Origin of the sequence: Polynucleobacter sp. MG-28-Ekke-A2 (genome assembly GCF_035012985.1) — a bacterium.
Classification (GTDB): Bacteria; Pseudomonadota; Gammaproteobacteria; order Burkholderiales; family Burkholderiaceae; genus Polynucleobacter.
On the sequence record NZ_JAYGQU010000012.1, the window covers coordinates 1 to 57,671 of the forward strand.

A 57,671-nucleotide genomic window follows, 5' to 3' on the forward strand; every position below is an offset into this window, starting at 1 on the left:
TCGGCTTGCTTGAGGATGCCCATGATTTGGCTATCGGTAAAACGGGAGGTTTTCATAGAATTTCCTTTAAATCAAACAACTTAGAAATTCTACTTTTAAGTCAGGTTAAGGGGTGGGGGGATTACCCGACGACCAATGTTGTTATCCAATGCTCTACTCATATTTGCAATTTCATCTAATGCTATCTGCTTAAATATTTTTGTTGTGATTGCCAAGCCAGCATCTGTTTTTATTTTTACAGTTTCATATATTGCAATCGCATTTATCTTTGCTTGCTCTATGTCAGTAGTATTTGTTGTCGTGCTATGCCACTTGTTGTTTGCCAACTTAAATCGCACTTGCCACTGCACCGACTGCGGACGCTTATACAGCAAGGCTTTGCCGTCCATCAGCTTTACTTGTTTAATAGTGTTTGCGTCAAACTGTGTTGTGAATAGTTGCTGTAGCGAGGACATACACGCAAGTATGTTTTCAAATGCCTACTTGGACGACGATTAGTTTTTTATCGTCGCAAAAATCCCACGCAATACTCTGCGAACAAAATTTAGTGTGTGATTTTTTTATTGTGTGCCGCAGATTTTTCTGCGAATTGAACGGCGCTGTGAAGAGAAGCTTTTGACTAATGTTTACAACTGTCAAACATCGAAAAATATTTTTTTCAATCCTCTGCTCTACCGACTGAGCTACCAGGCCAAGACTTGGAATTATAACGAATTGGGTTGGATCATCCTCAAATTTGCTTAGTACCCCGTGATTTCTAGGTTTTGTGGTACTTGCCCTTATTAGGCGGTCACCTAGCTCTCGCCCTTATTGCGTGAGGTATCTATTCCCAAGGCCTTCAGTTTGCGGTACAAATGGGTTCGCTCTAGACCTGTGTACTCTGAAATCTTGGTCATACTGCCGCCCATGATTTGCATTTGATGTTCAAAATACGCCTTCTCAAACAAATCTCTTGCCTCCCTCAAAGGAAGATCAAAGTACGTTTTTGCAATTCCACTGATGTATTCACCCTCAGTAGGTGGGGCAACCAACTCGGTTGTTGTTTGCTTTGGTGCGATAACGGAGCTAGCACTCGACTGAACGGCTCTAACCTGTTCTGGCTCTACATATTTAGGAGAGCTCTCCAGGGCTTTACTAACCGTCTTTAAAAGCTTTTGTAGAGCAATCGGTTTTTCTAAAAAATTGAGTGCGCCAATACGCGTGGCCTCAACTGCAGTGTCAATCGTTGCGTGCCCAGACATCATTACTACTGGCATCGTGAGCTGGCCAGTATTGGACCACTCCTTTAATAAGGTAATACCATCGGTATCGGGCATCCAAATATCTAATAAGACTAAATCGGGGCGCATTTGTTCGCGAATAGTGCGTGCCTGTACAGCGCTTTCTGCAGCGTACACAGTATGGCCTTCATCCGTGAGAATCTCATTGAGAAGCTCACGAATTCCCATCTCGTCATCAACAACCAAAATACTAGCCATGCTTATGCTGCCTCTTTTGCTAGATTCATAAACAATATTGACACTTTCGCACCAACCACTTCTTCACCCTGCATACGGTTCCGAATTTCAATTTTGGCCGAGTGATCATCAATAATTTTCTTAACTACTGCCAAACCCAGACCTGTGCCTTTGCTCTTTGTTGTTACGTAAGGCTCAAAGGCTCTTGCCAATATCTTAGCTGGAAATCCAACCCCACTATCACTTATTGTTAATCGCACAGCATTTTGAGCTACGCCATTGTGTTCGCCATAAGGGACTAATTCTGTCTTAACCTCTACCGGACTATTGGGGCGAGGCCCCTCAAGAGTGGCATCTTGAGCATTTTGTAGCAAGTTATGGATTACCTGTCTTAGTTGTGTGGGATCCCCCATGATCTCTGGGCAATGAGGATCTAACTGAGTGCGCAATGGACTGCCCTCGTATAGACCCAAAATTTCTGAGGTGAGCGTGTTGATGGAAACAGGCTTGAGTTGTGGAGTTGGCGTCTTCGCAAAATCCCTAAAGTCATTCACCATTTCTTTCATGGCTTGTACCTGACCAATGATGGTTTCGGTGCTGCGATTAATCATTTCCTCTTGCTCTGGGCTCAGCTTACCCGCAAGCTTATGCTGCAATCTTTCCGCAGAGAGCTGAATGGGCGTTAGAGGGTTTTTAATTTCATGAGCAAGACGTCTAGCAACTTCACTCCAAGCGATAGATCTTTGTGCGCTCACCACATCAGTAATGTCATCAAAAACAACCATACGTAAATCGCCAGTCAGCTCTGTACCGCGCACAAACAGAGTTACCCCCAATTCATTTTCAAATTCATTTGTAGTGTGTAGTTGAATTTGTTTTTGCCACACCGGCGCATTAGTCGGCGCGGTTTTTTGTTCTACATCTCCCTCGCCCAGGACTGCGAGCTTCATAGTAGAAAAGCCTTCTTTGATGGCCCCCTCAAACTCCAATAGAGCTGGTCTGCTGCCGAGGGGCTTTCCATCGAGTAGGGTAAGGTCTTGACCAAAAATACGATCTGCGCCCGCATTGCTAGAAACAACGTTGTAGTTTTTATCAAAAATGCATACTCCTGCCGTGAGGCTTCCCAATACGCGCTCTAAGAATGCTTTGGATTCTTGCAAAGAAGTTCGGGTGTCGGCCAACTGCCTAGTCATGACATTAAATTGCCGTGTAAGCATGCCAAGTTCATCGCCAGTATCGAGCTCTGGCTTGGGAGATAAATCTCCCTGTGCAACTGCCTGGGTGCCTCTCAGAAGCATTAGAAGGGGGCGTGCAAGCTGCCTACCCAACATCAAAGCCAAAGTAATGGCCACAAATACTGCAAAGAAAAGGGTAAGGGTTAAGGTTCCCACAAACATCTTGCGAAGGCCGGTACGCCCCAACGCTTTTTCTTGATATTCACTGTATGCAGACTCCACAGCAAAAATGTTTTTTGCCAACGGGGTAGGTATATAGCGCACTAGTTGTAAAAAATATTTGTCTTCGATCTCTTTGCCAGATTCTAATTTGTTGTGAATCAATTTTTTTCTTATAACGGGAACAATTGCCCTGACTCGATAACCGCGTTGGCCACCTTCTACTTCAATTTGGTCTAAAAAGGTCACTCCTTTCTTGCTAAATGCTTCTGCAATCACATCGGCGCTGGGCGCAGGAAAGTATTTTTTAGGCTTTAGCTCGCTAGTGAAAATCAAATTGCGCTTCATATTGAAGAGACTAACCTCTTGAATGCCAAATTGATTGCGAATTTTCATTACTGATGCAGCTACCTGCTCAGTAGTTGTGCCCGATGGAACTTGGACAATCTGCTCGGCGATGAAATTACCCTCGCCCAAAATTTCTTCTTGGGCCACTCGCAAAGTAACGCGCCCCAACTCTAAGCCCGAGTTCAGGGCTGTCTCCACTTTGACGTCAAACCAAGTCTCAATACTACGCGACACAAACTGTAATGAAACGCCATACAAAATTAAGCCCGGAACAATTCCGACTAAAGCAAAAATCATTGCTAACTTTGCAATCAAGCGCGTGCCAAAGTGCCCGCGATACCATCGCACGGCGATAACAGCCACCAAAATCAAAATAACCAGAGTTAAGCAAACCCCAATCACTACATTCGCGGCATAGAGCCAAATGAAGTAATTATCAAAAAATTCTGTATTGGATGAGGCAATCGCCAATAAAACTAAAAGTAATAAAGCAAAGGCGCCAATCACGCCTATCGTGATTGGAATTATTTTTTTACTCCAAGCCTTGGATGTAAAAAAGCCCGGGTCTAGCATGGCTGCTATCGATCTCATCGCTTAATTAAATTAGGGCCATTAGGAGAAAATAGGAAGCGATACCAATCGCTTGATACATTCCATTCGCGGTTATTGAGTGCGTTTACTTGAAATGGTTTTGGTAGCTTACTGAGATCTAAGCTCATTCGCATGCTGGCCGTATACGATTTACTGGAATCTAGTTGAGTGCCGTCAATGACTCGCCACCCACCAATACTCCCCACCGCCTGCAATGCCTCAGACATAGTTTTGGCAGAAAAGGTAAAGCCCTCTGAAGCAATTCGGTACTGCTGTGTCAATGGCTGATAAGAAAGCCGCGTCTGCCTTTGCACAAGCACAGACTTTTCATCAAACCAATACCAACGCGATCGCATTAAATCAAACTCCGTTTGGAAATAGAGGACGACGCCTTTTTGTACTGCGTCTTCCAGTCCGGGAGATAGCTCGATCTGAAAAGCTGCATTGAGAAGCCAGTCGTTATCCACCTTCTCCAACTCAAAGGATTTGATCTTGATTCCTTCGGCGCTAACGGTGGTTGAAAAAATACCCAACACCATCAAGAACAAAAAGAGGAATTGTTTAATTCTTCGGCTCATGGCCCATTTTTCTTAAACAAAGCATAGTAAAAACCGTCGTTTAGCTCACCAGGCAAAATCTGGCCCGGAGCGGCTAATCGTACCGCATTGGAGTGCTGCTCAGCAAACCAAAAAGCCTGCTCCTCGCCCTCCTCTGGAAATATTGAGCAAGTGACGTACAAAAGGGTGCCCTCCACTTGGAGCATCTTCCACGCCTGATTCAAAATGGCTCGCTGCCTTTCTTGCAGAGCCCGGATATCTGCTTCGCGCCTTAAAAATGGAATATCAGGATGTCGCGACACTATTCCAGAAGCTGAGCAGGGAGCATCAAGCAGAATCTTGTCAAAAAGAATGCCATCCCACCAAGCCGCTTTGGAGGCGTCGCCGCGTAAGACGTGCACTTTGTCGGAATGCAAGCGAAGGCGATCTAAATTACCGCCAATCTTTCCAATGCGCTCGCCGTCCAGCTCTAAAGCCCGCATTGAACAATCTGCAAGCTCCAATAGATGCGCCGTTTTTCCACCGGGAGCCGCACAGGCATCCAACACTAACTCTCCCACCTGCGGATTTAATAAGATCGCAGCCAGCTGTGCACCCGCATCTTGCACAGACACAGCACCAGTATAAAAACCAGGTAGGTCGGAGACGGGAACCGCCTGAGGCAACAAGAGAGCGGAAGGCAATTGAACGCCAGCCAACTCATCTATTGGTTTTGATGATATTCCGGCCTCGGATAATAAGGATTGATATTGCTCACGCGTATATTGCTTTTGATTTACACGCAGAATTAATGGTGCACGCTTGGCTTGTTGAAACAAAATGGATTGCCATGCTTTGGAGTAATTGCGCTTGAGGTTTGCTCGCCACCACGCAGGCACATACATTGGAATTGGATCTGGCGGAAAATGCTTCTCGCCCTCTGGCGGTTGCACTACGAGGCTTACCTTACGCAGGACCGCATTCACTAAACCTTTGGCATACATGGTTTCGTCATATTCGCCACAGGATTTCACTGCCTGATCCACAATCGTATGAGCTGGATAGCCCTTGCTCTCGGCTGGATCTTGCAAAAATAAGGCAATCGCAACGCTGAGCAAATGATCCACTTCAGGAGGCGGAGTCTTTGGAATAAATTGCTTAATGAATTCATGGGAGCGCACCCATTTACGGAGCGCATCAAAACTCAGGCTCTGCACGATCGGGCGCTCATGGGCCTCTAGCTGATCCAGAACCTCTGTAAGCGATCTTCCGCTCATCACCTCGCTTACCGCTTGTGCGGCAATCGTGATTGCTTCAGAGAGCGGGAGACTGCGTGGTGTTTTTTGATCAGTCAAATTAATTTGCTCCGGGATATACCCCGTTTTTAGCCATGCTCATTAAGCGTGCCACCCGCTCTTCAGTGGGTGGATGGGTTGAAAATAGTTGCCCAAGGCCCCCGGCACTCAAGGGATTGAGAATCATCATCTGCGCTGTTTCAGGATGTTGTTCAACCGCTTGAAACGGGATGCCTTGTGCGTAGTTGTGAATTTTTTCTAATGCCTGTGCTAGCGCCTCAGGATCAGCGCTTATTTCTGCACCACCGCGATCTGCCTCGTATTCTCTTGCGCGAGAAATGCTCATTTGAATTAGGCTTGCTGCAATCGGGGCCAAAATTGCCACCATCAAGCTAGCTATCGGATTGTTTGGTCTACCCTCAGAATCTCGCCCACCAAAGAACATGGCAAAGTTGGCCAATGCTGAAATGGCTCCCGCCATAGTGGCGGCGATAGTCGAAATCAAAATATCACGATGGCGAACGTGGGCAAGCTCATGTGCCATCACGCCGCGCAGTTCGCGATTCGAGAGAATTTTCAGAATGCCTGTTGTTGCGGCAACCGATGCATTGTCTGGATTGCGTCCTGTTGCGAAAGCATTAGGAGCATCTTCATTAATTAAAAATACTTTAGGCATCGGCAAGCCAGCCTTCTCCGACAACTCTTTAACGAGTCCGTAAAACTGGGGGGCAGATCTTTCATCAACCTGCTGTGCATTAGTCATCTTCAACACCATGGTGTCGGAAAACCAATAACTGAAAAAATTCATTCCAATGGCCAGTACTAGGGCCATCAACATGCCCTGTTCACCACCCAACATACCGCCAACCACAATAAAGAGTGCAGTAATTGCTGCCATCAAAACAGCAGTCTTTGCAAAATTAAACATTTCTACTCCTTTGTTTTAAAGCGCAACAATTTTTCACCAACACCAATCGGCTGCAAGCACGTTTTGGCATCTATTTTTTTACCGCCCGGTTTTTGCATCTCTAAGACCTCAAGCACCCCTTCACCACACTGTATATATGCGCCCTTATTACCAAACCCAAGGACCTCGCCTACAGTACCGGTGGCGATGACAGCCTTAGGGTCTGCAAGCCTTGAATCCCAAAACTTCACAGCCAGTCCATTGAGATTGCTGCTTGCCCCCGGGAAGGGATTAAAGGCCCGAATACGTTGGTCGATTTCTTTGGCGCTGAGGGTCCAATCGATCTCCGCCTCACTCTTCAATATTTTTTCGGCGTAAGTAATGCCGTCTTTTTCTTGGGGTGCTCGAGATAAATCTTTGTCTTGCTCTAAAGCATTTAAAACATCTACTATCGATTTTGAGCCAAGCCCTGCTAAGCAATCATGCAAGCTTGCGCTCGTTTCATCACGAGCGATTTCAAGTTCCGCTACTAAAACAGTGTCTCCGGTATCCAAGCCAGCATCCATTTGCATAATGCAAACCCCCGTTTTGGCATCGCCAGATTCAATTGCTCGCTGAATTGGCGCCGCACCACGCCAACGGGGCAATAGAGAAGCGTGAATATTAAAGCTGCCGTGTCTTCCTGCTCTCTCGCTAACATCCAAGATCTCTTGGGGCAAGATCAAACCATAGGCCACCACCACCATGGCGTCAAAGTCAATAGAGGATAAGCGCTCATTGGCCGCCACCGCTTGCGCCTGCTTTTGCGGATCGGAACTAGTGAGCCGCAATGTCTCTGGTTGGAGCACAGGAATATTTTTCTGCAAAGCAAACTCTTTAACTGGACTTGCCTGAAGGTGCATGCCTCTGCCGGCACGACGATCGGGCTGGGTTAAAGCCAACACAATTTCATGACCAGCATCGTAAATTGCGCGCATCGCTTGCGCAGCAAACTCAGGAGTTCCAGCAAAGACGATTTTCATTCGGGCGCTTAGCGCTGACCTACTAATTCTTTTGCGCGCTTCTTCATTTTTTGTGAAATACGAGTTCTTTTGAGTATGGATAAATACTCCACAAATACTTTGCCCTGCAAATGGTCTAACTCGTGCTGCAAACAAACTGCCAATAAACCATCGGCCTCTATTTCAAATTCTTTACCCTCAACATCTAGTGCCTTCACTCGAATCTCGGATGGCCTCTCGACTTCGTCATAAAACTCTGGAACAGATAAACAACCTTCGCGCCAAGATTTTGTTTCAGAGCTTGCCCAAACAATTTCTGGGTTGATAAAAACCATCAGTTCATTTTGTTCATCAGACACGTCAATCACCACAATGCGCTCATGAATATCCACCTGAGTCGCTGCCAAGCCAACACCGGGAGCTTCATACATAGTGTCTGCCATATCGGCGACAATTTTTTTAATACGAGCGTCCACTTGCTCCACTGGTTTAGCAACCTTGTGCAAGCGCGGGTCTGGGTAACAAAGGACGGGTAACAAAGCCATATAAGAATTATCCAACAGAGCTATCAGTCTGTCCTGATTGCCGCAATTCCCCCAAAGAACAAAATTGATTTATGCAAACTTCGCCGACGCCCAATTCCATTCTCCAAATCAACCGCCAGAGCCCCCATTACCCAAATCGCCTCCATGATTTATATGATCCCCCAGGCTCTCTTTATATATATGGGGACATTCATCTTCTGAAGAGACCTATGATTGCGATCGTAGGCTCAAGAAACGCCAGCCCTGAAGGTTTAAAAAATGCATGCCTGTTTGCCCAAGCGCTATCGAAAGCGGGCGCCTTGATCGTTTCTGGCCTAGCAAAGGGGGTTGACAGTGCTGCCCATAGGTCTGCCATTGGGCTTGGGCCCAATCACTGCACTGCGGCAATATTAGGAACCGGCATAGATGTCGTCTACCCTCGGCAAAATATCGAACTATCTCGGGCCATCAGCCAGCAGGGAGTATTGGTGTCTGAGCTCCCTCTGGGGTCAGGGCCTAAGGCATGGCACTTTCCTAGAAGAAATCGCATCATTGCCGCTTTAGCGCTTGGCGTCGTTGTAATAGAGGCGGCTGAAAAGTCGGGCTCCCTTATCACTGCTCGCCTGGCCGCAGACCTTGGAAGAGAGGTTTTTGCCCTTCCTGGGCCCATCCACAGCGCAAATTCTGCCGGCTGCCATCTACTTATTCAGCAAGGTGCAAAACTAACCTTTAGGCCGGATGATGTTCTTGAAGAGCTTTGTTTTTAAGCAAAAACGCTATTTAAACAGCCAGAAAAGGGTTTTTATCTGAAAACCGGGGGTATCAACCCGCCCAAAACTGGCCAAAAATAGCGGTTTTTGGACTTTTCCCAATTTATCGGTTAATAATAAAAAAGGGTATGCAATTGGCCAAGTCCGATTTTGGTTTAAATTGGCCATCCGTTTTACCCAAAAAAACATCATTTCTAGCTCAAATTTAGGCATAACGCGTGGCAACTAAAGCAACTACCAAAAAAAGCAGCCCAAAGGCTAGCGCTGGAGATCACCCTAAGGCGCTCATCATTGCAGAGAAGCCTTCTGTTGCCAATGACATTGCTAAGGCCTTAGGTGGCTTTACAAAGTATGAAGATTATTTTGAGAGCGATGAATTCCTAATTTCTTCCGCGGTTGGCCATTTATTAGAAATTGCTGCCCCCGAAGAATTTGACGTAAAACGTGGCAAATGGTCATTTGCCAACTTGCCGGTGGTGCCGCCATATTTTGATTTACGTCCGATTGCAAAAACGGAGTCGCGCCTCAAGGTTTTACAAAAGCTCATTAAGCGCAAAGATGTTACTGCGCTCATTAATGCTTGTGACGCGGGACGTGAGGGGGAATTAATTTTCCGCTTAATTGCGCAACACGCAAAGGCGTCGCAATCTATTCAGCGCTTATGGTTGCAATCGATGACTCCAGCCGCCATTCGCGAAGGTTTTACCAATTTACGCAGCGATGAAGATATGAAGCCTCTTGCTGATGCGGCTCGTTGTCGCTCAGAGGCTGACTGGTTGGTCGGCATCAATGGCACGCGCGCAATGACAGCTTTTAATAGCAAGAGCGGTGGCTTCTTCTTAACGACTGTAGGTCGCGTACAGACTCCAACACTTTCTATTGTGGTGGAGCGCGAAGAGCTCATTCGCAAGTTCATCTCCAAAGATTATTGGGAAGTAAAGGCTGAATTTATCGCTGCTGCTGGAGTGTATGAAGGCCGCTGGTTTGACCCTAAATTCAAAAAGGATGCTGCCGAGCCCGACGCGCGCGAGAACCGCCTATGGAGTGAGGCGGCAGCTCAAAGCATTGTGGCTGCATGCCGCGGCAAAAAAGCAAGCGTGACTGAAGAAGCCAAGCCTGCTACTCAGCTTGCTCCTCAGCTATTTGATTTAACGAGCTTGCAACGTGAAGCGAACGCGCGTTTTGGATTCTCTGCAAAAAATACATTAGGTCTTGCACAGGCTTTATATGAGCGCCACAAAGTATTAACCTATCCACGTACCGACGCAAAAGCGCTTCCTGAAGACTACCTCGATACCGTTAAACAAACCATGGAGAACCTTGCTGAGCATTCGCAAGACTATCGTGCTTTTGCTAAACAAATTTTGAAGGGTGACCCAAAGGATCCTAAGGCCAAAGCCGGCTATGGTTGGGTAAAGCCAAACAAACGAATTTTTGATAACTCTAAAATTTCTGATCACTTTGCGATCATCCCAACATTAGAAACGCCTAAAACTTTAAGCGAGCCCGAAGCCAAGCTCTACGACTTGGTTGTGCGCCGCTTCTTGGCTGTATTTTATCCTGCCGCAGAGTTCCGCGTGACCACACGCATTTCCGAGGCGTCCGGACACCACTTTAAAACCGAAGGTCGTGTGCTTGTAAACCCTGGTTGGCTAACGGTTTACGGCAAATCCAATCAAGCAGACGATGAACTCGTTCCAGTCCAAGAGGGTGAAGCAGTACAAACTGAGTCTATTGCAGCAGTGCCATTGAAAACCAAGCCGCCAGCACGCTATACAGAAGCAACCTTACTCTCCGCAATGGAAAGTGCGGGTAAGTGGGTTGATGATGATGACATGCGCGAAGCGATGGCTGAAAAGGGATTGGGTACGCCAGCAACTCGAGCCGCCATTATCGAAGGTCTGCTCGCTGAAAAATACATGGTGCGAGAAGCTCGTGAGTTGATTCCAACAGCTAAAGCGTTCCAATTGATGACTTTGTTGCGCGGCTTAGATGTCGAAGAGTTAACTCGCCCAGATCTCACCGGCAGTTGGGAGAACAAACTTTCTCTCATCGAACAGGGCAAGATGAATCGCGACACGTTCATGCAAGAGATCGCGCAAATGACTCAACGAATCGTCAAGCGCGCTAAGGAATACGATAGCGATACCATTCCAGGCGACTACGCCACTATGACCACGCCATGCCCACACTGTAAGGGTCCGGTAAAAGAAAACTATCGACGTTTTGCCTGTGAAAAGTGTGGCTTTACCATCAGCAAAACACCTGGTGGGCGCGCATTTGAATATCCTGAAGTTGAAGAGTTGTTGCGTGAAAAAACCATCGGGCCACTACAAGGTTTCCGCAGCAAAATGGGGCGCCCATTTGCAGCGATTATTAAGCTAAGCGAAATTCCGGAAGACGATAAAGATTATCCGAACGCAGGCTTCAAGCTCGAATTTGATTTTGGTAATACGCAAGATGATGAAACTGAAGCGGTTGATTTCACTGGCCGTTTAGCGCTAGGTGTTTGTCCAAAATGTTCAGGCGCAGTATATGAAGATGGAATGCGTTACGTTTGCGAAAACAATACTGGCCCAAATAAGTCATGCGATTTCAAAACCGGAAAAGTGGTGTTGCAACAAGAGGTGTCACCAGAACAGGTTCAGAAATTGCTGAAAGAGGGTAAGACGGATCTTTTGACCAACTTTAAGTCAAACCGTACTGGGCGTGGCTTTAAGGCCTATTTAGCGCTAGATTCTGCTGGCAAAATTGGTTTTGAATTTGAGGCCAAAGCACCTAAAGCCGAAGGTGCTGCCCCAGCAAAAAAACGGGCAGGCGCTAGTGCGGTGACTAAGTCTGCAGCGAAACCTAAACGAGCAAGTAAAGCAAAGTCATCCTCTAGCAGTTGAGCTGCAATCAGCTTAGCCGCTAGAGCGGACCACAAAATTCCTCTCGACCCCAAGGCAGTAGCTAAAAATATTCCTGGGCGCTGAGGAAGTGCGCCGATGATTGGTAAACGATCACCAGCAACACAACGCACACCAACAAAATCTCCAGACTTTATTAACGACGAAAGATTTCCTTCTTCGTAATCCACTAAGCGCTTAGCTTGCTCACGATTGAAGTCATCACTGATTTCTCTTGGTGAGAGGTCATCCTCACCCTCATCAAAACTAGAGCCAACAATCCATTGATAGCTACCATCATCAAGTTGCTTGGCAGGCAAACAATATCCACCTCCAGAGATGCCAACCTGGGGTAATTTTTTGATCCAAGGGTCATTTTGCCGAACCGTGAAAATGCTCAACTGACCGCGCACAGGCCTTAAGGGCAAACGAATACCGATACTATTCATAAGATCTTTTGCTTCAATGGCGCAGGCCACCACAACTTGATTTGCAGTCACAATCAGATTGTTTGAGGCATCAAATAAATGCCACTGATTGCTGAGCTCCTCTAAGCGCGCGATGCGCGTGTTCCACACACAAGTTAATCGCTGTTGTTCGTGTAACAACCCCTTGCTTGTTTCATGCAGATTTAAACTGGCGCCACGCGGCAACCAAACACCACTTTGCTCAATTCCACAAAACTGTTTAGCCTCTTGAGCATCCATGGCAATAGCCATCTCTTCATCAAGATTCAATGAACGCAGATGCTCTTCTGTTGCAGCTCGATCAAAGGTTTTATCTTTTTTGGTCGGCTGAAATATCCCGTATTGATGCCACATATTTTTCCAGCGTGCCTCGGCCAGAAGAAATGCAAGGCGCGTCAGACGCAATAAACGGGGAGTGCCTTTGCCAATATGCGGATGTGCAATGGCATAAGCATGACTTGAACAGGCGGTGGCCGGAGATGGAGCGGCGTCAATAATACAAACAGCTTTGCCACGCTCGAGCAACTCATTTGCAATGGTTGCCCCACAAATGCCTGCCCCAATCACCACTATTTCATGGTGTTGGGGTTTGGTCATTGATTAAGTATTGATAAAACGATTGATGCTGCTATCAGCTTATGAAGCTTAAGCATTCAGGCGTTGTTCGATCTTGGAGCGAGTTTCTTTCATCTCTTTTGGCAAGCGATCGCCAAGGTGCTCGAACAATTCTGTGTGCAGCTTAAGCTCATTCTTCCAATCATCAATTCCAACGGTGATTGCTTTAGTAAACTTTTCTGCGGAATAGTCGAGACCACCCCAATGCATATCTGTGTACTCTGGAGTAATACCAAATGGGGTTTCTTTGCCGCTTGCCTTACCTTCTGCGCGGCCCAAAATCCAAGAAAGAACGCGCATGTTTTCACCGAAGCCTGGCCATACAAACTTGCCATTCTCATCTTTGCGGAACCAGTTCACGCAATAGATCTTTGGCAATACTGCGCCTTCGGCTTCAAGCTTCTTACCAATATTGAGCCAATGTTGGAAGTAGTCGCTCATGTTGTAACCAGCAAATGCAATCATTGCAAATGGGTCGCGACGTACAACTCCAATTTGGCCCGTAATTGCTGCGGTGGTTTCAGAGCCCAATGTTGCAGCCATGTAAACGCCCTCTACCCAATCGCGCGCCTCGCTAACCAAAGGTACGGTATTTGAACGGCGGCCGCCAAACAAGAATGCATCAATAGGAACGCCTGCGGGATCATCCCAATTTGGATCAACCGCTGGGTTGTTGGTCGCCGCAACAGTAAAGCGTGAGTTTGGATGCGCGGCTTTACGGCCAGCAGCCCCATCAGCTGGAGTCCAGTCTTTACCTTGCCAGTCGATCAAATGTGCTGGTGGAGTTTCTGTCAAACCTTCCCACCAAACATCACCGTCATCAGTCAAACCAACGTTTGTAAAGATCACGTCTTGATTGAGAGAGTCGATACAGTTTTGGTTTGTTTGGCGGTTAGTTCCAGGAGCTACACCGAAATAGCCAGACTCTGGGTTAATCGCAAACAAACGGGTTTTGCCAGTAACAGCATCTTTGCGTGGCTTGATCCAAGCAATGTCATCGCCAATAGTGGTTACTTTCCAACCCTCGAATCCCTTTGGAGGAATCATCATGGAGAAGTTGGTTTTGCCACACGCAGATGGGAATGCGGCTGCGATGTGATATTTCTTACCTTCGGGGGAAGATACGCCCAAGATCAGCATATGCTCAGCCAGCCAACCCTGATCGCGACCCATATTGGAGGCGATGCGTAATGCAAAACATTTTTTACCTAACAATGCATTGCCGCCGTAGCCTGAACCGAAAGACCAAATCTCACGTGTTTCTGGGTAGTGAACAATGTATTTGTTTTTGTTGTTTGGCCATGCAACGTCTTTTTCACCAGCGGCCAAAGGCTTGCCCACAGTGTGAATACAAGGAACAAACTCGCCGTCAGCGCCAAGCTGATCGATTACCGCTTTACCCATGCGAGTCATCAACTTCATATTGATCGCCACATAAGGGCTATCAGATAACTCGACACCAATGTGTGCGATTGGCGAACCAATTGGGCCCATAGAGAAGGGCACTACATACATGGTTCTACCGCGCATACAACCATCAAACAATGGATTCAATGTTGCGCGCATTTCGCTTGGCTCTACCCAATTGTTAGTTGGACCAGCATCTTCTTTCTTTGCTGAGCAGATAAAGGTGCGATCTTCGACACGCGCCACATCCTCAGGATCAGACAAAGCTAAAAATGAGTTTTTACGCTTAGCAGGGTTAAGGCGCTTAAATACACCAGCACTCACCAACAACTCGCACAATTCGTCGTATTCAGCTTGTGAGCCATCACACCAACGAATGGCGTCAGGCTTGGTAAGGGCTGCCACTTCGCCAACCCACTCAATTAGACGCTTGTTTTTTACGTAAGCTGGCGCATTCACATTAATTTGGCCGCTGGTAGTTGAAGTCATATGTTTCCCTATGAAGATTAAATTTTTTAATCCGACGATTTTAACATTTCGGTCACATTTGCTGTGTGGGCCAGACACAGCACAAACCCTTTACTTACCAATGCAGAACTGGCTGAAGATTTTCCCCAAAAGGTCGTCTGGAAGTAGTTTTCCGGTAATTTCACCCAAGCGTCTTTGGGCCAAAGAGAGCTCTTCTGCAAATAATTCCAGCGTATTGTTGCCATTTGCCGCGAATTCTTCCGATTTTTCAATATGTTCGGCCGCACGCTCTATGCAGTCCAAATGTCTTCTACGAGCCAAAATAGCACCCTCCTGGGGTCCAGCCCAGCCCACAAGCTCCAAAATCTTCTGTTTTAGCCCCTCAATTCCCTCTCCAGTTTTGGCGGAAATCAGCAAAGTTTCACTGGATGCAGTTTTTGATGATTCTTGGAGCAAATCAGCCTTATTCACAAGCTCAAGCACAGCGCATTTAGGTGGTAATTCCCTCAAAATCTGGGTTTTTAGGTCGTCCTGTTGGGGGGCCGACTGAGCATCAGTCAAAAAAATCACTACGTCTGCCAAACGAATGGCATCCCAGGATCTTTCAATGCCCTTTGCCTCCACAACATCAGTTGTTTCGCGCAGACCAGCTGTATCAATAATGTGCATGGGCACGCCGTCAATGGTGATGCTTTCTTTAACCCGGTCTCGGGTTGTCCCAGCAATAGGAGTAACAATGGCCACCTCTTCACCGGCCAAGCGATTAAGCAAAGAGCTTTTCCCCACATTGGGCGCTCCAGCCAACACTAGCTGAATGCCGTCACGCAAAATTTTTCCCTGCTTAGCGCCAGCACGTAAAGCCTGTAACTTTTCTTTAACGGCGGTTAAGCGCTGGCGTGCCTGAGCGTTTTCTAGAAACTCAATTTCTTCTTCTGGGAAATCTAAAGTTGACTCAACCAAAATTCTGAGTTGAGTAATTTCTTCAATGAGATTGTTAATGTCATCAGAAAAAGCACCCTGCAAAGAACGCGCTGCACCGCGAACAGCTGCCTCGCTTTGCGCGTCTATTAAATCTGCAATAGCCTCAGCCTGGGTTAAATCAATCTTGTTGTTGAGATAGGCGCGCAGGGTAAATTCGCCAGGCTCCGCAATGACAAGCCCCTCGTCTTTGCCCAACTCAAGACAGCGCTTCATCACTAGCTCAAGAAGTTGTGGTCCACCATGACACTGAAGCTCTAAAACATCTTCACCCGTAAAAGAGGCTGGTCCAACAAAATAAATTGCAATGAGCTGATCAATGGCTTGGCCATTCTCATCACAGAGTGTTAATAAGTTTGCTTGTCTTGGGGAAAGATTTTTTTGAAACAGGGCGCTCGTCATCGCGCTTAAATTTTTCCCACTAATGCGAATAACTCCGACGCCCGCCTTGCCGGGCGCGGTTGCAACAGCAATGATGGGCAATTTTCTTGTCATCATTGCTGTTTATTTATTACAAGCGAGTTATGCTGCGCTCAAACTACTTAGCGGGCTTTTTTCCAAAAATCCGATTAATCTGCCATTGTTGAGTAATCGACAGGATATTGTTGGTGACCCAATACAACACCAAACCGGCAGGAAAAAAGAAGAACATGATTGAAAAGACGATCGGCATGTACATCATCACCTTCGCCTGAATTGGGTCTGGAGGCGTTGGGTTCAACTTCGTTTGCACAAACATCGAGACAGCCATGACGACTGGCAGAATGTAGTACGGATCAGGCACTGAGAGGTCGTGAATCCACAAAACCCATGGTGCACCGCGCATCTCAACTGATGACAGCAGCACCCAATACAAAGAAATAAACACGGGGATCTGAATCACAACTGGTAAACATCCACCCACCGGGTTAATCTTTTCCTTGCGATACATCTCCATCATGGCTTGATTGAGTTTTTGTGGTTCGCCCTTGTACTGCTCCTTCATAGCCGCCAAGCGTGGCTGAACTTCCTTCATGCGAGCCATAGACTTGTAACTTGCAGCAGACAAGGGGAAGAAAACCAGTTTGATCAAAATGGTTAATAAAATAATAGACCAGCCCCAGTTACCAGCAATATTGTGAATGTGCTCCAGCAACCAAAAAATAGGTTTGGCCAGAATAGTTAGATAGCCATAGTCTTTAAGCAGCTCCAGTCCAGGTGCTATGGTTTCCAACATGCGCTCTTCTTGTGGACCAACAAATAACTGCGCATTAGCGATTAATGTGGTTCCAGCTGGAATTGCGCCTAATTGTGTCTGCATTCCGACTCGGTACAAATCACTATCGATTTTTCCTGAGTAAATATCTCGCGGCAATTTGTCATCTGGAATCCATGCACTAGCGAAGTAGTGTTGAACCATAGCAACCCAGCCAGGCTGTCCGGCCGATATCTGTGCGGGTGCAGTAAATTTATTTTTCTCTATATCTGTAAATGGGACCTTTTTAAACTTATCCCCATCGGTATAAATTGCTGGCCCAGTAAAAGTGCTTGCAGAAAAAGCACCTCCAAAAGGTCCAATTTTTTGCTCATGGGAGCCGTCTCGCACAATCTCTGTATACAAACTCAGTGGAGCTCCATTTGCTGCCACCTGTGTAACCCGATGCCCAACATAAACATCGTAACTTTGAGGATTCAGGAGAAATGTTTTTTCTAGTTTCACACCGTTACGCTCGGCGGAAAGAACCAAAAACGGTCTACCAGACTCGTCTTTACCTGAGCGGTCAAGCTTAAATGTGCTGGTGTGGTTGGGCAAATCTGCATTACCAACAGCTACCAAACCTGAGCGAGCTACATAGGTGTGGGTAGGTGTATGTTGGAAAATTTCTACTGGTTTTTGATCTGCGGTTAGTTCTTTTAATAATTTCGCACCAACGACGTTTGCGCCCGCAGAGCTTATCTCCAATGAAAGAAGGTCGTTAGACAAAACAAATTTTTCAGCATTCTCGCCTGTTATTGCTTTGGAGTTAGGCGCCTGGGTAATGGGTGTGCCTGCTATTGCCGCCGGGGTATCAACCTTGGGTGGTGTCGCCTTATCGTTTGATGAAGCAACAACAGCTGGAGTTCCACCAAACAAGGATGGTTTGCCCTCATGAACCTGCCAATTGTTGTAGAGCATGAGACCCGACATCGAGAATACTGCCCAAAGAATTGTTTTTTTAAAGTCCATTTATATTCACTTAAGTTGGTGTTTTGTATCTTTTACAGCAGGATCATAACCGCCGTGTGACAAAGGGTTGCAGCGCAAAATACGCCACACCGTAAGACCAAAGCTTTTAATAAATCCGTAGTGACCAAAGCAGTCACATGCATATTGCGAACAGCTCGGCACATACTTACAGTGCATACCTAAATAAGGACTTAAAGCTAGTTGATATATTTTTACCAACTTAATTGCCACATTATTTAAAGCTCGCACCTAAAGCAGCCCCGAAATTTGAGAGCGCAAAATTTCTTTTTCTTTATTTCTGAGTCTGCCTCGAGTTTCGCGACCAATTGGTTTTTTGAGCTTAACCACAATATCTTTGTTTAGCTTGCTGGCTTGAGCCGTCCAAACCAATTCGCGAATCATCCGCTTTAGGCGGTTTCGATCAACCGCTCTTTTGGCTAGCTTCTTTGCTACTGCAACCCCCAAGTCAGGTTTAACGCCCTCTTGAGTGGATGCAACATACATACCCCAATACAAACTTGTCTTGGGGCGTGTTTTTAGTAGTTCAGAAATCCTTGCGCTATTCAATGGCTAAATTACACAGCCAAACGCTTGCGGCCTTTTGCACGACGAGCATTTAAAACTGCGCGTCCACTTTTGGTTTTCATACGAATACGGAAACCGTGTGTACGCTTGCGACGAGTTACTGAGGGTTGGTAAGTTCTTTTCATGTTCGATCCCTGGAAAACCAAGTATTTTCCTTGTTGCAGAGCAAAAGGTCAATCGATCTTGATGAATATGTAGGTGTTTTTCTCTATTTTTTGTGAAATTTCTCTCAAATCATTAATTTAAATAGAGATTTTTCTATTATTCACAAGTTATCCACAGCTTTTCCACGTTTTTGTTGCTTGTGGATAACTTTGGAGCATCGCTACAATGGATCCTCCAAAAATATGAGCAACTTACACAATCCTCCCGCCTTGAATTCAATTAGCCCACTGGGGTTCTGGGATGATGCTATAGGCATTTTATCCCGCGAACTGTCGCCCCAACAGTTTAAAACATGGATTCAACCCCTTACTTTATTGTCTTTTATTGAAAGTGATGACTCACTAACAATTGGAGCCCCCAATCGATTTAAGTTGGACTGGACCAAAAAGACCTTTGCAGACCGATTCCAAGAGTTAGCCTACCAGTATTTTGGGCGCCCCATTAATGTCGGTTTTACGCTTTCTGTAGAGGGTGGCACAACCAATACCGCGCCCTCCATAACAACGGAAGAGCCTATAGAAAAAAATGTTTCTATAGAGGTCCCGGCACCAAACATATCGGTAGAGGAGAGCGCTTTTGAGATTGAGGACCACTCAAAGCTCAACCCAAACCTCACTTTTGAAACATTTGTTACTGGCAAAGCCAATCAACTTGCCAGGGCGGCATCGATTCAGGTGGCGCATAACCCTGGAACCTCTTACAACCCCATGTTCTTATATGGTGGGGTAGGTCTGGGTAAGACCCATTTAATTCATGCGATTGGTAACCACCTCTTAAAAGAAAAGCCTAACGCCCGAATTCGTTATATCCACGCTGAGCAGTATGTTTCTGATGTGGTTCGTGCCTATCAGCAAAAAGCGTTTGACCGCTTTAAGCGCTACTACCACTCCTTAGACCTCTTGCTAATTGACGACATTCAATTCTTTAGCGGTAAGTCCAGGACTCAGGAAGAGTTTTTCTATGCTTTTGAGGCTTTATTAAGCAATAAGGCTCAAGTTATTATTACTAGTGACACCTACCCCAAGGAAATGGCGGGTATCGATGATCGCCTTATTTCCCGTTTTGATTCTGGGCTAACGGTTGCAATTGAGCCACCAGAATTAGAAATGCGTGTGGCTATTTTGATGAAAAAAGCTATTAGCGAGGGCATCCCCATGAGTGAGGATGTTGCATTCTTTGTGGCAAAACACCTACGCTCAAACGTTCGCGAGTTAGAGGGGGCTTTGAGAAAGATTTTAGCGTTTGTTCGGTTCCACGGTCGTGAAGTAACGATTGAGGTTGCCAGAACAGCCCTAAAAGACCTGCTTTCTATTCAAAACCGGCAAATTTCTGTCGAGAACATTCAGAAGGCGGTTGCTGATTTCTATAGTATCAAGGTCGCAGACATGTATTCCAAGAGGCGCCCAGCCAACATTGCTCGACCCCGTCAAATTGCAATGTTTATGGCCAAAGAGTTGACACAAAAAAGCCTGCCGGAGATTGGTGAATTATTTGGCGGTAGGGACCACACAACAGTCCTTCACGCCGTTCGTAAAATTGCAGGGGAACGAGCACACGATGGGCAGCTAAACCATGAAATTCACGTTATTGAGCAAACTTTAAAAGCGTAGTTTTTTACTTGTGGATAAGGTTATGGACAACCCTAGGGATAAGTTTGGGGATTAGATGTGGATAAATTGTGGAAAGATTCAGCTTCATGCAAAAATAGGGTGTTGATAAAAAGTTATCCCCTTTTTATGCAGCGTTTATACAAGAGTTTTCCACAGGTTTTTTAGTCTCCAATGTGTTGTTTTGTAAGGGGTTTTTGACTTATCCACGGAATTTCGAACCCTTATTACTATTACTACTAAGATATATACAAGGATTTAAAAGCAATGCAACTCGTTAACACTTCTCGCGATAGCCTACTAAAACCACTTCAGGTTGTTAGTGGAATTGTTGAACGTAGACATACGCTGCCAATTTTGGCAAACCTCTTATTTAAAAAAGTTGGGGAAAAAGTTTCATTCATCTCCACTGATATTGAAATTCAAATTACAACGAACGCTAATTTTGGTGTTGGTACAGAGGATGTAACAACAACCGTTGCCGCTAGAAAACTTCTAGATATATTGCGTGCATTACCAGAGGGCCCGGTATCCTTAAATCTTAAAGATAACAAAATGGTTGTTCAAAGCGGCAAAAGCCGCTTCTCTTTGCAAACACTTTCTGCAACTGAATTTCCAGTAATGCAAAGTGTGGGTGAAGTAACCGCTGCTTGGAAGATGTCACAAAAGAGTTTCCGTCAACTCATTAGCCAAGTACATTTTTCAATGGCTCAACAAGATATTCGCTACTACTTAAACGGGATGTTGTTGGTGGTTGAAGGTAAAGAGGTGGTTGCGGTGGCAACAGATGGCCACCGCCTTGCTTACTCTCAAGTTGAACTGGCAGAGGCCCCATCGGGCTCTGGTCAAAAACAAGAAATTATTATTCCCCGCAAAACAATTTTGGAGTGCCAACATTTACTTGAGGATTCTGATGAATCTTTAGAAATTAGCTTGACAGCTAATCAAGTGAAGTTTGCATTTGGTGATATTGAATTAATTTCGAAATTAGTTGAAGGTAAGTTTCCAGATTTCCAAAGGGTCATTCCAAAGGGTCATAAAAACTCACTCGTAGTTGGTCGTGATGCCCTTCAATCAGCACTCCAGCGTGCCGCTATCTTGACAACAGACAAATTTAAGGGTGTCCGTTTCTCTCTTTCCCCAAACCGCATCACCATTCAATCAACCAATGCTGAGCAGGAAGAAGCTCAAGAAGAGATTGAGACTGACTATGCTGGTGATGCAGTAGAAATTGGATTTAACGTTAGCTACTTGTTGGATGTTTTATCAAACCTAAAGAGCGAAAAGATTCAAATTAGCTTAGGTGATGCAAACAGCAGTGCTGTAATTACTCTGCCTGGCTCAGAGAGTTTTAAGTATGTTGTGATGCCAATGCGTATTTAACTTAGAAAAAAATGACTGAAGAAAAAAAAGTAGTAGAGCAGTACGGCGCTGCATCGATTCAAATCCTAGAGGGTCTTGAGGCTGTTCGTAAACGTCCTGGGATGTATATCGGAGACACATCCGATGGCACGGGTTTGCACCACCTTGTATTTGAGGTTTTGGATAACTCCATTGACGAAGCTTTGGCTGGCTATTGTTCTGAAATCACAGTAGTTATCCAAACTGATAACTCTATTTCTATTGTCGATAATGGTCGTGGTGTCCCAACAGGGATTAAATATGACGATAAGCATGAGCCGAAACGTAGTGCTGCTGAAATTGTCATGACTGAGCTCCATGCTGGTGGTAAGTTCGATCAAAATAGTTATAAAGTTTCTGGCGGCCTTCATGGTGTGGGTGTTAGTTGTGTAAATGCGCTATCCAAATGGTTAAAGTTAACCATTCGTCGTGATGGTAAAGCTCACTACATGGAATTTGCACGCGGCGTTATTCAAAATCGCAATGTTGTTGATGAGAATGGTGTTTTAGTTTCTCCAATTACCGTTACTGGCGACACTGAGTTATCGGGAACTGAAGTTCACTTTTTGGCCGACGAGACAATTTTTGGAAATGTTGAGTTTCATTATGAAATCTTGGTTAAACGTATTCGTGAACTCTCGTTTTTAAATAATGGTGTTCACATCAAACTTATTGACCAACGTACCGGTCAAGAAGAAGATTTTGCTTTCTCTGGTGGTGTAAAAGGCTTTGTGGAGTACATCAACCAAACTAAAAACGTACTGCACCCTAATATTTTTTATGCTGAGGGTAATCGCCCTTCAGACTTAGGTGGTCAAATTACCGCTGAAGTATCTATGCAGTGGAATGACAGCTTTAGTGAGCAAGTACTTTGCTTTACTAATAACATTCCACAACGGGATGGTGGAACACACTTGACCGGTTTGCGTGCCGCAATGACACGCGTCATTAACAAATACATTGATGAGCATGAAGTTGCTAAGAAAGCAAAAGTAGAAATTTCTGGCGACGATATGCGTGAGGGTTTAGCCTGTGTTTTGTCGGTGAAAGTTCCAGAGCCAAAATTCTCTAGCCAAACAAAAGATAAATTAGTTTCCAGCGAGGTCCGTGGGCCTGTTGAGGAGATTGTTGCTGAGGCCTTAAGTGCATATCTGCAAGAGCGCCCAGCGGATGCCAAGATTCTGTGCGGCAAGATTGTTGACGCTGCCCGCGCTAGAGAGGCGGCACGCAAAGCGCGTGATATGACCAGGCGTAAAGGTGTGTTGGATGGACTTGGTTTGCCCGGCAAGTTAGCCGACTGCCAAGAAAAAGACCCAACGAAGTCTGAACTCTTTATTGTTGAGGGAGACTCTGCGGGGGGCTCTGCGAAACAGGGGCGTGATCGTCGCTTCCAAGCAATTCTTCCTTTAAAAGGAAAAATCCTTAACGTTGAAAAAGCTCGTTTTGACAAAATGCTTGCTAGCCAAGAGGTGGTTACTTTAATTACCGTTCTGGGCACCGGCATCGGGATCGAAGAATATAAAGCAGACAAATTGCGCTATCACCGCATCATCATCATGACCGACGCGGACGTTGACGGCAGCCATATTCGCACCCTGCTATTAACCTTCTTTTATAGACAGATGCCTGAGTTGATCGAGCGTGGTCATATCTATATTGCTCAACCACCCCTTTACAAAGTAAAGTTTGGTAAGAATGAGCAGTACATTAAAGACGACAATGAGCTAAATCAGTTGTTATTAAAAATTGCACTTGAAACAGCATCCCTACAAACACCATCAGGTGAGATTATTGAGGGTGATGCGCTCAATGAGTTGGCAAAACACTATCAAGTGATTCAGTCGATTGTTGACCGCTTGTCTCGCACTATTGATGAAGATGCTCTGCGAGCAATTGCTTCAGGAACAACATTAAATCTGGATACAGAAAAATCAGCAAATGAATCAGCCGATCGTTTAAGGCAGGCGCTTGCGGACTCTTTGAATCCTTTGGCTTTGCCACCAGAAATTATTGTTCAAAAAGAAGATCGTACTGAGCGCTTCCGCTTGTTGTTGTCGCGCCGTATTCATGGAAACCTAAAGCTCTCCTCCATTAACTCTGACTTTGTTCATGGTGATGATTACCAAAGCCTTGCAAATGCCGCAGCTGTTTTATCAGGTAAAGTTGTGGCGGGCTCCAAGGTTCGTCGTGGCGACCCAGACAAAAACCAAAAAGAGCAAACTATTGGCGACTTTAGAGCAGCCTTTGCCTGGTTGTTGTCTGAGGCGGAGCGCGTATTGAGTCGTCAACGCTATAAGGGTCTTGGTGAGATGAACCCTTCGCAGCTATGGGAAACCACGATGGATGCAAGCTCCAGGACACTTTTGCAGGTAAAGATTGAAGATGCAATTGCTGCAGACCAAGTCTTTACTACACTCATGGGGGATGAGGTGGAGCCTCGTCGTGCATTTATTGAAAAAAATGCCCTCATTGCCCGCAACTTAGACGTTTAATTTATGACATCCAAAAAATTAAAACCACCCAAGGTGGACCGATCCTCTATTGTTGTGAAGTCTTCGCCGATTCATGGAAAAGGGGTCTTTGTTGCTAAGCCCATTAAAAAGGGTCAAGCAATCATTGAATATAAAGGCGGGCGCATTAGTTGGAAGCTTGCTGAGAAGCGCCACCCACATGACCCCAAAGACCCCAATCACACCTTTTACTTTTCCTTAGAAGATGGCCGTGTGATTGATGCGAAATATGGCGGGAATGCTGCGCGCTGGATCAATCATTCATGTAAGCCAATTTGCGAAACTCGGGAAGATAGTTTTGATGGTGAGCCCCGCGTGTTTATTTATGCAAAGCGCGCCCTTAAGGTTGGTGAAGAGTTGTTTTATGACTACTCACTTGATATTGGGGGCAAAATTACCAAGCAAATGAAAAAAGATTACGAGTGCCGTTGTGGTGCAAAAAAATGCCGTGGCACTATGCTTGCAACCAAAGATAAGTAAAAACAATTTAATGTTGTTTGTAACAATCCAAGAATTAGAGGCTGCCATCAATTACTGGCGCAGCCAGTCCCCATCAGGGGGTGATGAGTTGCGGCTCTGCCCCGAAGCTTCGGCCCTCGCCAAACCATATGCGTTAATGATTGTGCAGGGCGCCCAAAGGGTTCCGGTTGACGTCTTAGACGAATTGGCCCGTTCAGCAATTCAGGAATTTCAAAAACTTTCCTAAAATTTTTTTAGCGTTGCCACTTTAATTGTTTAGGGTTATTGCTATATAAACCCAAGCCATCTTCGGGTATTCTCGTATTCTTGCTCCCAAGTAGGGGGTAGAGGGTATGACATTGCAAGAAACAATATTAAAAACAATTGGACTGGGGAAATCCTTCAAGGGATTTTCCGCGGTCACCGATGTGAACCTAGATGTCGCTCGGGGAACTATTCACGCTTTAATTGGGCCCAATGGAGCCGGTAAAACAACTTGCTTCAATTTGCTGACTAAATTTTTAGAGCCCAGCAGCGGACAAATCTTATTCAACGGTTTTGACATTACTAAAGAGGCCCCCGCACAAATTGCGAGACGGGGCATTATTCGCTCTTTTCAGATTTCTGCAGTTTTTCCACATTTAACGGTTATTGAAAATGTTCGTGTTGCACTGCAGCGAGAATTGGGTACCGAGTTTCACTTCTGGAAGTCTGGAAATTCCTTGAATGTGCTTAACGAGCGCGCACTAGAGCTGCTTCATGAGGTTGGCTTAGAAGATTTTGCCAACGAGGAAACTCTCAACCTAGCTTATGGCCGTAAAAGGGCGCTTGAAATTGCAACAACTTTAGCTATGGAGCCAGAGTTAATGCTTTTGGATGAGCCCACCCAGGGAATGGGCCACGAAGATGTTGAGCGTGTAACAGAGTTGATTGATCGAGTGGCCAAGGGCCGTACTATTCTGATGGTTGAACACAATATGAAGGTGGTTTCTTCAATTGCAGATCGTATTACCGTTTTACAGCGTGGCTCCGTGCTGGCTGAGGGTTCTTATCATGAGGTTTCAAACAACCCACTGGTTGTTGAGGCTTATATGGGTAGCCACGGGGGAGATAACTCATGAGCACCATGGCGCTAGAGGTTAAAAATTTAGAGTCTTGGTATGGCGAATCCCATATTTTGCATGGCGTGAATTTTGCTGTGCGTGATGGTGAGGTGGTTACTTTACTTGGACGAAATGGCGCTGGTCGAAGCACCATTCTGAAGACCATCCTAGGATTAACTAGCAAAAGAGCTGGTTCTGTAGAGGTGTATGGGGCGGAAACTATCTTCATGCCCACTTATAAGATTGCTCGTCTGGGGGTTGGTTTTTGCCCAGAAGAAAGAGGCATTTTTGCTAGTTTGAGTACAGAGGAAAACCTTTTGCTATTACCGGAGATTGCTCCTGGCGGCATGGGTTTGGATGAGATTTATGAAATGTTTCCAAATCTCTATGAAAGAAGAAATAGCCCTGGCACCCGCCTATCTGGTGGTGAGCAGCAAATGCTAGCGATGGCGCGAATTCTGAGAACCGGCGCAAAGCTATTGTTATTGGATGAGATTACTGAGGGGTTGGCGCCCGTGATTGTGCAAAAGCTTGGTGAAGTTGTTACCAGTTTGCGCAACAAAGGTTTCACGATTGTGTTGGTTGAGCAAAACTTTCGTTTTGCTGCACCCTTGGCTGATCGTCATTATGTTGTTGAGCATGGAAATGTGGTTGAGGTAGTGCAACAAAGCGAGCTTGCCGAAAAAGCAACCTTATTAAATGAGTATCTTGGTGTTTAGTGGATTTCTATAGGAGACGGTAATGAAGTTAAAGCAAATAACCGCGTGTCTGGTTGCGGCGACTATGTTTGGTACAAACCCAGTGTTTGCACAAAGCGGATCAAAAGTAAGTGGCGATGTTGTAAAGATTGGCGTCTTAACTGACCTTTCCGGAGTCTATTCCGACTTGGCGGGCCCGGGCGCAGTGATTGCGGCAAAAATGGCGATTGCTGATTTCTCAAAAGACGGCACCGTTATTGGAAAGAAGATTGAGCTCGTAAGCGCTGACCACCAGAACAAAGCTGACATTGCCGCCAACAAAGCGCGTGAATGGTATGACAAAGACGGCGTTGATGTAATTGTTGAATTAGTTTCCACCAACGTTGCCTTGGCTGTTATGGAAGTCGCAGAGCAAAAGAACAAGATTACTTTGGTTTCTGGCGCAGGCTCTTTAACCATTACCAATGAAAAATGCACGCCAAACAATGTGCATTGGGCTTATGACACCTATGCGCTGTCAAACGGCACAGGTAAAGCAGTTGTAAAACAGGGTAAAAAGAATTGGTACTTTATTACTGCCGACTATGCTTTCGGTGCCGCTCTTGAGAAGGATGCGACAGCTGTTGTGACTGCTAATGGCGGTAAAGTTTTGGGCACTAGCAAACACCCTTTCCCTAATAGCGATTTCTCTTCATACCTTTTAAAGGCGCAAGCTAGTGGTGCAGATGTAGTTGCTTTGGCAAATGCTGGTCAAGATACTATCAACACCGTTAAGCAAGCCTCCGAGTTTGGTATCAACAAAAAACAAACCGTTGTTCCTTTATTGATGTTTATCTCAGACGTGCATTCTTTGGGCCTACCTGCCGCACAAGGCATGTACCTTACAGAAGGATTCTATTGGGACAAGGATGACAAGACCCGCGCATTTTCAAAGCGCTTCATCTTGCAGCATAAGCGTATGCCAACAATGGTTCAGGCTGGCGTTTACTCATCTGTTCTTGCTTATTTAAATGCAGTACAAAAAGCAGGTACCGATGACACTCAAGCTGTGATGAAGGCATTAAAGTCTACAAACATCGATGATGGTCTTTTCAAAGGCAAGATTCGTGCCGATGGTAAGTTTGAGCATGACATGTATTTGTTAGAAGTGAAGAAGCCGGCTGACTCTAAGAGCCCATGGGATTACTACTATGTTCGTGCAACCATTCCTGCTGCAGAAGCTACTTTGCCGCTTTCGCAATCGAAGTGCAAGTTAGTTAATAAGTAAGAAATTTAGAAATCAAGAATGTTTGAACTTCTCGGAATTACCCCTCAAGGGCTGGTAGCCCAGCTCTTGGTGGGGCTTATTAATGGCTCGTTCTACGCCATATTGAGTTTGGGATTGGCCATTATTTTTGGCCTTCTCAACATCATTAATTTTGCACATGGCGCTCAGTACACTATGGGCGCTTTTATTGCCTGGATTGGTTTAACCCAGATTAGCCAATGGCTTGGCTTTCCTGACCTATCTATTAATTATTGGTTTGCTCTTATTGTTGTGCCATTGGTTTTGGCGGGATTTGGCTTAATTTTGGAGCGCACGATGTTGCGCCGCCTGTACCACCTTGACCACCTATATGGTTTGTTGTTGACTTTTGGTTTGGCTCTCATTATTGAGGGCATGTTCCGTCATTGGTACGGCATCTCTGGAGAGAGCTATCCAGCCCCAGAGATACTGCAGGGGGCAATCCCCCTTGAGTCTCTTGGCATCATCTTGCCGAAGTATCGCATCTGGGTTGTGGTCATTTCTATGACGGTATGTTTCTCAACCTGGTATGTGATTGAGAGAACAAAGTTGGGTGCCTATTTGCGCGCTGGAACCGAAAACCCTAAATTACTACAAGCCTTTGGTATCAATGTCCCGCTGATGATTTCTTTGGCCTACGCCTATGGCGTTGGTCTAGCAGGTTTTGCTGGTGTATTAGCAGCCCCCATTTTCCAGGTGAACCCGTTGATGGGTTCCAACCTCATCATTGTTGTGTTTGCGGTGGTGGTGATTGGTGGCATGGGCTCGATTATGGGTGCCATCCTTACTGGTTTGGGCTTGGGTCTGGTTGAGGGTCTGACTAAGGTCTTTTATCCAGAGGCCTCCGGCGTTGTGATTTTTGTGATCATGGCAATTGTTCTTTTGATTCGTCCTGCTGGACTGTTTGGGCGGGAGAAATAAGCATGAATCCAAAAACAAAATTGCTTTACGGCGTCTTGGTTTTAATTGCCCTGTTATTGCCCTTCCAAGATTTTATTTATCTCGTGTTTGCAATGAAGGTGTTGTGCTTCGCCCTTTTTGCATGCGCATTCAATTTGCTTTTGGGTTTTACCGGGCTTCTATCTTTTGGTCATGCAGCATTTTTTGGAACTGCTGCTTACATTACCGCCTACTTCTGCAAAGAAGCGGGCCTCTCCCCTGAGTTAGGAATTGTGTTGGGCGTTGTTGGCTCTGGTGTTTTGGGATTCTTAATTGGATCGTTGGCCATTCGCAGACAAGGCATTTACTTTGCGATGGTGACTTTGGCTCTTTCGCAAATGGTTTACTTTTTAGCTGTTCAGCTTCCATTTACGGGTGGCGAAGATGGAATACAGGGTGTCCCCCGCGGCATGTTATTTGGCTTGATTGACCTAAAGGATGACGTCGCGATGTATTACTTTGTTTTGGCGGTTTTCTTATTTGGTTTTGCCGTCATCATGCGCGCAGTGCGCTCTCCGTTTGGCCAGGTTCTTAAGGCAATTCGTGTGAATGAGCCCCGCGCTATTTCCCTGGGCTATGACGTTGATCGTTTTAAGTTGATGTCCTTTGTGATCTCGGCCGCATTATCTGGCTTGGCTGGTTCCATGAAATCTTTGGTATTCCAGTTGGCAACACTGACCGATGTTCATTGGCATATGTCTGGCGAGGTTGTGTTGATGACCTTGCTTGGTGGTATGGGAACCATTCTGGGCCCAGTGGTTGGCGCAGGAATTGTGGTTGGTTTGCAAAACTACCTTGCCAACATTGGCTCATGGAGCACAATTGCAACCGGCTTCATTTTTGTCGTTTGTGTTTTAGCATTCCGTCGTGGCGTTGTTGGCGAGATTGCTGCGTACTATAAAAACAAAAACTGAGTTTTTGTTTTTCCTTTTATTATTTGTTTTTTAGTGCGGCGCTCTCGCCGCACTCATTTAATTAAAAGAGACTCTCATCGAATTTTCAATTTTCATATGGCCACTGCTTTTGGCGATGGCTTTCTTTGCTGGTCTGGTTGATGCCGTAGCCGGAGGTGGTGGCTTGATTCAGGTGCCCGCCCTGTTTGCTGCTTACCCCAATGTTCCACCCGCAACTTTGCTAGCGACGAATAAGGTTGCTGCGGTTGGTGGGACTTTTAATGCTGCGCGTAAATTTTTGCGCCATGTTTCTTTACCTTGGGAAATTGTTTTACCAGCAATTGTTGCGGGTTTTGTAGGCTCTCTTTTGGGTGCAAATGCAGTGAGCAATTTTCCAGCCGAGCCTTTGCGCAAAGCGTTGCCATTTGTTTTGTTGTTCCTGCTTCTGTACACCTGGTTTCAACCTTCGCTTGGAGAGGCGCATGCGCCGAAAATTCTTGGGCGTTTTCAACAGCTCAAGGGTGTAGTCCTTGGTTTAACAATTGGTTTTTATGACGGCTTCTTTGGTCCTGGTACCGGCAGTTTTTTGTTGTTTGGTTTCGTGCGCTTTTTTGGTTTTGATTTTCTTCATGCGTCTGCGGCAACGAAATTGGTAAATGTGGCAACCAATCTGGCAGCTATTTTGATGTTGGCTAGTCTCGGTCAAATTAACTGGCCTCTCGGGTTTGCAATGATGGTTGCTAATATAGCTGGCAGTCAGTTTGGTAGTCGATTGGCAATTAAGCATGGTAGCGCCTTTGTCAGAAAGGCCTTTTTAGCTATTGTTAGTGCGCTGATATTGAAGTCAGCCTGGAATGCTTATTTCATCAATTAAATCAATTACTTAGAAATCTGCCTATTGTTTTTCTAGGAATTTTTAATCTTTTGTTTCACGTGAAACAAACAAAATGCTATGATCATCGCCCTATCTGAGGCAAATCATGCGTTATTCCAAAAGTTTCGATGTCATTGTGGTTGGAGGCGGTCACGCTGGGACTGAGGCCGCGCTTGCTTCGGCGCGTATGGGGTGCGACACTCTATTAATTACCCACAGCATTGAAAACTTGGGCGCCATGAGCTGCAATCCTTCCATCGGCGGGATTGGTAAGGGCCATCTAGTAAAAGAAATTGATGCCATGGGCGGCGCTATGGCTGCGGCTACTGATGAAGCCGGCATTCAGTTCCGCATTCTAAATTCTAGTAAGGGCCCTGCTGTTCGGGCTACTCGTGCTCAAGGGGACCGAGTTCTGTATAAGGCCGCCATTCGTCGCCGCTTAGAAAATCAACCTAATTTAAGTATCTTCCAGGCCGCAGTGGATGACTTATTGGTCAAGGGTGATCAGGTCCAGGGCGTTGTTACCCAAATGGGCTTGGAGTTTGAGGCTAAAAAAGTGGTCCTGACGGCAGGCACCTTCTTGGATGGAAAAATCCACGTTGGCTTAAATAATTATGCTGGCGGGCGTGCGGGTGATCCTGCCGCAGTTTCTTTATCGGCTAGATTAAAGGAGTTGAAGCTTCCTCAGGGAAGATTGAAGACTGGTACCCCACCTCGAATTGATGGTCGAACAATCGACTTTTCAGTCATGCTTGAGCAGCCTGGGGACTTGGATCCAGTGCCGGTATTTTCTTATTTGGGGCGTCCAGAGCAGCACCCCAAGCAGGTTCCTTGCTGGATTTCTCATACAAACGAAAAGACTCACGATATTATTCGGGGCGGTTTAGATCGTTCACCGATGTATACCGGTGTGATTGAGGGGGTTGGTCCCCGCTACTGCCCCTCTATTGAGGACAAGATTCATCGCTTTGCCTCTAGAAATAGTCATCAGATATTCTTGGAGCCAGAAGGCCTCACAACCAATGAGTTTTATCCCAATGGGATTTCTACCAGCTTACCTTTTGATGTTCAGTGGGACTTAGTCCGCAGTATTCGGGGTATGGAGTCTGCGGTGATTGTCCGCCCTGGCTACGCAATTGAATATGACTTCTTTGATCCACGCCAATTACGCCATAGCCTTGAGACCAGGGCTATTGGTGGGCTTTACTTTGCTGGCCAGATTAATGGCACCACTGGCTATGAAGAGGCTGCAGCGCAAGGCATGTTGGCTGGAATTAACGCTGGCTTAGCGGCCAAAGGAAAAGAGCCATGGTTGCCCAAGCGCAGCGAGTCCTATATTGGTGTCTTGGTTGATGACCTGATTACCCGCGGAGTCCAGGAGCCATATCGCATGTTTACAAGCCGAGCAGAATATCGCTTGAGCTTGCGTGAAGATAATGCAGATATGCGCTTAACCACAATTGGGCGCGAGCTTGGTTTGGTGGATGATTATCGTTGGGCAGTTTTTTGCAGAAAACAAGAGGCTGTTTCACGTGAAACATCTCGTTTGCAAGATATTTGGGTTGGCCCAAAACACGAGGCCGCACCCCTAGTTTCTCAGTTGCTAGGTCAAGGCCTGTCTCATGAATGCAACTTAACGGAGTTATTGAGGCGCCCAGGGGTTACTTATGAAGCAATTACTGCTTTGGGCAATGGAATGTGGGCTCCAGCAACTCTAGACGAAGATCTTGGCTTGGCTGCTCAAATTAGCGATCAGGTAGAAATCTCAGTTAAATACCAGGGTTACATCGATCGTCAGGCGACTGAAATCGCTCGTCAAGAACACAATGAATCATTCCCCTTACCGGAATCACTCGATTACTCTCAGGTTGTTGGCTTATCTAAGGAGGTTCAGCAAAAACTGAATTTGCATAAACCCGAAACATTAGGTCAGGCCGGCCGCACTTCAGGGGTCACGCCTGCCGCCCTTTCACTTTTATTGGTGCACCTTAAAAAAGGCTTGGGCCGTACTCAAGAAACCTATGAGTGAGGGTTTGCTTGCTTTGGGAATTGAGGATCTTGGGCTGGAGTTAAGTCCAAGCAATATCGCTGATTTAGAGTTGTTTTTGCAAGAAATGGGACGCTGGAATCGGGTTCATAACCTCACAGCAATCGAAGGCGAGAAAGATTCTATTCGACTACATCTTATTGATTCCATTGCAGTTTTGCCAGTATTGAAACGTTTCTTAAAGACCTCGTCTCCTAAGATTGCGGACCTTGGTTCAGGGGGCGGCTTACCAGCCATTCCGATTGCCATTATTCAATCAGATTGGCACCTTTCATTGATTGAGGCAATACGGAAGAAGACGGCTTTTTTGCAACATGTACGCGGGAAGTTGAAGTTGAAAAATATTGAAGTGCTTTGTGAGCGAGTGGAGGATGCTGCGGTGCAACAACCAGCACAGTTTGATGCAGTGATTTCTAGGGCGTTTACAAATCTCGCACGTTTTTTGGATTTGTCTTTGCCCTTCTTAAAGCCCGATGGCCTGGTATTTGCAATGAAGGCCAAGCGCGCTGACGACGAAATGAAAGATGTTTCCATGGACGATTGGCGCTTAGTTGCCGATGAGCCCCTTCACATCCCTAATTTAGCGGTGGAGCGACGCCTTTTGGTGTTGGCCCCCGTGAGAAAATCCACCCTCACCTCTTAAGTAAACCAAAAGTAGCCATGGCAAAAATTTTCTGTATCGCAAATCAAAAAGGTGGTGTTGGTAAGACCACTACCGCCGTTAATTTGGCGGCGGGTTTAGCAGGGCTACAACAGCGTGTTTTGTTGGTGGACCTTGATCCTCAGGGTAATGCCACGATGGGCTCCGGAGTAGAGAAGGCAGACTTAAACGCAAGCGTATATCAGGTATTAATTGGTATGACAGCAGTTAAAGAATGTGTGCAGCGTTGCGAAAGCTCTGGGTACGACGTGTTGCCGGCGAATCGTGATTTAGCGGGCGCTGAAATTGAATTGGTAGATCTAGATTTGCGCGAAGCGCGTTTGAAAGATGCGCTTGCTCAAGTGGTGAACGATTACGACTTTATTTTGATTGATTGTCCACCTGCTTTGTCTTTGCTTACACTCAACGGATTGTGCGCAGCAAATGGTGTGATTGTGCCGATGCAGTGTGAATACTTTGCATTGGAGGGCTTGTCCGATTTGGTAAATACCATCAAGCAAGTGCATGCAAATCTGAATCCCGACTTAGTCATCATTGGTTTATTGCGCGTCATGTTTGATGCGCGCATGACTTTGCAACAACAGGTTTCCGATCAGCTGCTTGAGCACTTCGGCGACAAAGTATTTAAGACCATTATTCCGCGCAATGTGCGTCTTGCTGAAGCCCCCTCTTATGGGCTTCCTGGGGTGGCTTTCGATAAATCATCACGTGGCGCAAAAGCCTATTTAGAGTTTGGTGCTGAGATGGTTGAGCGCATCAAGCACATGTAATTTTTAGAAAGAAAATAAAGATCATGGTTGCCGTTAAGAAAAAAGGTTTAGGTAGAGGCCTTGAAGCGTTGCTTGGAGAGAAGACGCAGCAAGCAAATTCTTCCACTGAAATCAATCGTTTGCCATTAACTGCTTTGCAGGCAGGCAAATATCAGCCACGTCAAAAAATGGAAGCCGGTGCATTGCAAGAGTTGGCAGAAAGTATTCGCGAGCAAGGTGTTATGCAGCCCCTTTTGGTTCGCCTGGTGGCTCCTGGTAAGTACGAAATTATTGCGGGCGAAAGACGCTTTCGTGCGGCAACCATTGCGGGCTTAAAGGAGGTTCCGGTTTTAGTTTCTGGTGCCGATGATCAGGCTGCGGCAGCAATGGCCCTGGTAGAAAATATGCAGCGAGAGGATTTAAATCCTCTCGAAGAGTCGCAGGGTTTAGCTAGGTTGATTGAGGAGTTTGGATTTACGCACGAACAGGCAGCAAAGGCTGTAGGCAAGTCGCGCAGTGCTATTACCAACTTATTGCGCCTCGCCCAGCTAGCAAAGCCGGTGCAGGCTATGCTGTTAGCCGGCGACATCGATATGGGGCATGCCCGTGCGCTTTTGCCGTTACCAGGCGCAAGTCAAGTTGCCTTAGCCCAAAGAATTTCTGCTCAAGGCCTGTCTGTTCGTGAGGCAGAGCGTATGACTGCCGCCTTGGTGATTGCTGGTGGTCAGATTGGTGACAAAAAGTCTAAGAATAAGTCTGGGAATAAGCCCCCGAGTGCGGACCCAGACATGCAGCGTTTAACGCAGGAAATAGCTGACTTAATCGGATTAAGCACTGAATTTAAGCTTAAAGGGAGAGGCGGAGAGCTCAGAATTCGCTTTAGCCAATTTGATGAGCTTGATTCCTTATTAAAAAAGTTGGGTATTGGTTTTGAATAAAGTACGCCCTATTAAAGCGGTTGAATGGAACGATCAAGATGAGGATTCATTCAAGGCGCTCAGTAAGGCCGAGATGGATGCTTTGCGAAAGGCAAAGCCTAAAAGCTTTACTTCAATCAATGGATGGCTCGTTGTTACAAGTCAGGCGGTGCTTACCCTGATTATTGCTAGTTTTTGTTATTTTTTTTCTGAGTCAGCAGAAAGAGTCGTTTATACTTACTCGGCTTTAGTGGGTGGCTTGATTGGGTTTTTGCCCTCCGTGTTGTTTTTGGTGCGCTTAGAAGCCGCGAAAAAGAATGTAATATCGAGCTCCGGTGGATATTTAGCAGCAGTGGTTTCTGGCGAATTTTTAAAAATCCTAGCAACCATTCTCCTGTTTATTGGCTTTGCCCTAAAGCAACCTGATTTGAAATGGATTCCATTGCTTGTCACCTATTTAGCTACGCTTAAGTGTTATTTGTTAGCGTGGTTTTGGAGGTAACAAGTGGTAAATATAGATAAGGACAAGTTCAGAGATGTCTAGCGAAGTCAACGCAGCAGCAGAGGTAGCCCATCATGTGGCTAGCGAACCGCTTACACCTACTGCTTATATTGCTGAGCACTTACAAAACCTGAATAACATTGGTGGGGCGCAAACCTCTGTCATTGATTTCAGTGTTATTAACTTAGATACTATCTTTTGGACCTCTTTAATGGGGTTGATCACCGTTTTTCTCTTGGTTCTTGCTGCTCGCAGAGCATCCCCTGGAGTTCCAGGACGCTTTCAGTGTTTAGTGGAAATGCTGGTTGAGATGGTTGATAACCAAACTAAGAGTATTGTTCATGGCGACCGCACTTTCATTGCACCGCTAGCCCTATTCGTCTTTTGCTGGATCATTCTCCTAAATACTTTGGATTTAGTGCCAGTAGATTGGATCTTTGGCGTTAATCAATTTATCGGCAGTTTTGGCGTTCACGTTCCGCACCACAAGATCGTACCTACTACCGATCTAAACGCCACTTTCGGCTTATCGTTCTCAGTTCTACTACTAGTGTTCTTCTATAGCTTCAAAGTTAAGGGCCTAGGCGGATTTTTGCACGAGTTGGTTTCCGCACCTTTCGGCGCAAAGTGGTACTTGGCACCTTTCAACTTGGTTTTAAACATTATCGAATACATTGCTAAGGGCGTTTCCTTGGGGATGCGACTTTTCGGAAATATGTACGCAGGTGAGCTACTCTTTTTGCTCATCGCCCTCTTGGGAAGTATGTGGACCTTTAACTTAGATTTGTACATGCTTGGCTTTGTTGGTAACGTTATTGCTGGCTCAGCTTGGGCGATATTCCATATTTTAGTTATTTTGTTACAAGCATTTATTTTCATGATGTTGACCTTGGTTTACATTGGGCAAGCCCATAGTCACCATTAACTTTTTTATTTTTAACCTCACCTTCAATACTTAGGAGTAAACATGCAAGCATTCTTAGCCAACATTCAAGGACTAACCGCTATCGGTATTGGCCTCATCATCGGCCTCGGCGCATTAGGAGCCTGTTTGGGCATTGGCCTAATGGGTGGTAAGTTCATTGAGGGCGCTGCCCGTCAACCAGAATTGATCAATGAACTACAAACCAAAATGTTCCTTTTGGCTGGTTTGATCGACGCTGCGTTCTTGATCGGCGTTGGTGTTGCAATGTTGTTTGCTTTCGCAAACCCACTGCTCGCAGTTATTAAGTAATTGTTCTGGCGTGGATGACCAACGGGTCATCCAACTGTTCTCAACAATACTGAAAGGAATATCGTGAATCTGAACGCGACCCTATTCGCGCAAATGATCGTTTTCTTCGTCTTATGGTGGGTTGTTGCACGCTTCGTGTGGCCTCCGCTGGTTAAGGCGTTAGATGAGCGTTCAAGCAAAATTGCTGATGGATTAGCCTCTGCCGAGCGTGGTAAAGAAGCGCTCGCATTAGCAAGCAATGAAGCTGAGCAAGAATTAACTAAAGCACGCCAAGAAGGTGTTCAACGCGTTGCCGAAGCTGAAAAACGTGCACAAATGTCAGCCGAAGAAATTCGCGCTAACGCACAAGCCGAAGCTGCTCGAATCATTTCTCAAGCGCAACAAGACGCAGCCCAGCAAGTTACTCGTGCCCGCGAAGTTCTGCGTGCTGAAGTAGCTGTTCTCGCTGTTAAAGGCGCCGAGCAAATTTTGCGTCGCGAAGTTGATGCAAAAGCGCATGGCCAATTACTTGACCAACTAAAGGCAGAACTTTGATATGGCTGAATTAGCCACCATTGCACGTCCTTACGCGGAAGCACTTTTTCAAAGTGCTAAGCCGGCTGAGCTTGCAGGCTGTTTGGAGCAATTAAATGAATTGGCTCAGCTTGCTGCTTTGCCAGAAGTTGCTGCCCTATCAAACAACCCAAAAGTATCCGCTGATGATTTAAGCAAGTTACTTTCTGGCATGGTGAAAACTAAGCTCGACCCTAAGGTTGCTAGCTTTTTAAATCTTGTGAATCAAAACCACCGCTTAGCAGCTGTTCCTGAAATTGCTCATCAATTTGAAGCAATGAAGAATAAAAGCGAAGGCGCTGCAGAAGTAAATATTACTAGCGCATTCCCCTTAGAGGGTTCTGCGTTAAATGATTTGTTGTCAAGTTTGAAGAAGCGCTTTGGGGGTAAAGAATTGCGCCCAACTATCCAAATTGATCCAACATTGATTGGCGGAGTTCGCATTCAAGTTGGCGATGAAGTAATGGATAGTTCTGTTAAGGCCCAGTTAGCTCAAATGCAAGCAAGTCTTGGCGCATAAGTGAACCCTATTAAGAACATACGAAATAAGACCCAGGAGTAAGTAATGCAACTCAACCCTTCCGAGATCAGCGAGCTGATCAAAAGCCGAATTAGCGAATTGGGCGTTGACTCCCAAGTTCGCAACGAAGGCACTGTAATTTCAGTGACCGACGGTATTTGCCGCGTACATGGCTTGTCAGGCGTTATGCAGGGCGAAATGTTGGAGTTTCCTAACAACACTATCGGCCTTGCATTAAACCTTGAGCGTGATTCTGTTGGTGCCGTAGTGTTGGGTGAATACACCCACATTAAAGAAGGCGACCCAGTGAAATGTACGGGTCGCATTTTGGAGGTTCCAGTTGGCCCAGAGTTGCTTGGTCGCGTTGTAAATGCGCTCGGTCAGCCAATTGATGGCAAAGGCCCAATCAATACTAAGTTAACTGACTTTATCGAAAAAGTTGCTCCAGGCGTTATCGCACGTCAATCCGTTAGCCAGCCATTACAAACTGGTTTAAAGGCGATTGATGCGATGGTTCCAATTGGCCGCGGTCAGCGTGAGTTGATCATTGGCGACCGTCAAACTGGTAAAACTGCCGTTGCGGTTGACGCGATCATTAACCAAAAAGGTAAAGGTGTTTATTGCGTTTACGTGGCGATCGGTCAAAAAGCTTCAACTATTGCTAACGTTGTTCGTAAGCTCACAGAATTGGGCGCGATGGAGTACACCGTTGTTGTTGCAGCGAGTGCGTCTGAGTCTGCAGCGATGCAGTACCTCTCTGCTTATGCAGGCTGCACCATGGGCGAATACTTCCGCGATCGCGGCGAAGACGCTTTGATTGTTTACGATGACTTAACTAAGCAAGCAGTTGCTTATCGTCAAATTTCCTTATTGCTCCGTCGCCCACCAGGCCGCGAAGCTTATCCTGGCGATGTTTTCTACCTCCACTCACGCTTACTCGAGCGCGCTGCACGTGTAAATGCTGAGTATGTTGAGAAGTTTACGAATGGTGCCGTAAAAGGTAAGACTGGTTCATTGACTGCATTGCCAATCATCGAAACTCAAGCTGGCGACGTTTCTGCATTCGTTCCAACTAACGTAATTTCGATTACTGACGGTCAGATCTTCTTGGAAACTGACTTGTTCAACGCTGGTGTACGTCCTGCGATTAACGCCGGTATTTCTGTTTCCCGCGTTGGTGGTGCTGCACAAACTAAAGTGATTAAGAAGTTATCTGGCGGTATTCGTACTGACTTGGCGCAATATCGTGAATTGGCAGCGTTTGCTCAGTTCGCATCTGACCTTGACGAAGCAACCCGCAAGCAGCTCGAGCGCGGTCGTCGCGTTACGGAATTGTGTAAGCAAGCTCAGTACAAGCCACTCCAAGTCTGGGAAATGGCCGCTTCACTTTATGCTGTTAATAACGGCTACTTCGATGATCTCGAGGTAAAGAACGTATTGCCATTCGAAAAAGGCTTGCAAGATCATTTGAAATCTAAATTCGCTGACTTAGTTGCGCGTATTGAAGAAACCAAGGATTTGAGTAAAGATGACGAAGCTGCATTGCGCGCTGCTATTGAGGATTACAAGCGTTCTGCCTCTTTCTAAGAGGGCTCGCATAAATCATGGCAAGCACAAAAGAGATACGATCTAAGATCAAGAGCGTGCAAAACACGCGCAAGATCACGAAGGCAATGGAAATGGTCGCCGCATCCAAGATGCGTCGCGCCCAAGAGCGCATGCGTAATGCGCGTCCATACGCTGAAAAAATTCGTGAGATTGTTGCCAATCTATCAAAAGCTAATCCTGAGTTCCGCCCTGCTTACATGGCAACTCGTGAGGTGAAGAAAGTTGGCACGATTTTGGTTACTACAGACAAAGGCCTGTGCGGTGGTTTAAATACCAACGTCTTGCGTTTGATTGCTAACCAAGTGCGCGATTTGCAAGAAAAAAATGTTGAGATTGCGTACACCGCAATTGGTTCAAAAGGTTTGCAATTTTTGAATCGCTCAAAAGCAAAATTGATTTCTCAAACAATTCAAATTGGCGATACACCACATATGGATGTTTTGATTGGCGCAATTGTTGCCCAATTAGAAGCGTTTGAGCGTGGCGAGATTGATGCCGTTTATTTGGCATTTACCCGCTTTGTAAATGCAATGAAACAAGAGCCTGTTTTAGAAAAACTCTTACCTTTGGAGCCAGAAGCTTTGACTCCACAAGAGAAAACAGGCAATTCTTGGGATTACATCTACGAACCTGACGCAGAGTCTATTTTGAATGGCCTGCTTAAGCGTTACGTTGAGGCAATGATTTATCAGGCAGTTGCTGAAAACATGGCTTCTGAGCAGTCTGCACGTATGGTCTCTATGAAGGCCGCTTCAGATAATGCGAAGAACGTCATTGGCGAATTGCAATTGGAATACAACAAAACACGACAGGCTGCTATTACTAAAGAGTTGTCAGAAATTGTTGGCGGAGCGGCTGCGGTTTAAGCAGTCAGCGTTTAGGAATACGAAAGAATTCAGGAATTAAAAGCGGAGAAATGCGATGAGTAACGGAAATATCGTGCAATGTATCGGTCCAGTGGTGGACATTCAGTTCCCACGCGACAAAATGCCAAGCATTTATGATGCGTTGACATTAGTTGATAGCGGTGAAAAATCATTTGCTGAAAAAGGTTTGACCTTTGAAGTTCAGCAACAAATTGGTGACGGCGTAGTTCGCGCGATTGCCATGGGCGCCAGCGATGGCTTGCGTCGTGGCATGGAAGTGAAATCTACTGGCGGTCCAATTTCTGTGCCTGTTGGCCCAGCAACCCTCGGCCGCATTATGGACGTTTTAGGTCGCCCAATCGATGACGCAGGTCCGATTGCAACCGAAGAGCGTCGTGCTATTCACCAGCCAGCCCCTAAGTTTGATGAGCTTTCACCTTCTGTGGACTTGTTAGAAACCGGCATTAAAGTTATTGACTTAGTTTGCCCGTTTGCTAAAGGCGGTAAGGTTGGCCTGTTCGGTGGCGCGGGTGTTGGTAAGACCGTGAACATGATGGAATTGATTAACAACATCGCTAAGCAACACTCAGGTTTGTCAGTGTTTGCTGGTGTTGGTGAGCGTACTCGTGAAGGTAATGACTTCTACCACGAGATGAAAGAATCTAACGTTATCGACAAAGTGGCGATGGTGTTTGGTCAGATGAACGAACCTCCTGGCAACCGTTTGCGCGTTGCGTTAACTGGTCTGACAATGGCTGAAGCATTCCGTGATGAAGGCCGTGACATTTTGTTCTTTGTTGACAATATTTATCGTTACACATTGGCCGGTACCGAAGTTTCTGCATTGCTCGGTCGTATGCCTTCTGCTGTGGGTTACCAGCCTACATTGGCTGAAGAGATGGGTAAATTGCAAGAGCGTATTACTTCTACCAAGACTGGTTCCGTTACCTCTATTCAGGCCGTTTACGTTCCTGCGGATGACTTGACCGATCCATCACCAGCTACAACATTCTTGCACCTAGACTCCACAGTTGTGTTGTCACGTGATATCGCTGCATTGGGTATTTACCCAGCGGTTGATCCATTGGATTCAACCAGCCGTCAGCTCGACCCACAAGTGGTTGGTCAAGAGCACTATGAAGTAGCTCGCGAAGTACAGATGACATTGCAGCGCTATAAAGAGCTGCGCGACATTATTGCAATTCTGGGTATGGACGAGTTGTCACCAGAAGATAAGTTGTCAGTATCACGTGCTCGTAAGATTCAACGTTTCTTGTCCCAGCCTTTCCACGTTGCTGAAGTGTTTACTGGTTCACCAGGCAAATACGTTCCACTGAAAGAAACTATCCGTGGTTTCAAAATGATCTGCAGCGGCGAATTGGATCACTTGCCAGAGCAAGCGTTCTATATGGTGGGTTCAATTGATGAAGCCATCGAGAAAGCCAAGAAGCTTTAATCTAGGGAAATTATGTCAACCATACGCGTCGATGTAGTAAGTGCTGAGCAGTCTATTTTCAGCGGGGAAGCTAAGTTTGTTGCGCTTCCTGGCGAAAGTGGTGAGCTCGGCATTTTGCGCGGCCACACTCCTTTGATTACACGTATTCGTCCAGGCTCAGTTCGTATTGAAAAAGCTGATGGTGATGAAGAGTTTGTTTTCGTAGCAGGTGGCTATTTAGAAGTTCAGCCAGATCGCGTTACTGTTTTAGCGGACACCGCTATTCGCGGACATGATCTTGATGAAGCTAAAGCGATTGAAGCTAAGAAACGTGCTGAAGAAGCGATGCAAAACCGTGGCACTGACTTTGATTTGGCTTTGGCCCAATCTGAGTTTGCAATGGCGGCTGCACAGCTGGCTGCAATTGCACGTTTCCGTCGTAAAAAGTAATAGCTGGTCATCTCCTTGCTGTTAAATGATCGGTTTTTAAAGGCCTGCCTGGGCGAAGCGGTTGATCAAACACCGCTTTGGCTCATGCGTCAAGCCGGTCGATATCTTCCCGAGTACAACGCTACTCGCGCCAGAGCTGGAAGTTTTTTAGGGCTCGCAAAAAATCCTGCATACGCTACTGAAGTAACCCTTCAACCTTTAGATCGCTATCCATTGGATGCGGCGATTTTATTCTCCGATATTTTGACTATCCCTGATGCCATGGGATTGGGCTTGAAATTTACCGCTGGCGAAGGCCCAAGCTTTGAACATCCTCTTCGCACTGAAGAGGCGGTTATGAAATTACGCGTTGCTGACATGGATCAGTTGAAGTACGTCTTTGATGCAGTTTCAGAAATTCGCAAAGCATTGATACAGGAGGGTAAACAGCGCGTGCCTTTGATCGGCTTCTCCGGAAGCCCTTGGACATTAGCTTGCTACATGATTGATGGCTCAAGTGCCGATGATTTTCGTCATGCCAAAACGATGATGTTTAGTCGTCCTGACTTGATGCAGCACATCCTTGATATCAATGCTCAGTCAGTCGCAGCCTATTTGATAGAGCAAGTCAAAGCAGGCGCTCAGGCTTTGATGATTTTTGATACCTGGGGTGGAATGCTGCCAGATGGCTGGTATCAAAAAATGTCTCTGGCTTCAATGCAAAAAGTGATTTCTTTATTGCCACGCGAACATGAAGGCAGAAAAATTCCAGTAATCATGTTTACCAAAGGCGGTGGGATTTGGTTGAGCGATATGGCGCAAGTTGGTGCTGATGTTATTGCCATTGATTGGACAATGTCACTGAGTCGCGCACGCAAACAATTGCTGGCATTGAACAAGCCATTAGCATTGCAAGGTAATTTAGATCCGCTTATTCTGTTCTCGGAGCCAAAAGAAATTGCACGGCAAGCAAACCTTTTGCTTGAGGATTTGGCGAGTGCTCCAGCCCTTAAATCGGGCTTACATCCTCTAGACGGACATATCTTTAATCTAGGGCATGGGATTTCTCAATTTACCCCTCCTGAAAGTGTTACGGCTCTTGCCGAAGCGGTCATTGAGAGCTCAAGGGCTCTCAGGACAAAGTCGTAATACTGAGTGATTGCTAACTTGACGCTAGGATTTTTAGCGAAAGTTATGCACAGATAACGGGAAAATTCGAAATTCAGTGAGATTGCGAATAATGATGAAAATTCACTTTCGAATATCTTTCCAAGTTATTGATTTATATAAATAATTACTAAAAAGCTTTAAAAGGGTGCAGAATCTGAAAGCTGATAAATTAGCTTATAAATCAGAATCCTCGGATGATATCCACAGACTTATCCACAAGCAAACTAAAGATTTGAAGTAAATCATGCCCCCTCCGATCGTTGTCCAAGTTGTTGTTGATAAGCCCCTTGCCCAGGGTTTTGACTACTTGTGGGACGACAAGGCATTGGGGGGGAGCCCACAGGTGGGGGCAATTGTTGAGGTTCCCTTTGGGCGCAGTTCACTGGTGGGATTGGTAATTAAAGTAAGCGCTCACTCAGACTATGATCTTGATAAATTAAAAGGGGTAAGCAAAATTGCGCCCCTTCCCCCCTTGGACCCAGCAGTATTGAAGTTAATGAACTTTGCCAGCCAGTATTACATTCATGCGCTAGGTGAGACCATTATTCCCACCATTCCACAGATGTGGAAAAAGCCAGATGATTGGGAAAAGATCCCCAAGAAATTAGCGGCAGATGAAGAAAAGCAAAAGAAAAAAAACAAACTAGAAGCTGTAGAGGGTTTTGTTGATGAGATCCACCTGAATGACGGCCAAAAACTCGCCTTAGAAAAATTGCGCACCATGCCTTCGGGCGAATTCAAAGCAATACTGTTGCAAGGACAAACTGGTAGCGGAAAGACGGCTGTATTTTTAAATTGGTTAAGCGGCATTTTGGAAGATGCAAGCGCACAGGTATTGCTCTTGGTGCCGGAAATTAATTTAACGCCACAATTGGAGCGCAGAGTGCGCGCTTATTTTCCAGATAAAAAAATGGTGGTGCTTCACAGTGGCGTGAGTGAAAAAGTCAGAGGCATCGCTTGGTATGATGCGATGACTGGTAAAGCCCAAATTATTTTGGGAACAAGATTGGCTGCATTAACTCCCCTGCCTAATCTGCGCGCCATTGTTGTTGATGAAGAGCATGATCCATCTTATAAACAGCAAGATGGTATCCGTTACTCTGCAAGGGATCTTGCGATATGGCGTGCCCACGACCTTAAGATACCGATCTTATTGGCCTCTGCTACACCATCGCTTGAGACTTGGATGGCTGCCAGGGCTAACCGTTATGAATATATTCGTCTGGATCAGCGCGCGCAAGGCGCAAGCTTGCCAAGAGTGCATTTGATCAATACGCGCGATCCACAAACGCAATTTAGTCCGGGCGATATAGAGAAGCCAAAATCCAAAAGCTTGATTACTAAAACTCTTGCTAATGCGGTCAGTCAGAATCTTGAAAATAAGCAGCAAAGCCTAATACTCATCAATCGGCGAGGCTATGCCCCCGTTCTTAGCTGCGGCGCTTGCTCATGGCTCTCAAGATGCGAGCAATGTAGCTCCTATATGGTGCTGCATAAAGCAGGAGCATTAGGCAGAAAGTCAGTTTTAAGTTGCCACCACTGCGGCTTGGTTAAATCAATTCCAAGTCATTGTCCGGACTGCGGTAATGCCGACTTGAAGACCTTGGGACAGGGAACTCAAAAGATTGAAGATGCTATTGAGGAGATGTGGCCGGCTGCAAGAGTGCTGCGAGTCGATACAGACTCCAGCAGAAAGAGTAAGGGTGCCGAAGAGCTCTTTCAGGAAATTCACGAAGGCAATGTCGATATCGTGGTTGGGACTCAGATGATTGCCAAGGGGCACGATTACCAAAATATTGGCTTAGTTGCTGTGCTGGATGCGGATAGTAGATTGTTCTCTCAAGACTTTAGGGCTGCAGAGCGATTATTTGCCCAATTAGTTCAGGTTGCAGGGCGGGCTGGGCGATCCAATAAGGATGGTGAAGCAGGCGGAGCTATTTATATTGAAACGCAGTTTCCAGAGTCTGCAGTTTTTCAGTTTTTACTGCGCCATGACGTCGATGGGTTTTTAAGCTTTACGGCCAATGAAAGAAAAGAAGCGGGCTTGCCGCCATTTGCCTACCAGGCTCTTATCCATGCTGAAGCTAAAAGTTTAGATAAAGCAATTCAGTTTTTGAGTAGCCTGAAGGGATATTTAAAGTCTCGGGGCCATATAAATAAGGACCTCAGAGTCTATGATCCGGTCCCCAAGGCAATGATGCGCGTAGCGGGCTCGGAACGCGCCCAACTTCTGGTGGAGTCTGATGATCGTAAAAACCTGCAAGAAATCTTAGAGGCAACGGATCTTTATTTGCGAGAGCGCTCCCAGGGACGCATTAGTAAAGAAGGGCGCATTCGATGGTTAATTGAACGCGACCCCATTTCAATCTAATTGATTTCAGATATTAGACGCCAGGGCCCGCGTTATATATTTCTGGGGTCAAGAGTTGATTGAGTTCTTGAGCAAGAACTTCATCGGAGGCGGGTTTGATTTTGAATAACCAAATACCGTATGGATTTTGATTGACGATCTCAGGCGATGCATCTACCTCTTCATTGAGGGCAACAATCTCGCCACTTATTGGCGCATGAATATCACTGGCCGCCTTCACTGACTCAATAACCGCAATAGCCTCACCCTGCTTTACTTGTTGCCCAAGTTTTGGGGCTTGAAAGAACATCACATCGCCTAGCGCTTCTTGTGCATGATTGCTAATACCAACCCAAACTAAGCCATCATTTTCTTGATCGGCCCATTCGTGAGTTTCTGCAAATTTAAATGTATCTTGGCTGTTCATTGTTTTATCCTTTAGGTGCATTTTATGCCGACTCCCATAAACTAGCTTTCCCAAATGATTCATTTAACTGCTTGTACGTATGCCAATTAAATTAGGAATTGTTCCCGTTACTCCCTATGAGCAAAATTGCTCAATCCTAGTTTGCCAAGAGACTGGCGACGCTGCTGTGGTTGATCCTGGCGGTGATATTGAAAAGATCCTTAAGGGCCTTAAGCAGATGGGCGGTAAGGCTAAAAAGATTTTGCTTACTCATGGGCACTTGGATCATTGTGCGGCTGCGAAAGATTTGGCCGACCAACTGGGCGTTCCTATTGAGGGCCCACAAGAGGAAGAGCGTTTTTGGATTGATCAGTTACCAGAACAAACAGTGCGTTTTGGTTTTGGGCATGCCAAAGTTTTCGAGCCTGACCGCTGGTTAAATAATGGTGATCATGTTCAGGTGGGAAATATTGATCTTGAGGTATTTCATTGTCCTGGTCATACGCCCGGCCACGTTGTATTTTTTGATAAAGAAGATCGTCTAGCAATAGTTGGGGATGTTTTGTTTGCTGGTTCAATTGGCAGAACGGATTTTCCACGTGGCAATCATGCGGATTTAATTAATGCGATTAAAACGAAATTATTGCCCTTAGGCGATGACGTGCAGTTTGTTCCGGGTCATGGACCAATGTCCACGTTTGGTCAAGAGCGCAAAACGAATCCCTATGTGGGAGATGGCGCGTAGCTAATGAATCTAGCCATTTGAACTACAAGTGAGTATTAGGTTTTGGCTGAACCGGTACGATGCGTACGGTTGTATAAACAGCTGGCGCAGATCCAGCGCTGCTTGCGATTACTTGTCGGAATCCATGTGCCACCCTCAAGTCGTTTTTCACGGCTGCAAGAAGAGCAAAATTTCAGGCTCTGGGAGGTTTCTTGGGTAGCTGCTGGAGTCGATGTAGTCATGGGCAATCCGGGTAAGGCAAATCTTATACAGAGATCTATTTTACCCGTTTTGTCCCGCTGGGGCTGGGGTTAGCACAACCCGGACCGAATCGGCCGTTTTGTTCCCGTCAAAATCTAACCAAGCCTTGTTTTCAAAGTCATAGAGCTTGCACTTGCGCGCAGTATCGAAATACCAGCCCCAAGAGAACTTTTGGACAAAAATACGCTCTGGAAGGATCGTTTCTAAGGTCTGTTGGGCCTCTGGCAGGCGATAAAGCGGTACGCTCATATCCACATGGTGCGCAGTGTGCTCCATGATGTGGTGCATTAATTTGCCCCAAATCCAGTTAAAAGTCAGGTGAACGGTTGTGGATACAAATGGCTGGGCGCGTAACCACTCAGATTTCTTGTCATACCAAGAGACTTTTGGATGGGTATGGTGCACGTAAACCACAAATCCAATCATGCCGTTCCAGAACAAGAATGGCACTGCAAAGCCAGTGATCAAGCCAATCCAAATAGATTGCCCAGTAGCAATGGCTCCCGCAATTAAGCAGCCAACCCAAACGATTGCAAATGCGGTAACAAGCAAATTGTCTTTTAAGAAAATGGGACGATCACCGGGTTTGTTTTTTGCATTTGGGAAGTACTCGCGTCTCCACCAAATTTCAATGAGGTAATAAAAAACAGGACCCCAGCCGCTACGGTAAAGGCGCTCTAGAGCCTTACGCAACGGGGGAAGCGCGTCGTATTCTGATTTTGATAGGGGTGCCCATACAAAGTCAAAACCCTTTAGATTGGTTTGGCCGTGATGCACAACGTTATGACCAACATCCCACAAGCTGTATGGTGTGAGAGATGGCAAGAACGCAATACGACCTAACACTTTGTTCAGTTCGCGATTGGGTGTGTAACTTTGATGGCAAGCATCGTGACCCAATATAAAGATGCGACCTGTTACAAAACCGGCAATCAAACCAAAAACAATTTTGAGCAACACGCTCTCTACGAAGATTGTTCCTGCGATACAGCCTAGCCATAGGAAGGCATCGATTGCTAGGAGCATGATTGCGCGCCCGGTTTCGCCCTGTGCCATCGGGATTAGCCAGCTTCGAATGATTTTTCGATGCGGTAATGGGGCCTCTGGATGCAAAGGATTAGTTAAGGAAGGCTCAGAAAGGGCGGTATTTAGATGTGTAGACACGATAAGAATCAATAAGTTAGGAGCAAATGATAGCGGTTTTCGCAATTTCACGCATGATGTAGGTCAAAAACCCCTTGATTTTTGGCGCGCCCGGCAGGAATCGAACCTGCGACCCTTGGCTTCGGAGGCCAATACTCTATCCACTGAGCTACGGGCGCTAGTGGAAAAACTGGTTACCCCTCTATTGTAAGTGTCTATAACCCTTCTCTCTAGTTATAATCTCGACAAAACAACCCTGAAACCCGTCAAACGATAAATTCTTATGAGCAATGAGCACGGAAGTCTAATTAAGTCCCCAAAACAACTCATCATCATGGTGTTCGCAAGCTTTTTCGTGCCACTCATCATCATTTTGTTGTTAATGGTGTTTGTGAACAATGGCAAGCGCGCAGATTCATCTGCATCTGCTGATCAAATTATTAAGCCAGTGGGGCAACTCAATTTTAAAGATGCTAGCGAGCCTGCAGCTCCCGCAACTAGCGTCAAATAAGTCCTTAGCGCACATTTAAAAGCTGGCCTTGTGCCAGCTTTTTTATTTTCATTTATTCACTCTTTGCATCTAAGGCAACTTGGTAGGCTTCTTTTTTTGTGAGGCCTAAAGTTTGCGAAAGAACGGCAGCAATTTCTTTGCTCCCCATATAAGGGCTCAGCGCATTAGCCCACAACAAGAGAGCTGAATGCTCCGGAGTCTCATCGCTATTGGCTGATCGCCCTGCAACCACGATGACAAATTCACCCTTAAGGCTCTCTGCCGCCTCTAGCCAGTGAGTAATATCTTGCGCTTGAAGTGGCACCAACTGCTCAAATTTTTTGGTTAACTCACGGCAGACTAAAAGCTGACGATCAGCCTCTAAATTTTTTGCAAGCAATGCAAGCGTTTCTTTAATGTGGTGCGGAGACTCGAAAAAGATGCTTGCCTTTTTGCTGCTGGAGATATCCTGCAGCAGAGCATCACGCTCTTTAGCTTTATTGGGCCAAAAACCTAAAAACTGAAAGCGCCCTTCTGAATGATGCATCACTGAGCCGGCCGCCGAGATAGCGCTTGATACAGCGCTTGCGCCCGGAATGGGAATTACTCTGAGCCCTGCTTTTTGAACCTCATTTACCAGCTTTGCCCCTGGGTCCGAGACTCCTGGGGTGCCAGCATCTGAAATATAAGCCCAGCGCTCATTGTTCAAGAGGTGTTGTATGACTGTTTGAGCACCGCCAATTTCATTGTGTTCGTGCAACGCTAAACATTTTTTATGAATGCCAAATTGTTGGAGTAATGCCGCACTATGTCTAGTATCTTCACAAGCAATCCCATCGACTGAATTGAGAACATGCAGGGCGCGTAAAGTAATGTCGCCCAAATTGCCGATAGGTGTCGCAACCATATACAGGGCTCCTGCAGGTAAATCCTGCTGCTTTAAAAAATCGAAAGAGCTAAGTTCCATGGGGGCTGCCTGCAAAAAGTTAAACAATTGGTAAGAGGATACGTTGCTTTTGGGATAAGCTGATTGCTACTGAAATTAGGACATCTTTGGCGCATAATATTGTTATGGAAAAAGATATCAACGAACGTTTGCGTCTGCGTGCCTCCCAGCATTTTCTGGACAGCATTGCCGTGAAACAAGAGGCTGAAAAACTGCTCCCCGAATCTGTTGCTAGGGGCGTACTGGCAATGGTCGATTGTTTGCGGGCCGGCGGTAAGATCATGGCCTGTGGCAATGGCGGTTCTGCAGCCGATGCGCAGCACTTTGCAGCAGAGCTCGTTGGTCGCTTTGAAAGGGAGCGCCAAGAGTTGGCTGCAATTGCTTTGACGACCGACACTTCAATTCTTACGGCCATTGGAAATGACTATAGCTACGATGAGATTTTTAGCAAGCAAGTTCGCGGTCTTGGAAAAAAAGGCGACGTTCTGTTGGGTATTTCAACCTCAGGGAATTCGAAGAACGTGATTAAAGCCATTGAGGCTGCCAAAAAGCTTGGTATGAAAGTCATCGCATTCACTGGCAATGGTGGTGGCAAGATTGCACAACTATTAGATAAAGATGATGTCCACTTGTGTGCACCATCTACGCGAACTGCGCGCATTCAAGAAACGCATTTGGTTTTGCTACATGCTTTATGTGATGGCGTAGATCACGTACTACTCGACTGAAAATTATTGTTACTTCAATACAGAAATTACCCAAATGAAAATCTCATTCCTCAGAAAACTGTTTCTCGCTACTCTCGTTGTTTCACAACTTTCTGCATGCGCAGTGGTTGCTGTTGGTGGGGTAGCGGCGGGCGCTGCCGTTATGGCGGATCGACGCACACCAGCCGTGCAAGCAATTGACAAAGGGATTGAGTTAGAGGCAGAGAATGCGCTAGCAAAAAGATTTGGTGATAACGCACACATTAACGTGACTTCGTTTAATCAAAAAGTATTGCTCACTGGCGAAGTGAAGGATGCTGATATTAAGGGTGACGCAGGAGCTTATGTCAAGGCGATGAAGAATGCGCGCTCCGTGTTTAATGAATTGGTTGTTGGGCCAAACAGTAACTACACATCACGCGCAAATGACTCTTATCTGGAGTCTAAGATCAAAACACAAATGGTCTTTACTGACCAGTTACCGTCAAACTCTATGGTTATAGTGGCGGAAGGGGGTAGCGTCTATCTTATGGGGATCTTAACGCAAAGTGAAGCTGACCTTGCCAAGAAAATTGCGAGCAATACCAATGGCGTAAAAGATGTTTATGTTTACTTCGACATCATTTCTCAAGAAGAAAAAGTTCGCTTAGAAAAGCAAGGCAAAGCAGATCAAACTCAATCTAGTAGCCCTCCAAAATTTCAATAATTTTTTCGTAGGTTGTCGATGCTAAAAAAGCGAGTGATTGTAAAAATAGTTTTTTTATTTACAACGCTCGCTCTTTTCATGTCTGTTGCGCAGGCGAATGTTGAAGATGAGAATGCATTCGTACTTGCAAAACAAAACGCTTGCTTGGGTTGTCATGCAGTGAATAAAAAAATTGTGGGCCCTAGTTTTCAAGCGGTGGCAGAAAAATATAAAAACGATTCAAACGCTCAAGTATTTTTAAAAAATAAGATTGCTAAAGGGGGGTCTGGTTCATGGGGCGTTGTACCTATGCCGGCCAACTCAAAATTAAGTAATGCAGATCTATCTACATTAAGCGGCTGGATCTTGCGTGGAGCGCCCTACAAAAACTAGAGCTGTAAATTAGCGCGCTAAGCCTGGTCTGCCTAGAAACCACCACCAGGCTTCATTAGAGCGCTTGAGGTTTTCTTTTAGGGCGTAGTCCATGCCAGCCCACTGCTCATTGGCGGCCTCTTCCACAATAGTTGCGGTATTTGCTGGGGGCAGCTTAAGGCAAGCATCAGCATCGCCATAGGCGTACTCAACTGTCATCCCTGCCTTTTGCGCCAGATGCATCATGGCTTTGTTATTGGCAAGGCAATGAACGTAAAGGGTTTCAATGCTGGTATTGCGTGAGTGAACGGCTGAGCGTTGTAACAATGCTGTGCCCAGGCCCTGAGAGCGCCCTTCTGGTAGCACTGACACACCAAATTCAGCAGCTCGTGCCTCGCCTTTGTGCTCTGGCAAATAGGCTAAATGGGCCATGCCAACAAGTTTCAGATCTAAGTTGAAAACACCAAAAATGACATCCCGATTGAAATCTAGACCCTCAACATAGTGACGAATCACTTCGTCGGGGGTCTGAGTACCAAATCGTAGACGTCTATCTTCATCATTAAGTTGCAATAAATGATTCAGTATTTCCTGTTTATATCCAGCGTGAAGTTCGCGAACAGGCACAGCTCTCCCGGCAGAATGCGGGCTTGAGGGTGAGTGGCTATTCGCTAATTTATTGTGCATAGCAATATTTTAGCAGGGATAAGGGAAAATTTCAGGGTTTTCCCTATGTTTGTTGGAAATACGCCAAATAAGAATGAAAAAACAGCGTAATTTTTGGGTTGACTAGGCCTAAACCTTAAAAAATAGGATTTTTTTAAAAAAAGTTGAAATTTTTTTTAAAATCTAAACCATTGTTTTAATTGACTATATTTTTAAAGTAAGAAAAAACTTAGCCTTTTTTAAGTAAAAGAGTACGAAAGGTGTTGACGACCCTGAAAATGTGGGATATAGTCTCACCTCTCTGCTGAATGTTTTATGAAATACGAAACAAGTCAGCCCTCTTTAAAAATTAGTCAACCGATAATTGTGGGTACTAAGTGAAAGCATCCAGTCCTTCGGGACAGATGTAAATAAATAGTACTCATAGACAGTAAAAAGATTTGGTTTTATTACCAAGTCAATTTCTTGAATGAGTGCGACGATCCGCAAGGATCACAGGAATTGAACTGAAGAGTTTGATCCTGGCTCAGATTGAACGCTGGCGGCATGCCTTACACATGCAAGTCGAACGGCAGCACGGGTGCTTGCACCTGGTGGCGAGTGGCGAACGGGTGAGTAATACATCGGAACGTACCTTATCGTGGGGGATAACGCAGCGAAAGCTGTGCTAATACCGCATACGCCCTGAGGGGGAAAGCGGGGGATCGAAAGACCTCGCGCGATTAGAGCGGCCGATGCCTGATTAGCTTGTTGGTGGGGTAAAAGCCCACCAAGGCGACGATCAGTAGCTGGTCTGAGAGGACGATCAGCCACACTGGGACTGAGACACGGCCCAGACTCCTACGGGAGGCAGCAGTGGGGAATTTTGGACAATGGGGGAAACCCTGATCCAGCAATGCCGCGTGAGTGAAGAAGGCCTTCGGGTTGTAAAGCTCTTTTGTCAGGGAAGAAACACCGGCTCTAACACAGTCCGGGAATGACGGTACCTGAAGAATAAGCACCGGCTAACTACGTGCCAGCAGCCGCGGTAATACGTAGGGTGCGAGCGTTAATCGGAATTACTGGGCGTAAAGCGTGCGCAGGCGGTTATACAAGACAGGCGTGAAATCCCCGGGCTTAACCTGGGAATGGCGCCTGTGACTGTATAGCTAGAGTGTGTCAGAGGGGGGTAGAATTCCACGTGTAGCAGTGAAATGCGTAGATATGTGGAGGAATACCAATGGCGAAGGCAGCCCCCTGGGATAACACTGACGCTCATGCACGAAAGCGTGGGGAGCAAACAGGATTAGATACCCTGGTAGTCCACGCCCTAAACGATGCTGACTAGTTGTTCGGGATTTACATCCTGAGTAACGTAGCTAACGCGTGAAGTCAGCCGCCTGGGGAGTACGGTCGCAAGATTAAAACTCAAAGGAATTGACGGGGACCCGCACAAGCGGTGGATGATGTGGATTAATTCGATGCAACGCGAAAAACCTTACCTACCCTTGACATGTCACTAACGAAGTAGAGATACATTAGGTGCTCGTAAGAGAAAGTGAACACAGGTGCTGCATGGCTGTCGTCAGCTCGTGTCGTGAGATGTTGGGTTAAGTCCCGCAACGAGCGCAACCCTTGTCTTTAGTTGCTACGCAAGAGCACTCTAAAGAGACTGCCGGTGACAAACCGGAGGAAGGTGGGGATGACGTCAAGTCCTCATGGCCCTTATGGGTAGGGCTTCACACGTCATACAATGGTGCATACAGAGGGTTGCCAACCCGCGAGGGGGAGCTAATCTCAGAAAATGCATCGTAGTCCGGATCGTAGTCTGCAACTCGACTACGTGAAGCTGGAATCGCTAGTAATCGCGGATCAGAATGTCGCGGTGAATACGTTCCCGGGTCTTGTACACACCGCCCGTCATACCATGGGAGTGGGTTTTGCCAGAAGCCGTTAGCCTAACCGCAAGGAGGGCGACTGCCACGGCAGGGTTCATGACTGGGGTAAAGTCGTAACAAGGTAGCCGTATCGGAAGGTGCGGCTGGATCACCTCCTTTCTAGAGAAAAGATGCTGAATCCTAGTGCCCACACTTATCGGTTGACAATAAAAGCCACGGGTCTGTAGCTCAGCTGGTTAGAGCACTGTGTTGATAACGCAGGGGTCGTAGGTTCAAGTCCTACCAGACCCACCACCAGCCAGAAACAAGACTTAGTGGGACGTTGGGGGATTAGCTCAGCTGGGAGAGCACCTGCTTTGCAAGCAGGGGGTCGTCGGTTCGATCCCGTCATCCTCCACCATCATCTAAATGTCAAAACTAAGCGAATATTTAATCGTTTAGTTTTGCCATTTATGGCTGTTCTTTAAAAATTTGAGTAAGCAAAGTGTCAAATGTTTCTTTGAGAGGACATTTGACAATGTAATAAGGGTAAAGATTGAATCATCAATCAGTAATACAAACGAGTTTTACCAAGTTCTTAACAAAGTACTTACAGTTTGGATTACGGCAAACATGTCAGAAGTAGAAGTAAAGCCTTTAACAGGTACTAGCAATGGTGCTCGTTATAGGATCAAGTGAATAAGTGCACATGATGGATGCCTTGGCGATTACAGGCGACGAAAGACGTTATAACCTGCGATAAGCCCCGGGGAGCTGGTAAATAAGCTTTGATCCGGGGATTTCTGAATGGGGAAACCCACCACTTTTGTGGTATCCATACCTGAATACATAGGGTATGAGAAGCGAACCTTGTGAACTGAAACATCTAAGTAGCAAGAGGAAAAGACATCAACCGAGATTCCCAGAGTAGTGGCGAGCGAAATGGGAACAGCCTTCTAGTGATATCTCAGTAATTAACAGAATGGAATGGAAAGTCCAACAATAAAGGGTGATAGTCCCGTATGTGAAAATTATTGAGTGGTACTAGGCTAGAGACAAGTAGGGCGGGACACGTGAAATCCTGTCTGAATATGGGGGGACCATCCTCCAAGGCTAAATACTCGTAATCGACCGATAGTGAACAAGTACCGTGAGGGAAAGGCGAAAAGAACCCCGGGAGGGGAGTGAAATAGATCCTGAAATTGTGTGCATACAAACAGTAGGAGCCTCGTAAGGGGTGACTGCGTACCTTTTGTATAATGGGTCAGCGACTTACATTCAGTAGCAAGCTTAACCGAATAGGGAAGGCGTAGCGAAAGCGAGTCCGAATAGGGCGCTAGTTGCTGGGTGTAGACCCGAAACCAGTTGATCTATCCATGGCCAGGTTGAAGGTGCGGTAACACGTACTGGAGGACCGAACCCACTAACGTTGAAAAGTTAGGGGATGAGCTGTGGATAGGGGTGAAAGGCTAAACAAAACTGGAAATAGCTGGTTCTCTCCGAAAACTATTTAGGTAGTGCCTCGTGTATCACTGTAGGGGGTAGAGCACTGTCATGGTAGTGGGGTCCATTGCGGATTACTGCGCCATAGCAAACTCCGAATACCTACAAGTGCAAGCACGGGAGACAGACATCGGGTGCTAACGTCCGGTGTCAAGAGGGAAACAACCCAGACCGCCAGCTAAGGTCCCTAATATATGCTAAGTGGGAAACGAAGTGGGAAGGCTAAAACAGTCAGGAGGTTGGCTTAGAAGCAGCCATCCTTTAAAGAAAGCGTAATAGCTCACTGATCGAGTCGTCCTGCGCGGAAGATGTAACGGGGCTAAGCATATAACCGAAGCTGCGGATCACAGCAATGTGATGGTAGGAGAGCGTTCTGTAAGCCTGTGAAGGTGTCTTGTAAAGGATGCTGGAGGTATCAGAAGTGCGAATGCTGACATGAGTAGCGATAAAGGGGGTGAAAAGCCCCCTCGCCGTAAGCCCAAGGTTTCCTGTTCAACGTTCATCGGAACAGGGTGAGTCGGCCCCTAAGGCGAGGCAGAGATGCGTAGCTGATGGGAACAAGGTTAATATTCCTTGACCATTGTTAGATGCGATGGGGGGACGGATCGCGGAAAGTTGTCCGGGTGTTGGAAGTCCCGGTTCTTGCGTTGGAGATGGCTATTAGGTAAATCCGGTAGCGTAATTCAAGGGCGTGAGACGAGCGAATTTATTCGCGAAGCAATTGGAAGTGGTTCCAAGAAAAGCCTCTAAGCTTCAGTCTAACAAGACCGTACCGCAAACCGACACAGGTGGGCGAGATGAGTATTCTAAGGCGCTTGAGAGAACTCAGGAGAAGGAACTCGGCAAATTTGTACCGTAACTTCGGGATAAGGTACGCCCTGGTAGTTTGACCCTGTACAAGGGGAGGACGAAAGGGTTGCAATAAAAAGGTGGCTGCGACTGTTTAATAAAAACACAGCACTCTGCAAACACGAAAGTGGACGTATAGGGTGTGACGCCTGCCCGGTGCTGGAAGATTAAATGATGGGGTGCAAGCTCTTGATTGAAGTCCCAGTAAACGGCGGCCGTAACTATAACGGTCCTAAGGTAGCGAAATTCCTTGTCGGGTAAGTTCCGACCTGCACGAATGGCGTAACGATGGCCACACTGTCTCCTCCTGAGACTCAGCGAAGTTGAAATGTTTGTGATGATGCAATCTACCCGTGGCTAGACGGAAAGACCCCATGAACCTTTACTGTAGCTTTGCATTGGACTTTGAATCGGTCTGTGTAGGATAGGTGGGAGGCGTTGATAACAGGATGCTAGTTCTGTTGGAGCCAACCTTGAAATACCACCCTGATTTATTTGAGGTTCTAACCTTGGCCCGTTATCCGGGTCGGGAACAGTGCATGGTAGGCAGTTTGACTGGGGCGGTCTCCTCCCAAAGTGTAACGGAGGAGTACGAAGGTACGCTTGGTACGGTCGGACATCGTACCTAAAGTGCAATGGCAAAAGCGTGCTTAACTGCGAGACCGACAAGTCGAGCAGGTGCGAAAGCAGGTCATAGTGATCCGGTGGTTCTGTATGGAAGGGCCATCGCTCAACGGATAAAAGGTACTCTGGGGATAACAGGCTGATACCGCCCAAGAGTTCATATCGACGGCGGTGTTTGGCACCTCGATGTCGGCTCATCTCATCCTGGGGCTGTAGCCGGTCCCAAGGGTATGGCTGTTCGCCATTTAAAGAGGTACGTGAGCTGGGTTTAAAACGTCGTGAGACAGTTTGGTCCCTATCTGCCATGGGCGTTGGAGATTTGACGGGGGCTGCTCCTAGTACGAGAGGACCGGAGTGGACATTCCGCTGGTGTACCTGTTGTTTCGCCAGAAGCATCGCAGGGTAGCTATGAATGGAAGAGATAACCGCTGAAAGCATCTAAGCGGGAAACTTGCCTGAAGATGAGATCTCCCGTAGGTTCAACCTACATAAAGGGTCGTTGAAGACCACAACGTTGATAGGTCGGGTGTGGAAGTGCAGTAATGCATTAAGCTAACCGATACTAATTGCCCGTTAGGCTTGATCCTATAACCAGCACTATTGTGTTGGATGTTTGCCAGATTTAATCTGCATCCTTATTACATGCTTACTCAAATAGAGTTGTTGATTTAATCAGCAACTCGACCCTCTACGCCCGGTGACCATAGCAAGTTGGAACCACTCCTTCCCATCCCGAACAGGACAGTGAAACGACTTTACGCCGATGATAGTGCGGATTACCCGTGTGAAAGTAGGTAACTGCCGGGCACCAATGCGACGCCCAGACCCTCTTAGGTCTGGGCGTTTTTACTTGTGCAAAGCGTTTAGAGATATTGACAGAAACTCCATTTGGAGTCAGAATATTGGGTTCGCGGAGGGGTGTCCGAGCGGCTAAAGGAGGCAGACTGTAAATCTGTTGGCTATGCCTACGTAGGTTCGAATCCTACCCCCTCCACCAGATGTGCGGGATTAGTTTAATGGTAAAACAG

General features: G+C 46.2%; 52 protein-coding genes, 5 tRNA genes, 3 rRNA genes and 1 pseudogene (1 of these 61 running past the window's edge). 40 read left to right on the top strand and 21 right to left on the bottom strand.

Annotated elements, in window-relative coordinates:
- Positions 1–95: 95 nt before the first annotated feature.
- From VC188_RS08225 to def, 8 genes are all read right to left on the bottom strand, one after another.
- Positions 96–455, bottom strand: a complete 360-nt coding sequence (locus tag VC188_RS08225) for a hypothetical protein (RefSeq protein ID WP_323483624.1) — start codon at positions 453–455, stop codon at positions 96–98.
- Between the two features lie 339 nt (positions 456–794).
- On the bottom strand, positions 795–1,478 hold the full coding sequence (locus VC188_RS08230) for a response regulator (protein WP_215321231.1): 684 nt from the start codon (positions 1,476–1,478) through the stop codon (positions 795–797).
- A 2-nt stretch (positions 1,479–1,480) separates the two neighbouring features.
- On the bottom strand, positions 1,481–3,790 hold the full coding sequence (locus tag VC188_RS08235; protein WP_323483625.1) for a sensor histidine kinase: 2,310 nt from the start codon (positions 3,788–3,790) through the stop codon (positions 1,481–1,483).
- Positions 3,787–4,368 carry a DUF4390 domain-containing protein gene (locus VC188_RS08240; protein ID WP_251368481.1) on the bottom strand — a complete coding sequence of 194 codons (582 nt, stop codon included), beginning with the start codon at positions 4,366–4,368 and terminating at the stop codon, positions 3,787–3,789. Before VC188_RS08240 ends, VC188_RS08235 begins: the two co-directional genes overlap by 4 nt.
- Positions 4,365–5,681, bottom strand: a complete 1,317-nt coding sequence (gene rsmB, locus VC188_RS08245; protein WP_323483626.1) for a 16S rRNA (cytosine(967)-C(5))-methyltransferase RsmB — start codon at positions 5,679–5,681, stop codon at positions 4,365–4,367. The genes VC188_RS08240 and rsmB overlap by 4 nt, the downstream gene beginning before the upstream one ends.
- A 1-nt stretch (position 5,682) precedes the next feature.
- A complete protein-coding gene (gene htpX, locus VC188_RS08250; protein ID WP_323483627.1) occupies positions 5,683–6,549 on the bottom strand; it encodes a zinc metalloprotease HtpX in 867 nt (288 codons plus the stop codon).
- A gap of 2 nt (positions 6,550–6,551) precedes the next feature.
- Positions 6,552–7,550 carry a methionyl-tRNA formyltransferase gene (gene fmt / locus VC188_RS08255; RefSeq protein ID WP_323483628.1) on the bottom strand — a complete coding sequence of 333 codons (999 nt, stop codon included), beginning with the start codon at positions 7,548–7,550 and terminating at the stop codon, positions 6,552–6,554.
- A gap of 8 nt (positions 7,551–7,558) precedes the next feature.
- The gene (gene def, locus VC188_RS08260; RefSeq protein ID WP_323483629.1) at positions 7,559–8,074 is read right to left on the bottom strand and encodes a peptide deformylase; all 516 of its coding nucleotides are present in this window, start codon (positions 8,072–8,074) and stop codon (positions 7,559–7,561) included.
- A gap of 71 nt (positions 8,075–8,145) precedes the next feature.
- Between def and dprA the strand changes: the two genes are divergently transcribed.
- On the top strand, positions 8,146–8,820 hold the full coding sequence (dprA, locus tag VC188_RS08265) for a DNA-processing protein DprA (RefSeq protein ID WP_323483630.1): 675 nt from the start codon (positions 8,146–8,148) through the stop codon (positions 8,818–8,820).
- A gap of 221 nt (positions 8,821–9,041) precedes the next feature.
- On the top strand, positions 9,042–11,714 hold the full coding sequence (locus VC188_RS08270) for a DNA topoisomerase III (RefSeq protein ID WP_323483631.1): 2,673 nt from the start codon (positions 9,042–9,044) through the stop codon (positions 11,712–11,714).
- 59 nt (positions 11,715–11,773) lie between these two features.
- Here VC188_RS08270 and mnmC read toward each other — a convergent pair.
- The 7 genes and pseudogenes from mnmC to rpmH form a co-directional block, all read right to left on the bottom strand.
- Positions 11,774–12,775 (bottom strand): annotated as a pseudogene (gene mnmC, locus VC188_RS08275) (FAD-dependent 5-carboxymethylaminomethyl-2-thiouridine(34) oxidoreductase MnmC); the annotation flags it as partial.
- A 48-nt stretch (positions 12,776–12,823) separates the two neighbouring features.
- On the bottom strand, positions 12,824–14,689 hold the full coding sequence (locus tag VC188_RS08280; protein ID WP_323483632.1) for a phosphoenolpyruvate carboxykinase (GTP): 1,866 nt from the start codon (positions 14,687–14,689) through the stop codon (positions 12,824–12,826).
- Between the two features lie 90 nt (positions 14,690–14,779).
- The gene (mnmE, locus tag VC188_RS08285; RefSeq protein ID WP_323483653.1) at positions 14,780–16,141 is read right to left on the bottom strand and encodes a tRNA uridine-5-carboxymethylaminomethyl(34) synthesis GTPase MnmE; all 1,362 of its coding nucleotides are present in this window, start codon (positions 16,139–16,141) and stop codon (positions 14,780–14,782) included.
- Between the two features lie 43 nt (positions 16,142–16,184).
- The gene (gene yidC, locus VC188_RS08290) at positions 16,185–17,852 is read right to left on the bottom strand and encodes a membrane protein insertase YidC (RefSeq protein ID WP_323483633.1); all 1,668 of its coding nucleotides are present in this window, start codon (positions 17,850–17,852) and stop codon (positions 16,185–16,187) included.
- 6 nt (positions 17,853–17,858) lie between these two features.
- Entirely contained in the window at positions 17,859–18,101 is a 243-nt protein-coding gene (gene yidD / locus VC188_RS08295) for a membrane protein insertion efficiency factor YidD (protein ID WP_215321241.1), read from the bottom strand.
- Complete coding sequence (gene rnpA / locus VC188_RS08300) at positions 18,102–18,356, bottom strand: ribonuclease P protein component (protein ID WP_255533260.1); 255 nt, start codon at positions 18,354–18,356, stop codon at positions 18,102–18,104.
- Positions 18,357–18,427: 71 nt separating this feature from the next.
- The gene (gene rpmH / locus VC188_RS08305; RefSeq protein WP_011903922.1) at positions 18,428–18,562 is read right to left on the bottom strand and encodes a 50S ribosomal protein L34; all 135 of its coding nucleotides are present in this window, start codon (positions 18,560–18,562) and stop codon (positions 18,428–18,430) included.
- 222 nt (positions 18,563–18,784) lie between these two features.
- Here rpmH and dnaA point away from each other — a divergent pair, with 222 nt between their 5' ends.
- The 26 genes from dnaA to priA all read left to right on the top strand — a co-directional run bounded on the left by dnaA (position 18,785) and on the right by priA (position 45,432).
- Positions 18,785–20,212 carry a chromosomal replication initiator protein DnaA gene (dnaA, locus tag VC188_RS08310; RefSeq protein WP_323483634.1) on the top strand — a complete coding sequence of 476 codons (1,428 nt, stop codon included), beginning with the start codon at positions 18,785–18,787 and terminating at the stop codon, positions 20,210–20,212.
- Between the two features lie 264 nt (positions 20,213–20,476).
- On the top strand, positions 20,477–21,592 hold the full coding sequence (gene dnaN / locus VC188_RS08315; protein ID WP_216154274.1) for a DNA polymerase III subunit beta: 1,116 nt from the start codon (positions 20,477–20,479) through the stop codon (positions 21,590–21,592).
- An 11-nt stretch (positions 21,593–21,603) separates the two neighbouring features.
- A complete protein-coding gene (gene gyrB / locus VC188_RS08320) occupies positions 21,604–24,102 on the top strand; it encodes a DNA topoisomerase (ATP-hydrolyzing) subunit B (RefSeq protein ID WP_323483635.1) in 2,499 nt (832 codons plus the stop codon).
- Between the two features lie 3 nt (positions 24,103–24,105).
- Positions 24,106–24,600 carry an SET domain-containing protein gene (locus VC188_RS08325; protein WP_323483636.1) on the top strand — a complete coding sequence of 165 codons (495 nt, stop codon included), beginning with the start codon at positions 24,106–24,108 and terminating at the stop codon, positions 24,598–24,600.
- 10 nt (positions 24,601–24,610) lie between these two features.
- A complete protein-coding gene (locus VC188_RS08330) occupies positions 24,611–24,826 on the top strand; it encodes a DUF3717 domain-containing protein (protein ID WP_323483637.1) in 216 nt (71 codons plus the stop codon).
- Positions 24,827–24,932: 106 nt separating this feature from the next.
- Entirely contained in the window at positions 24,933–25,700 is a 768-nt protein-coding gene (locus tag VC188_RS08335; protein WP_215321246.1) for an ABC transporter ATP-binding protein, read from the top strand.
- The gene (locus VC188_RS08340; protein WP_215321247.1) at positions 25,697–26,401 is read left to right on the top strand and encodes an ABC transporter ATP-binding protein; all 705 of its coding nucleotides are present in this window, start codon (positions 25,697–25,699) and stop codon (positions 26,399–26,401) included. Before VC188_RS08335 ends, VC188_RS08340 begins: the two co-directional genes overlap by 4 nt.
- Positions 26,402–26,423: 22 nt before the next feature.
- Positions 26,424–27,647, top strand: a complete 1,224-nt coding sequence (locus VC188_RS08345) for an ABC transporter substrate-binding protein (RefSeq protein WP_323483638.1) — start codon at positions 26,424–26,426, stop codon at positions 27,645–27,647.
- Between the two features lie 18 nt (positions 27,648–27,665).
- Positions 27,666–28,586: a branched-chain amino acid ABC transporter permease gene (locus tag VC188_RS08350; RefSeq protein WP_215321249.1), complete on the top strand. Its 921-nt coding sequence runs from the start codon at positions 27,666–27,668 to the stop codon at positions 28,584–28,586.
- Positions 28,587–28,588: 2 nt separating this feature from the next.
- Positions 28,589–29,518 (top strand): branched-chain amino acid ABC transporter permease, encoded by a 930-nt coding sequence (locus VC188_RS08355; protein ID WP_323483639.1) that lies wholly within the window; start codon positions 28,589–28,591, stop codon positions 29,516–29,518.
- A gap of 115 nt (positions 29,519–29,633) precedes the next feature.
- The gene (locus VC188_RS08360; RefSeq protein WP_323483640.1) at positions 29,634–30,371 is read left to right on the top strand and encodes a TSUP family transporter; all 738 of its coding nucleotides are present in this window, start codon (positions 29,634–29,636) and stop codon (positions 30,369–30,371) included.
- A 106-nt stretch (positions 30,372–30,477) separates the two neighbouring features.
- Positions 30,478–32,400, top strand: coding sequence for a tRNA uridine-5-carboxymethylaminomethyl(34) synthesis enzyme MnmG (mnmG, locus tag VC188_RS08365; RefSeq protein WP_323483641.1), 1,923 nt, complete (start codon positions 30,478–30,480; stop codon positions 32,398–32,400).
- Positions 32,393–33,061 (top strand): 16S rRNA (guanine(527)-N(7))-methyltransferase RsmG, encoded by a 669-nt coding sequence (gene rsmG / locus VC188_RS08370; protein ID WP_323483642.1) that lies wholly within the window; start codon positions 32,393–32,395, stop codon positions 33,059–33,061. The genes mnmG and rsmG overlap by 8 nt, the downstream gene beginning before the upstream one ends.
- A 17-nt stretch (positions 33,062–33,078) precedes the next feature.
- Positions 33,079–33,849, top strand: coding sequence for a ParA family protein (locus tag VC188_RS08375; RefSeq protein ID WP_216190680.1), 771 nt, complete (start codon positions 33,079–33,081; stop codon positions 33,847–33,849).
- A gap of 23 nt (positions 33,850–33,872) precedes the next feature.
- Positions 33,873–34,766, top strand: coding sequence for a ParB/RepB/Spo0J family partition protein (locus VC188_RS08380; protein WP_323483643.1), 894 nt, complete (start codon positions 33,873–33,875; stop codon positions 34,764–34,766).
- Entirely contained in the window at positions 34,759–35,247 is a 489-nt protein-coding gene (locus tag VC188_RS08385; protein WP_323483644.1) for an ATP synthase subunit I, read from the top strand. Before VC188_RS08380 ends, VC188_RS08385 begins: the two co-directional genes overlap by 8 nt.
- A gap of 34 nt (positions 35,248–35,281) precedes the next feature.
- Positions 35,282–36,172, top strand: coding sequence for a F0F1 ATP synthase subunit A (gene atpB, locus VC188_RS08390; protein WP_216154285.1), 891 nt, complete (start codon positions 35,282–35,284; stop codon positions 36,170–36,172).
- Positions 36,173–36,214: 42 nt separating this feature from the next.
- Positions 36,215–36,481, top strand: a complete 267-nt coding sequence (gene atpE / locus VC188_RS08395) for a F0F1 ATP synthase subunit C (protein ID WP_028818346.1) — start codon at positions 36,215–36,217, stop codon at positions 36,479–36,481.
- A 63-nt stretch (positions 36,482–36,544) separates the two neighbouring features.
- A complete protein-coding gene (locus tag VC188_RS08400) occupies positions 36,545–37,015 on the top strand; it encodes a F0F1 ATP synthase subunit B (RefSeq protein ID WP_216263270.1) in 471 nt (156 codons plus the stop codon).
- Position 37,016: 1 nt separating this feature from the next.
- A complete protein-coding gene (locus VC188_RS08405; protein WP_216263271.1) occupies positions 37,017–37,553 on the top strand; it encodes a F0F1 ATP synthase subunit delta in 537 nt (178 codons plus the stop codon).
- A gap of 45 nt (positions 37,554–37,598) precedes the next feature.
- The gene (atpA, locus tag VC188_RS08410; protein ID WP_323483645.1) at positions 37,599–39,140 is read left to right on the top strand and encodes a F0F1 ATP synthase subunit alpha; all 1,542 of its coding nucleotides are present in this window, start codon (positions 37,599–37,601) and stop codon (positions 39,138–39,140) included.
- Between the two features lie 17 nt (positions 39,141–39,157).
- On the top strand, positions 39,158–40,027 hold the full coding sequence (atpG, locus tag VC188_RS08415) for a F0F1 ATP synthase subunit gamma (protein WP_215321258.1): 870 nt from the start codon (positions 39,158–39,160) through the stop codon (positions 40,025–40,027).
- A 55-nt stretch (positions 40,028–40,082) separates the two neighbouring features.
- Complete coding sequence (gene atpD, locus VC188_RS08420) at positions 40,083–41,483, top strand: F0F1 ATP synthase subunit beta (RefSeq protein ID WP_323483646.1); 1,401 nt, start codon at positions 40,083–40,085, stop codon at positions 41,481–41,483.
- Between the two features lie 12 nt (positions 41,484–41,495).
- Positions 41,496–41,912, top strand: a complete 417-nt coding sequence (locus tag VC188_RS08425) for a F0F1 ATP synthase subunit epsilon (protein WP_215321259.1) — start codon at positions 41,496–41,498, stop codon at positions 41,910–41,912.
- Between the two features lie 9 nt (positions 41,913–41,921).
- A complete protein-coding gene (hemE, locus tag VC188_RS08430; protein WP_323483654.1) occupies positions 41,922–43,040 on the top strand; it encodes a uroporphyrinogen decarboxylase in 1,119 nt (372 codons plus the stop codon).
- Between the two features lie 265 nt (positions 43,041–43,305).
- The gene (gene priA, locus VC188_RS08435; protein ID WP_323483647.1) at positions 43,306–45,432 is read left to right on the top strand and encodes a replication restart helicase PriA; all 2,127 of its coding nucleotides are present in this window, start codon (positions 43,306–43,308) and stop codon (positions 45,430–45,432) included.
- A gap of 13 nt (positions 45,433–45,445) precedes the next feature.
- Here priA and gcvH read toward each other — a convergent pair whose 3' ends face one another.
- Positions 45,446–45,838 (bottom strand): glycine cleavage system protein GcvH, encoded by a 393-nt coding sequence (gcvH, locus tag VC188_RS08440; RefSeq protein ID WP_323483648.1) that lies wholly within the window; start codon positions 45,836–45,838, stop codon positions 45,446–45,448.
- Between the two features lie 79 nt (positions 45,839–45,917).
- On the opposite strand from gcvH, the gene VC188_RS08445 reads away from it, so the two are divergent.
- Complete coding sequence (locus VC188_RS08445) at positions 45,918–46,562, top strand: MBL fold metallo-hydrolase (RefSeq protein WP_216860861.1); 645 nt, start codon at positions 45,918–45,920, stop codon at positions 46,560–46,562.
- Between the two features lie 35 nt (positions 46,563–46,597).
- Here VC188_RS08445 and VC188_RS08450 read toward each other — a convergent pair whose 3' ends face one another.
- The 3 genes from VC188_RS08450 to VC188_RS08460 form a co-directional block, all read right to left on the bottom strand.
- Positions 46,598–46,783: a hypothetical protein gene (locus tag VC188_RS08450; RefSeq protein ID WP_041396810.1), complete on the bottom strand. Its 186-nt coding sequence runs from the start codon at positions 46,781–46,783 to the stop codon at positions 46,598–46,600.
- Between the two features lie 40 nt (positions 46,784–46,823).
- Positions 46,824–47,966, bottom strand: a complete 1,143-nt coding sequence (locus VC188_RS08455; protein ID WP_323483649.1) for a fatty acid desaturase — start codon at positions 47,964–47,966, stop codon at positions 46,824–46,826.
- An 82-nt stretch (positions 47,967–48,048) separates the two neighbouring features.
- A tRNA-Arg gene (locus VC188_RS08460) sits at positions 48,049–48,124 on the bottom strand.
- Between the two features lie 104 nt (positions 48,125–48,228).
- Here VC188_RS08460 and VC188_RS08465 point away from each other — a divergent pair.
- A complete protein-coding gene (locus tag VC188_RS08465; protein ID WP_323483650.1) occupies positions 48,229–48,456 on the top strand; it encodes a hypothetical protein in 228 nt (75 codons plus the stop codon).
- Between the two features lie 52 nt (positions 48,457–48,508).
- Here the strand turns inward: VC188_RS08465 and rsmI are convergent, their stop codons facing one another.
- Complete coding sequence (gene rsmI, locus VC188_RS08470) at positions 48,509–49,402, bottom strand: 16S rRNA (cytidine(1402)-2'-O)-methyltransferase (RefSeq protein ID WP_323483651.1); 894 nt, start codon at positions 49,400–49,402, stop codon at positions 48,509–48,511.
- 104 nt (positions 49,403–49,506) lie between these two features.
- Here rsmI and VC188_RS08475 point away from each other — a divergent pair, with 104 nt between their 5' ends.
- The 3 genes from VC188_RS08475 to VC188_RS08485 all read left to right on the top strand — a co-directional run bounded on the left by VC188_RS08475 (position 49,507) and on the right by VC188_RS08485 (position 51,166).
- Entirely contained in the window at positions 49,507–50,109 is a 603-nt protein-coding gene (locus tag VC188_RS08475) for a phosphoheptose isomerase (protein ID WP_323483652.1), read from the top strand.
- Between the two features lie 34 nt (positions 50,110–50,143).
- Complete coding sequence (locus VC188_RS08480) at positions 50,144–50,794, top strand: BON domain-containing protein (protein ID WP_215321263.1); 651 nt, start codon at positions 50,144–50,146, stop codon at positions 50,792–50,794.
- A 78-nt stretch (positions 50,795–50,872) separates the two neighbouring features.
- Positions 50,873–51,166: a c-type cytochrome gene (locus VC188_RS08485; protein ID WP_251368486.1), complete on the top strand. Its 294-nt coding sequence runs from the start codon at positions 50,873–50,875 to the stop codon at positions 51,164–51,166.
- A gap of 9 nt (positions 51,167–51,175) precedes the next feature.
- Here VC188_RS08485 and VC188_RS08490 read toward each other — a convergent pair whose 3' ends face one another.
- On the bottom strand, positions 51,176–51,832 hold the full coding sequence (locus VC188_RS08490; protein ID WP_215321265.1) for a GNAT family N-acetyltransferase: 657 nt from the start codon (positions 51,830–51,832) through the stop codon (positions 51,176–51,178).
- Positions 51,833–52,314: 482 nt separating this feature from the next.
- Between VC188_RS08490 and VC188_RS08495 the strand changes: the two genes are divergently transcribed.
- From VC188_RS08495 to VC188_RS08525, 7 genes are all read left to right on the top strand, one after another.
- A 16S ribosomal RNA gene (locus VC188_RS08495) occupies positions 52,315–53,847 on the top strand.
- Between the two features lie 58 nt (positions 53,848–53,905).
- A tRNA-Ile gene (locus tag VC188_RS08500) sits at positions 53,906–53,982 on the top strand.
- 30 nt (positions 53,983–54,012) lie between these two features.
- Positions 54,013–54,088: transfer RNA gene (locus VC188_RS08505), tRNA-Ala, on the top strand.
- A 268-nt stretch (positions 54,089–54,356) separates the two neighbouring features.
- A 23S ribosomal RNA gene (locus tag VC188_RS08510) occupies positions 54,357–57,230 on the top strand.
- Between the two features lie 106 nt (positions 57,231–57,336).
- A 5S ribosomal RNA gene (rrf, locus tag VC188_RS08515) occupies positions 57,337–57,450 on the top strand.
- The 16S, 23S and 5S rRNA genes sit together here with 4 tRNA genes alongside, the layout of an rRNA operon.
- Before the next feature lie 105 nt (positions 57,451–57,555).
- Positions 57,556–57,640: transfer RNA gene (locus VC188_RS08520), tRNA-Tyr, on the top strand.
- A 5-nt stretch (positions 57,641–57,645) separates the two neighbouring features.
- A tRNA-Gly gene (locus VC188_RS08525) sits at positions 57,646–57,671 on the top strand (it continues 48 nt past the right edge of the window).

Coding starts and splice junctions, on each gene's coding strand:
- VC188_RS08325 (WP_323483636.1), top strand. CDS start 24,106: ATGACATCCAAAAAATTAAAACCACCCAAGGTGGACCGATCCTCTATT.
- VC188_RS08480 (WP_215321263.1), top strand. CDS start 50,144: ATGAAAATCTCATTCCTCAGAAAACTGTTTCTCGCTACTCTCGTTGTT.
- dnaN (WP_216154274.1), top strand. CDS start 20,477: ATGCAACTCGTTAACACTTCTCGCGATAGCCTACTAAAACCACTTCAG.
- VC188_RS08405 (WP_216263271.1), top strand. CDS start 37,017: ATGGCTGAATTAGCCACCATTGCACGTCCTTACGCGGAAGCACTTTTT.
- atpG (WP_215321258.1), top strand. CDS start 39,158: ATGGCAAGCACAAAAGAGATACGATCTAAGATCAAGAGCGTGCAAAAC.
- VC188_RS08235 (WP_323483625.1), bottom strand. CDS start 3,790: ATGAGATCGATAGCAGCCATGCTAGACCCGGGCTTTTTTACATCCAAG.
- dnaA (WP_323483634.1), top strand. CDS start 18,785: ATGAGCAACTTACACAATCCTCCCGCCTTGAATTCAATTAGCCCACTG.
- VC188_RS08490 (WP_215321265.1), bottom strand. CDS start 51,832: ATGCACAATAAATTAGCGAATAGCCACTCACCCTCAAGCCCGCATTCT.
- VC188_RS08355 (WP_323483639.1), top strand. CDS start 28,589: ATGAATCCAAAAACAAAATTGCTTTACGGCGTCTTGGTTTTAATTGCC.
- VC188_RS08225 (WP_323483624.1), bottom strand. CDS start 455: ATGTCCTCGCTACAGCAACTATTCACAACACAGTTTGACGCAAACACT.
- yidC (WP_323483633.1), bottom strand. CDS start 17,852: ATGGACTTTAAAAAAACAATTCTTTGGGCAGTATTCTCGATGTCGGGT.
- VC188_RS08445 (WP_216860861.1), top strand. CDS start 45,918: ATGCCAATTAAATTAGGAATTGTTCCCGTTACTCCCTATGAGCAAAAT.
- rpmH (WP_011903922.1), bottom strand. CDS start 18,562: ATGAAAAGAACTTACCAACCCTCAGTAACTCGTCGCAAGCGTACACAC.
- rnpA (WP_255533260.1), bottom strand. CDS start 18,356: ATGTATGTTGCATCCACTCAAGAGGGCGTTAAACCTGACTTGGGGGTT.
- atpD (WP_323483646.1), top strand. CDS start 40,083: ATGAGTAACGGAAATATCGTGCAATGTATCGGTCCAGTGGTGGACATT.
- VC188_RS08360 (WP_323483640.1), top strand. CDS start 29,634: ATGGCTTTCTTTGCTGGTCTGGTTGATGCCGTAGCCGGAGGTGGTGGC.
- VC188_RS08340 (WP_215321247.1), top strand. CDS start 25,697: ATGAGCACCATGGCGCTAGAGGTTAAAAATTTAGAGTCTTGGTATGGC.
- mnmG (WP_323483641.1), top strand. CDS start 30,478: ATGCGTTATTCCAAAAGTTTCGATGTCATTGTGGTTGGAGGCGGTCAC.
- mnmE (WP_323483653.1), bottom strand. CDS start 16,141: ATGACAAGAAAATTGCCCATCATTGCTGTTGCAACCGCGCCCGGCAAG.
- VC188_RS08240 (WP_251368481.1), bottom strand. CDS start 4,368: ATGAGCCGAAGAATTAAACAATTCCTCTTTTTGTTCTTGATGGTGTTG.
- gyrB (WP_323483635.1), top strand. CDS start 21,604: ATGACTGAAGAAAAAAAAGTAGTAGAGCAGTACGGCGCTGCATCGATT.
- VC188_RS08380 (WP_323483643.1), top strand. CDS start 33,873: ATGGTTGCCGTTAAGAAAAAAGGTTTAGGTAGAGGCCTTGAAGCGTTG.
- def (WP_323483629.1), bottom strand. CDS start 8,074: ATGGCTTTGTTACCCGTCCTTTGTTACCCAGACCCGCGCTTGCACAAG.
- VC188_RS08350 (WP_215321249.1), top strand. CDS start 27,666: ATGTTTGAACTTCTCGGAATTACCCCTCAAGGGCTGGTAGCCCAGCTC.
- VC188_RS08375 (WP_216190680.1), top strand. CDS start 33,079: ATGGCAAAAATTTTCTGTATCGCAAATCAAAAAGGTGGTGTTGGTAAG.
- VC188_RS08450 (WP_041396810.1), bottom strand. CDS start 46,783: ATGACTACATCGACTCCAGCAGCTACCCAAGAAACCTCCCAGAGCCTG.
- rsmI (WP_323483651.1), bottom strand. CDS start 49,402: ATGGAACTTAGCTCTTTCGATTTTTTAAAGCAGCAGGATTTACCTGCA.
- gcvH (WP_323483648.1), bottom strand. CDS start 45,838: ATGAACAGCCAAGATACATTTAAATTTGCAGAAACTCACGAATGGGCC.
- atpE (WP_028818346.1), top strand. CDS start 36,215: ATGCAAGCATTCTTAGCCAACATTCAAGGACTAACCGCTATCGGTATT.
- priA (WP_323483647.1), top strand. CDS start 43,306: ATGCCCCCTCCGATCGTTGTCCAAGTTGTTGTTGATAAGCCCCTTGCC.
- VC188_RS08335 (WP_215321246.1), top strand. CDS start 24,933: ATGACATTGCAAGAAACAATATTAAAAACAATTGGACTGGGGAAATCC.
- VC188_RS08230 (WP_215321231.1), bottom strand. CDS start 1,478: ATGGCTAGTATTTTGGTTGTTGATGACGAGATGGGAATTCGTGAGCTT.
- VC188_RS08425 (WP_215321259.1), top strand. CDS start 41,496: ATGTCAACCATACGCGTCGATGTAGTAAGTGCTGAGCAGTCTATTTTC.
- VC188_RS08465 (WP_323483650.1), top strand. CDS start 48,229: ATGAGCAATGAGCACGGAAGTCTAATTAAGTCCCCAAAACAACTCATC.
- rsmG (WP_323483642.1), top strand. CDS start 32,393: ATGAGTGAGGGTTTGCTTGCTTTGGGAATTGAGGATCTTGGGCTGGAG.
- atpA (WP_323483645.1), top strand. CDS start 37,599: ATGCAACTCAACCCTTCCGAGATCAGCGAGCTGATCAAAAGCCGAATT.
- atpB (WP_216154285.1), top strand. CDS start 35,282: ATGTCTAGCGAAGTCAACGCAGCAGCAGAGGTAGCCCATCATGTGGCT.
- dprA (WP_323483630.1), top strand. CDS start 8,146: ATGCAAACTTCGCCGACGCCCAATTCCATTCTCCAAATCAACCGCCAG.
- VC188_RS08280 (WP_323483632.1), bottom strand. CDS start 14,689: ATGACTTCAACTACCAGCGGCCAAATTAATGTGAATGCGCCAGCTTAC.
- VC188_RS08485 (WP_251368486.1), top strand. CDS start 50,873: ATGTCTGTTGCGCAGGCGAATGTTGAAGATGAGAATGCATTCGTACTT.
- fmt (WP_323483628.1), bottom strand. CDS start 7,550: ATGAAAATCGTCTTTGCTGGAACTCCTGAGTTTGCTGCGCAAGCGATG.
- VC188_RS08330 (WP_323483637.1), top strand. CDS start 24,611: ATGTTGTTTGTAACAATCCAAGAATTAGAGGCTGCCATCAATTACTGG.
- VC188_RS08345 (WP_323483638.1), top strand. CDS start 26,424: ATGAAGTTAAAGCAAATAACCGCGTGTCTGGTTGCGGCGACTATGTTT.
- VC188_RS08475 (WP_323483652.1), top strand. CDS start 49,507: ATGGAAAAAGATATCAACGAACGTTTGCGTCTGCGTGCCTCCCAGCAT.
- htpX (WP_323483627.1), bottom strand. CDS start 6,549: ATGTTTAATTTTGCAAAGACTGCTGTTTTGATGGCAGCAATTACTGCA.